This is a genomic window from Labilibaculum manganireducens, from assembly GCF_002843385.1.
Lineage (GTDB): Bacteria > Bacteroidota > Bacteroidia > Bacteroidales > Marinifilaceae > Labilibaculum > Labilibaculum manganireducens.
In genome coordinates this window covers 171,235-228,905 of sequence record NZ_MVDE01000002.1, presented here as the reverse complement: position 1 = coordinate 228,905, position 57,671 = coordinate 171,235, and the positions used below count along the sequence as shown (strand labels likewise).

General features: G+C 36.0%; 48 protein-coding genes (2 of these 48 only partly in view). 24 read left to right on the top strand and 24 right to left on the bottom strand.

Features of this window, described 5'->3' with window-relative positions; all coding sequences use genetic code 11:
- The 6 genes from pth to BZG01_RS02405 all read left to right on the top strand — a co-directional run.
- Window positions 1–161 carry the end of an aminoacyl-tRNA hydrolase gene (gene pth, locus BZG01_RS02430; RefSeq protein ID WP_245870237.1) on the top strand. Its footprint begins 481 nt before the window's first position, so the window shows 161 of its 642 coding nt (coding positions 482–642); its start codon lies beyond the left edge, outside the window; its stop codon occupies window positions 159–161.
- A 13-nt stretch (window positions 162–174) separates the two neighbouring features.
- Window positions 175–552, top strand: coding sequence for an RNA-binding S4 domain-containing protein (locus BZG01_RS02425; protein WP_101308225.1), 378 nt, complete (start codon window positions 175–177; stop codon window positions 550–552).
- Between the two features lie 28 nt (window positions 553–580).
- A complete protein-coding gene (locus tag BZG01_RS02420; protein WP_101308286.1) occupies window positions 581–1,120 on the top strand; it encodes a DUF4924 family protein in 540 nt (179 codons plus the stop codon).
- A gap of 20 nt (window positions 1,121–1,140) precedes the next feature.
- Window positions 1,141–2,007: a DMT family transporter gene (locus BZG01_RS02415; RefSeq protein ID WP_101308224.1), complete on the top strand. Its 867-nt coding sequence runs from the start codon at window positions 1,141–1,143 to the stop codon at window positions 2,005–2,007.
- A 1-nt stretch (window position 2,008) separates the two neighbouring features.
- Entirely contained in the window at window positions 2,009–3,532 is a 1,524-nt protein-coding gene (gene lnt / locus BZG01_RS02410) for an apolipoprotein N-acyltransferase (protein ID WP_101308223.1), read from the top strand.
- A gap of 67 nt (window positions 3,533–3,599) precedes the next feature.
- Window positions 3,600–4,646: a hypothetical protein gene (locus tag BZG01_RS02405; protein ID WP_101308222.1), complete on the top strand. Its 1,047-nt coding sequence runs from the start codon at window positions 3,600–3,602 to the stop codon at window positions 4,644–4,646.
- Between the two features lie 165 nt (window positions 4,647–4,811).
- On the opposite strand, the gene BZG01_RS02400 is transcribed toward BZG01_RS02405, so the two are convergent.
- Genes BZG01_RS02400 through BZG01_RS02390 form a run of 3 tightly spaced genes read right to left on the bottom strand, consistent with a single transcriptional unit; the run spans window position 4,812 to window position 8,095 of the window.
- Window positions 4,812–6,245: a nucleoside recognition domain-containing protein gene (locus tag BZG01_RS02400; protein WP_218972983.1), complete on the bottom strand. Its 1,434-nt coding sequence runs from the start codon at window positions 6,243–6,245 to the stop codon at window positions 4,812–4,814.
- Between the two features lie 13 nt (window positions 6,246–6,258).
- A complete protein-coding gene (locus BZG01_RS02395) occupies window positions 6,259–7,050 on the bottom strand; it encodes a FeoB small GTPase domain-containing protein (RefSeq protein ID WP_197092596.1) in 792 nt (263 codons plus the stop codon).
- On the bottom strand, window positions 7,043–8,095 hold the full coding sequence (locus BZG01_RS02390) for an iron dependent repressor, metal binding and dimerization domain protein (RefSeq protein WP_101308219.1): 1,053 nt from the start codon (window positions 8,093–8,095) through the stop codon (window positions 7,043–7,045). Before BZG01_RS02390 ends, BZG01_RS02395 begins: the two co-directional genes overlap by 8 nt.
- A gap of 662 nt (window positions 8,096–8,757) precedes the next feature.
- Here BZG01_RS02390 and BZG01_RS02385 point away from each other — a divergent pair.
- A complete protein-coding gene (locus BZG01_RS02385; RefSeq protein WP_101308218.1) occupies window positions 8,758–11,553 on the top strand; it encodes a hybrid sensor histidine kinase/response regulator transcription factor in 2,796 nt (931 codons plus the stop codon).
- Window positions 11,554–11,722: 169 nt separating this feature from the next.
- Here the strand turns inward: BZG01_RS02385 and BZG01_RS02380 are convergent, their stop codons facing one another.
- From BZG01_RS02380 to BZG01_RS02345, 8 genes are all read right to left on the bottom strand, one after another.
- On the bottom strand, window positions 11,723–13,282 hold the full coding sequence (locus BZG01_RS02380) for a glycoside hydrolase family 32 protein (protein WP_101308217.1): 1,560 nt from the start codon (window positions 13,280–13,282) through the stop codon (window positions 11,723–11,725).
- Window positions 13,283–13,289: 7 nt separating this feature from the next.
- Window positions 13,290–14,864: a glycoside hydrolase family 32 protein gene (locus tag BZG01_RS02375; protein ID WP_101308216.1), complete on the bottom strand. Its 1,575-nt coding sequence runs from the start codon at window positions 14,862–14,864 to the stop codon at window positions 13,290–13,292.
- Between the two features lie 52 nt (window positions 14,865–14,916).
- Window positions 14,917–16,044: a hypothetical protein gene (locus tag BZG01_RS02370; protein ID WP_101308215.1), complete on the bottom strand. Its 1,128-nt coding sequence runs from the start codon at window positions 16,042–16,044 to the stop codon at window positions 14,917–14,919.
- Between the two features lie 21 nt (window positions 16,045–16,065).
- Complete coding sequence (locus BZG01_RS02365; protein ID WP_180327177.1) at window positions 16,066–17,508, bottom strand: GH32 C-terminal domain-containing protein; 1,443 nt, start codon at window positions 17,506–17,508, stop codon at window positions 16,066–16,068.
- A gap of 105 nt (window positions 17,509–17,613) precedes the next feature.
- Entirely contained in the window at window positions 17,614–19,308 is a 1,695-nt protein-coding gene (locus BZG01_RS02360; protein ID WP_101308213.1) for a RagB/SusD family nutrient uptake outer membrane protein, read from the bottom strand.
- A 28-nt stretch (window positions 19,309–19,336) separates the two neighbouring features.
- Entirely contained in the window at window positions 19,337–22,471 is a 3,135-nt protein-coding gene (locus BZG01_RS02355; RefSeq protein WP_101308212.1) for a SusC/RagA family TonB-linked outer membrane protein, read from the bottom strand.
- Window positions 22,472–22,482: 11 nt separating this feature from the next.
- Entirely contained in the window at window positions 22,483–23,379 is an 897-nt protein-coding gene (locus tag BZG01_RS02350) for a carbohydrate kinase family protein (protein ID WP_101308211.1), read from the bottom strand.
- Window positions 23,380–23,409: 30 nt separating this feature from the next.
- Complete coding sequence (locus tag BZG01_RS02345; RefSeq protein WP_101308210.1) at window positions 23,410–24,750, bottom strand: sugar porter family MFS transporter; 1,341 nt, start codon at window positions 24,748–24,750, stop codon at window positions 23,410–23,412.
- Window positions 24,751–25,058: 308 nt separating this feature from the next.
- On the opposite strand from BZG01_RS02345, the gene BZG01_RS02340 reads away from it, so the two are divergent.
- From BZG01_RS02340 to BZG01_RS02325, 4 genes are all read left to right on the top strand, one after another.
- Window positions 25,059–25,628 carry a hypothetical protein gene (locus BZG01_RS02340; protein WP_101308209.1) on the top strand — a complete coding sequence of 190 codons (570 nt, stop codon included), beginning with the start codon at window positions 25,059–25,061 and terminating at the stop codon, window positions 25,626–25,628.
- Between the two features lie 26 nt (window positions 25,629–25,654).
- Window positions 25,655–26,059 (top strand): nucleoside 2-deoxyribosyltransferase, encoded by a 405-nt coding sequence (locus BZG01_RS02335; RefSeq protein WP_101308208.1) that lies wholly within the window; start codon window positions 25,655–25,657, stop codon window positions 26,057–26,059.
- A complete protein-coding gene (locus BZG01_RS02330; protein WP_101308207.1) occupies window positions 26,060–26,620 on the top strand; it encodes a DUF4269 domain-containing protein in 561 nt (186 codons plus the stop codon).
- Window positions 26,621–26,803: 183 nt separating this feature from the next.
- Complete coding sequence (locus BZG01_RS02325) at window positions 26,804–27,103, top strand: two-CW domain-containing protein (RefSeq protein WP_101308206.1); 300 nt, start codon at window positions 26,804–26,806, stop codon at window positions 27,101–27,103.
- Between the two features lie 63 nt (window positions 27,104–27,166).
- On the opposite strand, the gene BZG01_RS02320 is transcribed toward BZG01_RS02325, so the two are convergent.
- From BZG01_RS02320 to BZG01_RS02305, 4 genes are all read right to left on the bottom strand, one after another.
- Complete coding sequence (locus BZG01_RS02320; RefSeq protein WP_101308205.1) at window positions 27,167–28,414, bottom strand: MFS transporter; 1,248 nt, start codon at window positions 28,412–28,414, stop codon at window positions 27,167–27,169.
- Window positions 28,415–28,448: 34 nt separating this feature from the next.
- Window positions 28,449–30,161: an alpha-amylase family protein gene (locus BZG01_RS02315; protein ID WP_218972982.1), complete on the bottom strand. Its 1,713-nt coding sequence runs from the start codon at window positions 30,159–30,161 to the stop codon at window positions 28,449–28,451.
- An 81-nt stretch (window positions 30,162–30,242) separates the two neighbouring features.
- Window positions 30,243–30,893, bottom strand: a complete 651-nt coding sequence (locus BZG01_RS02310; protein WP_101308204.1) for a uridine kinase family protein — start codon at window positions 30,891–30,893, stop codon at window positions 30,243–30,245.
- A 102-nt stretch (window positions 30,894–30,995) separates the two neighbouring features.
- A complete protein-coding gene (locus BZG01_RS02305) occupies window positions 30,996–33,656 on the bottom strand; it encodes a TonB-dependent receptor (protein ID WP_101308203.1) in 2,661 nt (886 codons plus the stop codon).
- 303 nt (window positions 33,657–33,959) lie between these two features.
- Here BZG01_RS02305 and BZG01_RS02300 point away from each other — a divergent pair, with 303 nt between their 5' ends.
- Both BZG01_RS02300 and BZG01_RS02295 read left to right on the top strand, forming a co-directional pair.
- On the top strand, window positions 33,960–34,973 hold the full coding sequence (locus BZG01_RS02300) for a LacI family DNA-binding transcriptional regulator (protein WP_101308202.1): 1,014 nt from the start codon (window positions 33,960–33,962) through the stop codon (window positions 34,971–34,973).
- Window positions 34,974–35,112: 139 nt separating this feature from the next.
- Window positions 35,113–36,207 (top strand): PAS domain-containing sensor histidine kinase, encoded by a 1,095-nt coding sequence (locus BZG01_RS02295; RefSeq protein ID WP_101308201.1) that lies wholly within the window; start codon window positions 35,113–35,115, stop codon window positions 36,205–36,207.
- A 59-nt stretch (window positions 36,208–36,266) separates the two neighbouring features.
- Here BZG01_RS02295 and BZG01_RS02290 read toward each other — a convergent pair whose 3' ends face one another.
- The 4 genes from BZG01_RS02290 to BZG01_RS02275 form a co-directional block, all read right to left on the bottom strand.
- Window positions 36,267–37,658 carry an NAD(P)/FAD-dependent oxidoreductase gene (locus tag BZG01_RS02290; protein ID WP_101308200.1) on the bottom strand — a complete coding sequence of 464 codons (1,392 nt, stop codon included), beginning with the start codon at window positions 37,656–37,658 and terminating at the stop codon, window positions 36,267–36,269.
- 214 nt (window positions 37,659–37,872) lie between these two features.
- Window positions 37,873–39,864 carry a protein-disulfide reductase DsbD family protein gene (locus tag BZG01_RS02285; RefSeq protein ID WP_101308199.1) on the bottom strand — a complete coding sequence of 664 codons (1,992 nt, stop codon included), beginning with the start codon at window positions 39,862–39,864 and terminating at the stop codon, window positions 37,873–37,875.
- 120 nt (window positions 39,865–39,984) lie between these two features.
- Window positions 39,985–41,541: an Rne/Rng family ribonuclease gene (locus BZG01_RS02280; RefSeq protein ID WP_101308198.1), complete on the bottom strand. Its 1,557-nt coding sequence runs from the start codon at window positions 41,539–41,541 to the stop codon at window positions 39,985–39,987.
- Window positions 41,542–41,786: 245 nt separating this feature from the next.
- Complete coding sequence (locus BZG01_RS02275; RefSeq protein WP_101259605.1) at window positions 41,787–42,071, bottom strand: HU family DNA-binding protein; 285 nt, start codon at window positions 42,069–42,071, stop codon at window positions 41,787–41,789.
- A 151-nt stretch (window positions 42,072–42,222) separates the two neighbouring features.
- Between BZG01_RS02275 and mutY the strand changes: the two genes are divergently transcribed.
- From mutY to BZG01_RS02250, 5 genes are all read left to right on the top strand, one after another.
- Entirely contained in the window at window positions 42,223–43,281 is a 1,059-nt protein-coding gene (mutY, locus tag BZG01_RS02270; RefSeq protein ID WP_101308197.1) for an A/G-specific adenine glycosylase, read from the top strand.
- Between the two features lie 63 nt (window positions 43,282–43,344).
- Entirely contained in the window at window positions 43,345–43,770 is a 426-nt protein-coding gene (locus tag BZG01_RS02265) for a single-stranded DNA-binding protein (protein ID WP_101308196.1), read from the top strand.
- Between the two features lie 124 nt (window positions 43,771–43,894).
- Complete coding sequence (gene gldE / locus BZG01_RS02260; RefSeq protein ID WP_101308284.1) at window positions 43,895–45,133, top strand: gliding motility-associated protein GldE; 1,239 nt, start codon at window positions 43,895–43,897, stop codon at window positions 45,131–45,133.
- A 59-nt stretch (window positions 45,134–45,192) separates the two neighbouring features.
- A complete protein-coding gene (gldD, locus tag BZG01_RS02255) occupies window positions 45,193–45,774 on the top strand; it encodes a gliding motility lipoprotein GldD (protein WP_101308195.1) in 582 nt (193 codons plus the stop codon).
- Window positions 45,775–45,790: 16 nt separating this feature from the next.
- On the top strand, window positions 45,791–46,435 hold the full coding sequence (locus BZG01_RS02250; RefSeq protein WP_101308194.1) for a 4'-phosphopantetheinyl transferase family protein: 645 nt from the start codon (window positions 45,791–45,793) through the stop codon (window positions 46,433–46,435).
- A gap of 41 nt (window positions 46,436–46,476) precedes the next feature.
- Here the strand turns inward: BZG01_RS02250 and BZG01_RS02245 are convergent, their stop codons facing one another.
- From BZG01_RS02245 to ychF, 4 genes are all read right to left on the bottom strand, one after another.
- Window positions 46,477–48,102 carry an alkaline phosphatase family protein gene (locus BZG01_RS02245; protein ID WP_180327176.1) on the bottom strand — a complete coding sequence of 542 codons (1,626 nt, stop codon included), beginning with the start codon at window positions 48,100–48,102 and terminating at the stop codon, window positions 46,477–46,479.
- A gap of 122 nt (window positions 48,103–48,224) precedes the next feature.
- Window positions 48,225–48,575: a DUF190 domain-containing protein gene (locus BZG01_RS02240; protein ID WP_101308192.1), complete on the bottom strand. Its 351-nt coding sequence runs from the start codon at window positions 48,573–48,575 to the stop codon at window positions 48,225–48,227.
- A 12-nt stretch (window positions 48,576–48,587) separates the two neighbouring features.
- Complete coding sequence (gene crcB / locus BZG01_RS02235) at window positions 48,588–48,965, bottom strand: fluoride efflux transporter CrcB (protein WP_101308191.1); 378 nt, start codon at window positions 48,963–48,965, stop codon at window positions 48,588–48,590.
- Between the two features lie 151 nt (window positions 48,966–49,116).
- Window positions 49,117–50,217, bottom strand: coding sequence for a redox-regulated ATPase YchF (ychF, locus tag BZG01_RS02230; protein WP_101308190.1), 1,101 nt, complete (start codon window positions 50,215–50,217; stop codon window positions 49,117–49,119).
- A 179-nt stretch (window positions 50,218–50,396) separates the two neighbouring features.
- Here ychF and BZG01_RS02225 point away from each other — a divergent pair, with 179 nt between their 5' ends.
- The 6 genes from BZG01_RS02225 (at window position 50,397) to BZG01_RS02200 (ending at window position 56,842) form a co-directional block, all read left to right on the top strand.
- A complete protein-coding gene (locus tag BZG01_RS02225; protein ID WP_101308189.1) occupies window positions 50,397–51,440 on the top strand; it encodes a transglutaminase domain-containing protein in 1,044 nt (347 codons plus the stop codon).
- Between the two features lie 177 nt (window positions 51,441–51,617).
- Window positions 51,618–52,994: a vWA domain-containing protein gene (locus BZG01_RS02220; protein ID WP_143470812.1), complete on the top strand. Its 1,377-nt coding sequence runs from the start codon at window positions 51,618–51,620 to the stop codon at window positions 52,992–52,994.
- Between the two features lie 155 nt (window positions 52,995–53,149).
- On the top strand, window positions 53,150–55,210 hold the full coding sequence (locus tag BZG01_RS02215; RefSeq protein ID WP_245870233.1) for a transketolase family protein: 2,061 nt from the start codon (window positions 53,150–53,152) through the stop codon (window positions 55,208–55,210).
- 149 nt (window positions 55,211–55,359) lie between these two features.
- Window positions 55,360–55,917, top strand: a complete 558-nt coding sequence (locus BZG01_RS02210; RefSeq protein WP_101308187.1) for an RNA polymerase sigma factor — start codon at window positions 55,360–55,362, stop codon at window positions 55,915–55,917.
- A 63-nt stretch (window positions 55,918–55,980) separates the two neighbouring features.
- Window positions 55,981–56,355 (top strand): hypothetical protein, encoded by a 375-nt coding sequence (locus tag BZG01_RS02205; RefSeq protein ID WP_143470811.1) that lies wholly within the window; start codon window positions 55,981–55,983, stop codon window positions 56,353–56,355.
- A gap of 10 nt (window positions 56,356–56,365) precedes the next feature.
- The gene (locus BZG01_RS02200; protein ID WP_101308185.1) at window positions 56,366–56,842 is read left to right on the top strand and encodes a hypothetical protein; all 477 of its coding nucleotides are present in this window, start codon (window positions 56,366–56,368) and stop codon (window positions 56,840–56,842) included.
- Between the two features lie 63 nt (window positions 56,843–56,905).
- Here BZG01_RS02200 and hisS read toward each other — a convergent pair whose 3' ends face one another.
- Window positions 56,906–57,671 carry the 3' portion of a histidine--tRNA ligase gene (gene hisS / locus BZG01_RS02195; protein WP_101308184.1) on the bottom strand. 596 nt of this gene lie beyond the right edge of the window, so only the last 766 of its 1,362 coding nucleotides appear in the window; its start codon lies off the right edge, out of view; its stop codon occupies window positions 56,906–56,908.

Here is a 57,671-nt window from a genome sequence, read left to right as displayed (position 1 = left end):
AAGGACAGCAAGTAGACTACGTTTTAGGTGAATGGTCGCCTGAAGAGCTGGAAAAACTACCTGAACTCTTTAAAATCTGTATCAACATGATAAAAGGAATGAGTACCATTGGTATCCAGAGAACCATGACAGCATACAATACAAAAAAATCAGGCAGTTAAAAAATAAGAAGCCATGGATGATAAGGTTAGAGTAGACAAATGGCTGTGGGCTGTACGTATTTTCAAAACCAGAAGTATGGCGGCCGAAGCTTGTAAAAAAGGAAAAGTTACCATTGGTGGTGTACACGTGAAACCATCGCGCGAAGTAAGGTTAAACGAACAAATTGATGTGCGTGTACCACCTATTACCCGCAGTTATTTGGTTACAGCTATATCCGGCAAACGGATGGGAGCAAAATTGGCCGTTGACTTTGTAAAAGACATAACTGCTCAGGATCAATTGGATTTATTGGAAGCAACCAATACTCGTGGTTTTGAATCACGGGACAGAGGTATTGGAAGACCAACAAAATTAGATCGCAGATTAATTGATAAGCTTAAGAAGGAATAAACACATCAGGAACCGACAAGAAAAAAATATGATAATAGCACAGGATAAAAAGAAAACGAATTTAGCAGAATACATCCTTTACATGTGGCAAGTTGAGGATATCATCAGAGCTTATCAATTCAACATCGATAAAATTGACGAAAACATCATCAAACAATTCAATCAGCCGGAAGCTGCTCAAAACGAAATTAGAGACTGGTACGAAAATCTGATTGAAATGATGAAGATTGAAAAGGTGGAAGAAACAGGACATCTTCAAATCCTTAAGAACAACATAAACGAACTTTACGATTTCCATGTTTATCTACTAACAAAAGGCAAAGATTCAGCCTACAACAGCCATTATCAGCAGGCTCTTGGCAACATAACCGAATTTCGCGAAAAATCGAAAGCAACCCAGGAAAACAACGACATTGAGGTATGCCTTACTGCTTTGTATGGTATTTTAATGCTTAAACTTCAAGGAAAAGAAATCTCGAAAGACACCCTCTCGGCAATTACTACTTTCAGCCAAATGATTTCTGAATTAACTGCGAAATACAAGGCTTTCGAAGAAGAAAACGAATAATTACACAACACCCCAAGATAATGATACTGCCCCAAAAATATAACAATTGGCTATTACTGATTTTAGTTTCTTTTATTTGGGGAAGTCCATATATTTTGAGGGAGATTGCATTGGAAAGTTTCAGCCACAATCAAGTGGCTGCTTTTCAGGTATTTTTTTCATTCCTGCTATTTATTCCTCTGATTATTAAAAACACCAGAAAACTTTCGAAAGAAAACATACTTCCGTTACTACTTTCAGGAATCACAGGAAATATTGGCCCGGCCTACTTTTTCGCCAAAGCGCAAACCCAAATCAACTCTTCGGTGGCAGGCATGCTAAATGCTATGCTACCAATGATTACATTGCTGATTGCCATTCTTTTTTTTAAAGCAGGTACGAATAAAAAAGTGCTGGTCGGAATTTTACTGGGATTTGCAGGAACACTTATCATTAGCTTTTCCGGAGATTCTTTCGGATCATCGTATTTCTGGGGTGTTTTTTACGTATTTATGGCCATTTTATCGGTAGCAATCAGCATAAACATTGTCAGTTTTTCATTGCCTAAACTTACCGGAACAGAAATAGCTTCTCTGGCATTTCTATTTGTTGGCCCCATGGCTGGAATTTTTCTGGCTTTCACCGATTTAAGTGCACCTTTGCTATCAAAAAGCTTATCGAAAAGTGCATTAATGCTTGGTTTGCTGGCTGTATTAACTTTCGCAGGAGTTATTTTATACAATCAGCTAATCAAAAAATCCTCGCATGTTTTTGCCGCATCAATAGCCTACATTATTCCCATTATTGCCATCTTTTGGGGCATTGTAATTGGCGGGGATCATATTTCTATTGCTCAAACCGCATCCATATTTATTATCTTAGTTGGAGTTCATCTAACTCATCGATAACGTGAAAAAAAACATATTATTTGCCATTGCATCAGGTCTTTTGCTGGGCATGCCTTTTTGCATACCACAACTTTTTCCGCTCATTTTTTTTGCATGGATTCCTCTTTTATGGCTGGAGGAAAAAACAATTAATCACCACAATCCTTACACACTTTTCAACTATGCTTTTCTGAGTTTTTTAGTGTGGAACATTCTGGCATATTGGTGGGTGGGCAAAGCTCAAATCACAGGTGTAATCCTCATCATACTTATTAATTCTCTTTTATTTGCGCTGATTTTATGGCTGATTAGCCGATCGAGAAAGCACTTGAAAATTTCTATTCTCTTTCCCTTCCTGCTTATTTGGCTGGGCTTTGAATATTTCGATACCTGGTGGGATTTAGCCTGGCCCTGGTTGAATTTGGGGAATGCTTTTGCTTCAGCACCGAAATGGATACAGTGGTACGAAATTACAGGCACAAGAGGCGGAAGTTTATGGGTGATCTCAATAAATATCGGATTCTTTTCTCTGATAAAAAATCAAAAAAAGAACATCGTTTTTAGATCTGTTGGAATGTTTCTTTTAATTGGTATTCCTTTCCTCTACTCCATTTTTCTGTATCACCAAAAGGAAAATGGAATCGGAACCAAAAGCTTCGTACTAATTCAGCCAAATTTAGATCCGTACAACGAAAAATTTGTTCCCGAAAATGAAGAAAAACACTTTGCGGATTTTATGACCACAGCAGATTCGGTGTGCGGCATTCACCATCCCGATTTTTTATTGGCGCCGGAAACCGTAATTTTAAAATATATCGATGAAAATAATCCAAAACAATCTTACAACTATTTACGATTACTCGATTTAAAAAAGAAATATCCTAAAACGAAAATACTAGTTGGAACTCACAGCAAAATTGAATCAGAATCATTCAATTCAGCATTATTTTTAACCGACACAATAACTCCTCAGTTTTACCACAAAACAAAGCTTGTTCCTTTATTTGAACGAGTGCCGTTCGATAAATACCTTAGCTTTTTAAAAGACTATTCAATTGAAATTGGTGGATACCAGGGAACCTATAGCAGCAGGAATGATATTGACTATTTCTTATCTGATTCCATGGCATTAGTTCCTGTTGTCTGCTTCGAATCAATTTTTGGAGATTATTGTGCTCAAAGAGTTCCGGAACTTCCTGGTTTTCTTTGTATGATTACCAATGACGGATGGTGGAAAACAACTCCGGGATACAAACATCATTTCAATTTTAGCCGCTTAAGAGCCATTGAAACCCGCAGAGACTATATTCGGGTTGCCAACAATGGAATTTCTGCTCACATCAACTCAAAAGGCATAATTATTGCTAAGAGTACATGGTGGAAAAAAGAGGTGCTGACCGGCAGGTTAAAATTACGGGAAAATAAAACCTTTTACTCCGAGCATGGAGATTACATAGGCCGGATTTGTCTGTTTATAGCCACTCTTTTATTAATCTTTGTTAAAATTCGTATTGCAACACAATCTAATACTTCAGGAAGTAGTTAAATATTTTACATTTACTATCAGATTAAACATTGTAAACAGTTCATTTAAAATAATAAATACAAATACTATGAGACGATTACTATTTGCACTTTTTGGCATCTGCCTTTTTGTTGGATCAGCAAATGCAGTAACCAAACACAAAAAAATTGAGAAGACGTTTAAAGCCGGAGAAAATCTTAAAATTGAATCAAAATACAGTAAAATTCAGATTAAACACTGGGACAATCCTGAAATTAAATTCGAGGTACTTATTAGTGTAGAGGGGTCGGATGATGAGAAAACAAAAAGGATGACCGATGATATCAATATCGATTTTACAGAAGGAGAAGCTCAACTATCTGCTGAAACCGTATTTGGAGATTTTTTCACACTAAAAAAACTCACCAATTCTCTTTTTAACAAGGGAGAAATAAAGATCAGTTACACCGTACAGTTACCTTCCAACGTTAAATTAGAAATTATCCAGAAAGATGGAGATGTTTTTATGGATAGTCATGATGGCAACCTAATTCTTGATTTAACAAATGGGAATTTTACTGCAGAGAGCTTATATGGTGAAAACAGCTTTACAATTACAGGATGTACTTTTAAAGTTGAACAACTGAGTGATTCCAAATTAAACGTGGCCAACTCTAAAGTAAATATCGAAAATGCCGGCAAATTAACCGGTGAGAGCCGCGATTCTGAATTTACGATTGGTGTTGCCGATAACATTAGCATGACTTCTGCCCGCGATAAATTCGACATTAAAGAATTGGAATACCTGTACGGATCATCAAACTTCAGCAAAATTGAAATTAGCCAATTGGGAGGTGAAGTTGACTACGATCAGAAATTTGGACACATCAATATCTTCAACATCAACAACATGTTTTCGTTCATAAAAATAGACTCGAAATACGGAGATGTTGGCCTTAGTTTTATGGAAGGTGCTCAGATTGATTATGAAATCAATCACAAGTCAGTAAAATTCGATAATTCGAAAGACTTCATCTTAGCGAACAAAGAAACTGCTGATAAAAAGACTTTTGTGGCAAAAGGCCGTGTTGGAGACAAAAAAGCATTCTCGAAACTGAATATCAGAGCAAATAACTGCAAGATTAGATTGCAGTAAATATCTCCTGAAAAGGAAAATCAGAAAACAAAAAAGAAAGACCAATTCATATGAATTGGTCTTTTGTATTTAGTTACTCTTGTTTTTAAAACTTTCATTTTCAGAAGCTTTTAAAAAAAAACCTAATTTCCTGCATACACTAAATAACAGGAATACAGTTTCGTTTTACACAAAAAATAAATACCAGATTTGTGTGGTGAAAAAACAAACCATAAAGCCTAACACAATAGGCAGAAAGGTTGAAACCACTGTCCATTTCACACTCCTTGTTTCCTTAAAAATGGTATAAATTGTTGTTGAACATGGGTTATGCAACAAACTAAAAAGCATCAAGTTCAATCCGGTAAGTAAAGTCCATCCTCCTGCATGAAGAATGTTTGCAGTATCGCCTACAGAGTTGAGTTCAAATATTACACCTGTTCCTGCTCCCACACCGCTGGCTCCGGTAATAAGAACTGTTAACATCAGTATTGTAGGAATTACAATTTCATTAGCAGGTATAGCAATGATATAGGCGAGCAAAATAACACCGTTAAGACCAAAAACAAATGCAAATGGATTGGACCACTGAATAAAATATTCTGCCAGACTTAGTTCTCCAATATGTACATTAGCCACCAACCAAATTACAATTCCGGCAGGAACAGCAAAAATAACAGCACGCCAAAGAACAATAATGGTACGATCAATCAACGAGGTGTAGAGTGTTTGCCAAATTCTTGGCGGGCGGTATGGTGGTAATTCAAGGCTAAAAGCCGACGCTTCCCCCCTCAAAACTGATTTGCTTAATCCCCACGAAACAACCAAACTGAAAAAGATTCCCAAAACAGCGATACCAACCACTGCACCAGCAGAAACAACACTTGCCAGTTGGGCTGGCACAAGTCCACCAATAAAAATAGAAGCTATTAGTATTTGGGTAGGCCATCGTCCGTTGCATAAGGAAAAATTATTCGTAATAATGGCAATTAATCGTTCCCGGGGACTATCTATTACCCTTGCAGCAATTACCCCTGCCGCATTACAACCAAATCCCATACTCATTGTTAATGCCTGTTTGCCATGTGCACCAGCCTTGCGAAAAAGACTATCCATGTTAAATGCCACCCTTGGCAAATAACCAAGGTCTTCAAGCAAAGTAAAAAGTGGAAAAAATATCGCCATAGGAGGCAGCATCACAGCAATCACCCAAGCCATTGCAAGGTAAGCTCCGTCGATTAAAACACCATCGAGCCACCAAGGCATATGAATGGAAGCTGCTGCGCCTTTTAAGATCGGGTGCATATAATCAATTAAGAATGAGGCTAACAAGCCGGAAGGGTAATTGGCTCCTGTTACAGTTAGCCAAAAAACCAAAGCCAACAACAAAAACATGATCGGAAAACCAAGCCATCTGCTTGTTACAATTTTATCAATTCTCAAATCCAGAGCATATGCTGCTTTTTCTCCTTTCTGCTTCACCGTTTTTCTGGCAATTCGGGAAGCATCTTCATAAATGGATTCAATAACGGTATCATGAAGATCAATCCCAAGATCCCATCGGGCTTTATTGGCCTCTGATAATATATTTTCTCTTTCTTTTAAATGATTATCATTCATCGTTTTACTAAATTTAAAGTTGAACAGTTGAATCTCCGGCATTTATACTTCCCAGTTCGCCCGATTGAACTGCTTCAATAATACTATTATCACCTTCGAGTAATCGCAAAGCAACCCAATTCAAATTAGGAAGATTAGGAAACTGTTCTGCAAGTTTTGATGCTAAGCTTGAAATAGCATTATTAAGCTTAATTGAACGGCTTTTAATTTTATGCGGTTTGCAAACATATTTTCCTGCAGCCACTTCTTCGATAGCAGCAAGAAGTTCTTTCATACCCTCTTTTCTGCGTGCAGACGCTGGAATAACAGGTATCCCCAATTCCTTTGATAAAGCTCTTTCATCTATTTCGATGTTATTGCGTTTGGCTTCGTCCATTAAGTTAAGGCAAAGCACTGCCCGATCTGTAATTTCGAGTATTTGCAATGCCAGATTCAAGTTACGTTCCAGCCGCGTTGCATCAACAACAATTACGGTTACATCAGGTTGCCCAAACAAAATAAAATTACGCGCCACCTCTTCATCTGTACTTGTTGAGAGCAGTGAATAGGTACCTGGCAAATCGACTACTTTGTAACGTTTCTCGTTGTATATAAAACCGCCCTCAGCCCGGCTTACCGTTTTTCCCGGCCAGTTGCCGGTATGCTGATGCAATCCTGTAAGGTTATTAAAAACAGTACTTTTCCCTGTATTTGGATTGCCTGCCATCGTTATTACATAATCAACCTGTTCCATATTTAACCCAAGTTTAATCAGGTTTTCTTTGTTGTGAACAGGGCAATTGTCACAATTATTTGAGTTACTCATTTGTGTCATTTTTTTTGTGGACAAAAATTAAATCAGCTTGTGTTTTTCTGATTCCGATTGTTGCTCCCATTACCCGGTATCCAATCGGATCACCGGAAGCGCTTTTCATTTCTGCTGATACCAAACTACCTGCAACCACTCCTAAATCCATCAGTCTTCTTCGCTGTTGTCCTCTGCAATTGGGCGAAATTCCGGCAATTTCAGCCTTTTCTCCTATGGCCAGAGATGACAACAATTCGTATTTTGGAGCTAAGGGCACAGTTCCGGACAGCAATTCAACAGTTATCTGGGAAGCAAAAAGTGGAGTTAAAGTACATTCATCTCCATTGGCAATAAAAGTGGTTTTTCCTTTATCTACATCTGTTACATACACTTGCATGCCAGGATATAATCCTTCTACCACCAATTGCTCATAAATGCTTCGCGGTTCATCTTCGATATGAATAATCCGGCCAGTCACACCTTTTTTTAGGTTACTTAGTAGTTTCCCTTTAGGTTCAGGCAACTCCCCGTCAATTGAAGGTATCGGATCTCCATGCGGATCAAATACAGGATTGCCCATTTGGGCAGCTAATTTTTCCGTATCTTCCTGTGTAACAAAATGCTCTATCCGATCAGCCTCGTTATGCCAATCAGCTTGAGCTACACTTGTTTCATCGGCAAGATACCTTTCCCATATACGATGTACCCGAATTACCCGAAGTGAATAAGATCTTCCGGTATCTGTTAAAGATATGGTGTTATCATCCATAGTTACCAAACCCAAAACAAGCAGCCGCTCAATCAGTTGACTTGCGCTATCATCTGAAATATTCAGATTGCCCGCAATACTATTCATATTGCATAAATTCTTGTTGTACTCACAATCAAACAAGTACTTAAGGGCATCCTCCAATTGAACCCTTTGATTGTTCATTTTTATCTTTGAAAAAAGGGCTATCAATCCTTTTTTGGGCCAGAAAATCCAAAAAATGATTAATACAACCACAACTCCAAAGAAAAACAATATACCTGATTGTATACCTACTGTTAATAATGTAATCATCTATTCTTTCTTTAACTTTTTTACACTTAATGGTTGCTGGATATTCTTTATTCCAGCTTTGAAAAAAAACTCTCTCATTTTTAATAAAATGGTGGCTTTAAAATAAGCCCAAGATCTTTGTTTCCTCATCTAAAGTAATTCTCTTATGTGATTAGTCCAAGTTAAACTTTGAATTTATTAGCAGACAATTATGCCACTTTCAAAGAACCTTTAAACAATATATAAATATCACATTGAAATTAGTATCCAAAATTCAAGAAGATAATATCCTGCTAAAAAAGAACTCCTCTACTTGAATGGAAGTTAATTTCTTAAATAAAAAACACCATACACTTGAGTAATAGTCTGTTTTTCAGAAATAAAACCATCTCACGAGTGAAAATCAATTACATGTCAAAAAATAACGACTGATTTGCTTACAGAAATATCTCCGAATATAAGAAGTGTAAGGCTTCAATTTTTATTCCGTTGATTGTCAATAATTCCACCGCGCCTACTTACCATACAGAGATGATGAAAACAAGTTGAAATAAACTGCCGGTATCAACCAAAAGGATACCTAAAAAGCTTTTCTAATTTCTTTGGCTGAAAACTGTAAATATTCTTTTATTTTTCATGTTTCGTGCTACTACACAAAACCTTTTTTGAGTAAATTTGAAACTATGACTATTACAAGAAAAAAATACTCCCTATTACTCATTATTTTCATTTTAGTATTCTCCGAAAAGGGATTTGCAGAGGATCAATTCAAAATCGGTTTTTCGCAATGTACATCGGTAGACAGCTGGCGAAAAGCGATGCAAAGTGAAATGCAAAATGAATTGATTCTATTTCAAAATATGGAATTAGTAATAACTGATGCACATGACAATAATGAAAACCAAATTAGGGATATTAGGGAACTAGTTAAAAGCGGTATTGATTTACTAATCGTTTCTCCCAACGAGTCGGCCCCAATAACTCATATTGTTGAGGAAGTTTTTCGCAAGGGAATTCCAGTAATTGTTCTCGATCGAAAAATTGAAAGTGAAAACTATACAGCTCAAATTAGTGCCGACAATTATTTGATTGGGAGGGAGGCTGGAAAATATGCTGCCAGATTATTAAATGGCAAAGGTAACATTGCTGAAATTTGGGGACTAAAAGGTTCCAGTCCTGCCATTGAACGACACAAAGGATTCTCTGAAGTCATCAGCAAATATCCTGGTATCAAAATTATTTTCTCAGAAACAGGAGAATGGTTCAAACAGGGTGGTGCCAAAATGATGAAGCTAGCCATTGAACAACATGATAATATCGATTTGGTTTTTGCTCATAATGACTACATGGCTATTGGCGCATATGAAGTACTGCAATCGAAATTTGGCGAACACAAACCTTTTTTACTTGGGATTGATGGTTTGCCAGGACCAAATGACGGCGTTAATGCTGTAATTCAGAAGAAAATTAATGCTACTTTTTTATACCCAACCGGTGGTGCGGAAGCGATACAGTTAGCCTTTAAAATTTTAAATAAAAAACCATTTAAGAAAAATATCATTCTAAAAACAGTTGTTATTGATTCTGACAACGCAGAAATCCAGAAACTGCAAACCGATCAGATTCTTTCCCTTCAGGGAAAAATATCCACGGCAAAAACTATTCTTGACTCTCAAATTATTAAATACAAAAGTCAGAGAATGTGGCTGATTATTTCGCTTAGTTTTCTTCTTATTGTCATTCTTTTGGCCGTACTCTTGTTTCAAGCATTCAAAAATAAGATTAAAGCCAATCGAAAATTAGAGGAACAAAAAGAACAAATCGAAGATCAACATGAAAGGCTCATTTTGATTTCAGCTCAATTGGAAGAAGCAACTCAAACAAAACTAAGATTTTTTACCAATGTTTCGCATGAATTCAGAACTCCTTTAACTCTAATTCTTGGATCTATTGAGAATCTTTTAGATCAAAAAATTAAAGACAAAGAATCGTATCAACAGTTAAATGTAATGCACAGAAATGCCAATCGACTGCTTCGCTTAATCAATCAGCTGATGGATTTTCGAAAAATAGAGAATGAAAAAATGCAGATGAAGATTTCCAGGAATGACATCAATCAGTTCGTTAAGGAGATATCTGATTCGTTTCAAGAATTGGCAAATAAAAAGCATATTAACTATTCATATTTGTCGACCATTCAAAAAGAAGACTTGTATTTTGATACAGATAAACTTGATAAAATTCTATTCAATCTTTTATCGAATGCCTTTAAATTTACGCCCGAACAAGGTGAAATTGCTGTTCATTTGGAGAATTCAAGTCATGAATTTAATAAAGAGATGAAGGATTGTGTAAAGATTAGCGTAGTTGATTCTGGTTGTGGAATTTCAGAACCGGATCTTAAAAACGTCTTTCAACGATTCTATCAAGCCAAAACCAATGCTTCATTTCCTGGAACCGGAGTTGGCTTGTCCTTAACCAAAGCTTTGGTTGAATTGCACTCAGGAATTATAAATGTTGAGAGTAGTTTAGGGAAAGGGACAGTATTAACAGTCTATTTGCAGAAGGGTAAATCACATTTTAATGATGCTGATTTAATTTTTGCCGACTCTAAAGAAAAAGATACTTCGAGGCAGATTCCATCAGAATTAGATGAAATGGACTTTATTCCCCAGCTTACTGAGTCAAACGAAGAAGAAAATCCTTCCTTCTTAACCAACAGAGAAATTCGGATTCTTATTGTTGAGGACAACCCGGACGTTTCGGAGCATATCGCAGAATCGCTAAAAGGAAACTATAAAATTTTGAGAGCCGAGAATGGAAAACAAGCTTTAAAAGTGATTGAAGCAGAGAATCCGGAATTGATCATTACCGACCTAATGATGCCAGTGATGGATGGATTGGAATTGACAAACATTGTAAAATCGGATTTAAAAACCTGTCACATTCCAATCATCATGCTCACCGCAAAAGCTTCACAAGAACATAAAATTGAAGGGCTGGAAGTTGGTGCTGATTCCTACATTCCAAAACCTTTTAACAGGAAACATTTGCAGGTTAGGGTGCGGAAATTAATCGAAAGCAAAAAAAGAGTTCGAATTCATTATCGCGAAAGCATCGATTTCACGGAACAAAACGATGGCATTAACAGATTGGATCAGCAGTTTTTGAAGAGAGCTTGCGAAGCCATTGAAACCAATTATCAGAATTACGATTACGGTGTTGAAGAATTGAGCAAGGATATTAATTTATCGAGAGTTCATCTGTACCGTAAAATAAAGAACTTAACCGATTTGTCGGCCAGTGAGTTTATCCGAAATGTAAAGTTGAAAAAAGCCTCATCGCTACTTTTGGAAGGAGACTTAAGTATTTCTCAAATTGCTTATCAAACAGGGTTTGCGAGTCCATCTTATTTTAGCAAATGTTTTAAAGAGAAATTTAAAATGTCTCCCAAAGAATACATTCAACAAAAAAAGTAAGGCAGAAGCTTACATAAAAAATCAAAATAAATTGATACCTGATAAAAATAACAGCACATCCCATTTTGGAGTAGTTGGCTTCGTTTTTTTTCATTAGTCTGATTGGGTAATCAAAAAAAATCCGGGTCATACAGACTCCGGATTTTTCCTTATTAATAACATCCTTTTTCTACCAAACTGATTTCAATTTGTAGAATTTGGCTTCTTTAAACGAAATGTTATCACCACTACTAACTACATCTATTTTATCAAACTTTTCAGCAGAAAAAAATTGATCTGTCATAACCAACTCTCCATCATTTACAAAAACCTCGATGGAAGATTCATCAATAAGTATCTGTAATTTTATTCCTGTTTTACAACTTATCTTTGCTTTATCAATGCTTGCGAAAACATCTGAGAAGGAAATATTCTTAAGCTTCGTTCTATCAATAGTAAAGCTTTCATTTACTCCGGAATAAAAGGCTTCCAATTCTTCACCCGCCGAGTTGCTAAGCTTAACACCAAACTTTTGTGGTTGTTCATCCCATGCTATTTCCAAATCTATTTCCAATGGGATTGCCTTAAAAGGAATGGTATTGGTCACATCAAAATTTCCTTTTATATCCTGATTCGGAATGATATAACATTCCTCCCGAATTAATTCCAGCTCTTTAACCGGAACAGAATTTAAATGGTAATTGTTATCCTCTTTTTTAAGTACCAATTCTCTTGGAAAGGTATTCGCACTTCTCCACTTGTAAGTAGGAACTACAGTGGCATATTGCCAGTTACTCATCCAACCTATAAACAGCACCCTTCCATCCTCTTCCGGCACATTCGACCAGGTTACTCCTGCATAATTATCTCTTCCATAATCGAGCCATTTGGTATCGTTTCCAATACTGACAAATTCTTTTCCATTAAAATCGCCGACAAAATACTGAGTAGTGCTGCCACCATTAGGTCCTCCGGCACCAATGCTGACAATTAAAATCCATTTCTCCTCATCGGTTCCTTCAACTTTTATTGGAAATAAATCAGGACATTCCCAAACACCGCCATGTGAACCAAGTTCTTTTCCAAAATCACTTTCAAAGGTCCAATCAATAAGGTTTGTGGAAGAGTAAAAACTTGTATGATCCTGTACTGCAAGAGTCATAATCCATTTCTTAGATTCTTTATGCCAAATTACTTTAGGATCTCTGAAATCTCTAATTCCAGGGTTTTTTAATACAGGGTTCTTTTCATACTTGGTCCATGTTCTCCCTTTGTCTAAGCTATAAGCAATTCCCTGCGATTGAAAATCATTCCGTCCGGCCTTTTCTCCCTCCATATTGTGGTATGTATAAATCGCAACCATTGCCGGCTTATCTTTTGATCCAAATCCTGAAGTATTTTGATAATCTATCACTGCTGAACCAGAAAATATGTATCCCAAAGAATCAGGATACAATGCTATTGGCAAATGTTCCCAATGCACTAAATCCTTACTTACAGCATGCCCCCAATGCATTGGTCCCCACACCGAACTTTCGGGGTGATACTGATAAAACAAGTGATATTCGCCCTCATAATAAACCATTCCGTTTGGATCGTTCATCCAATTGACTTCAGGTGTGAAATGAAACTGTGGACGGTATTGCTCAGTATATATTTTTTCGGACTTATCCAGCTTCTCTTTTCTTGTTGAAGTACAAGAGCACCCTAAAAAACTTAATATTATTATAGTTACTATGTATTTTTCCATTTCAATACTAATTTGTTATTTTATAAATAGATAGATCAGAAACCTCAATTTGACCATCATCCACAAATATTGTCCATGGGTTTTTGTTCATTTTGTATATGCGATTTGTAAAAGCAACATTATTATTAACATAGACTACACAGATAGATTTCTCAATAACAATTTTGACATCGAAAATATTATCATCTGGAACAATTAAAGGAGTGAAATTTAATTCATTATATGAACCATTTGAATAAATGGACTCCTTATAAAGAAATAAAGCCGGCACTGACCATTTATTAGAAGATGTTAAATCAAAAGTTACAGAATAAACTTCGGACAAATCATCACAAGCTCCAAATGAAAATCCAAATCTGGAAGACTGAGAAGCATCTATACTGAGCTCTATTTTTACAGGAACTGTATTCCGATTAAATAGGCCATAAGATCTTCCATCTTTATATCTCATTAAGTATGTTCCATCTTCCCCCGATACATCCCCCTTCGACTTAACCATTAAATAATCTGCCGGAGTATTAAACTTATTGTCTACTCCTTCCGAAATTGTAGTATATAACTTACCACTGGGTTGTTGAACTAGTTTATGCGTTATTAAACTACCTGCCCAATCAAGTTCGTTATTTCCATTAACTTCCTGTCCTGTTGAACACCATCCGGATAGATAACGTTCGGTTCCATTTGAAGCTGTTTTTCCAGCATAAAAATACAGACCATCAAAGGTTTCGTGATGACCTTTTTCATCTTCACAACGTTTCCACGGACCATCTGGACTATCAGCTATTCTATAAAATGTTTTTCGATGCTCATCTCTATTAATACGAGAAAACAATAGATACCATTTATCACCCATTTTAAAAACATCAGGACATTCAAGGATTTCTGCATCCGAATCAAAATCTGTAAGAGGAGCTATTAGATTCCAGTTCTCGAGATCAACTGATGTATAACGTGCCAATATACCTTTTCCATCTTTAACTGTGGTAACCAGCATTACATAGGCAGATTTTGTTGGATCATAATACACACAAGGATCTCTAAAGGTATTTTTATTATAGCCGTCAGGTGCCTCAAATGTGAATGATGGAACTTTTGTAAAAGTTCTCATATCGGTTGAAGTAGCCAACATTATTTTTTCTGCAGGGTACAAATTACCATTATGTCCTGTATAAAAACCGAATAATTTCCCTTCCGAATTTTTTATAAAACTTCCTGTTCCTAAATAAGCCTCCTGCGAATTTGATTCTCCGTTGCCTATTGATTGAGTAAGCCCTGAAAAACTGCTGTAGTCTTTAGTTGTAGTACAATAGATTGGATGGTCTGTACCAGCCCCATTTCTCCAATCCTGCAAATAAAACAGGTAACACACATTATCATCCACATTATAATATGGCATTGGATCGCCCACATAACCGTTTTGAGGTTTGTAGAATGTTGAATATGCACCACTTTCAACAACCGACCTGCAACTTGTTGTTGTGTCAACTTGCGGAGGCGTTGCATTCTCAATATTGTTGTCTTTTGAACAACTTGAATTAAATAAGAGAAGAATATACGTAAGTAATAATAGTTGAAATCTCATTTGAATGATTATTTAGCGAACGGAAATAAATTCCGTTCGCTTTGGTTTAATATTATTCCTTTGGATAGGCTTTTAATTCGTCCCAATATATCATGTGAGAAGTGAAAGCTTGATCATCTGCTGTTTCATTTACATGCGGAGCAACCAAGATATTGTTTATAACTGCGGTTCTGCTTTCCGGAATTTCAAATATTAATTCCTGCCATTCACCAATTGCTTCTGCAGAATAGAAAACTTTTAACCAATCTTTATTTTGCTCACCATCCGATTGTATCTCTATCTGTACATCCCCGGCAGCTTCTTTTAATACCATTAAACTAATTTTACTATACTCTGCCGGATCAATATCCACTTTATATGTACCCCATAATGCACCACCCGACCATGGTTTTCCTCCATCATCAGTATCTTCCTTATTTCTCATTATTGCAACACATGTTGATGTGGAATTAACAGCATCCCTTTTTGGATTAGCATATCCGTTATTGATTGTACTGGCAATTGATGCCCAAATTGGAGATACATCTTCTCCGTTGTAAATAACAAGAGCAGGTTTAGGAGCTTCTCCTAAGATTACGGTGACCTCATATTTAAACAAAGAACCTAAATAGTCAAGTGTAAAGGTTACTGGGCTTGTAAAATCAACAACAGCCCCTGATTCAGGAGTTAAAGCAGCTCCTTCGGTACATGCAACAATTGGAATTAGAGACGTGATATCGGTACCTTCCGGCAAATAAATTACAATCGTCTTGTTTGTTTGATCAATATCACCTTCTACCGAACCAATTTTAAAACTTGTAATATCAGCTCTCGCAACATCTACTAATACATTATACTTTTGATATAGATTTAGGTTAGTCACGGTATAAGTCACATTAAGCAGATTTCCATTAAAATCCGAAAAATCGACTGGCTCATCACTAGCTGGAACAATCACCGCACCATCTCCTAGTGTTATTTGTGGTGTCAATGCAGTTAAATCTGAACCAGCAGGAAGGATTACTGAAATGGATGAATTTTCCTCATTAATAGTACCCTCTACACCATTTACTATAAAAGAATGAATATCAACGTCTCCTGAAAAATCAAGAGATGGTGATTCTGTGTCATCACAAGCACTAGATGTCAACATGCATAAAACACACATTGCTGCGAATAATTTTTGATATATTTTTTTCATGAAATTAATTTTAGCTTAAACTTAGTTTTGAAAATAAAAATACGATGCTTCAAGAATTTCTATATTTCCTTTCTCAGTGAAAAGAAATATCTGATCAAATTCACTCGAATCTGACACAAGACTTGACAAAACACGTTTTCCCGTTTCCGTATAAAATTCAATAATCCCAGAATCAATAAGAACATTTATTTCTAAAGTAGAATCTCGATGAATGCAAGGCATTTCAACTGCTCTTTTCTTTTCCTCATTTACTGTTGATAATAGAAAGTAATTTTTCCAGAAGTTTTCATATCCAAATACCAAATGTTCTCCATCCTTATTCATAAACTCTATCCCCAATTTGCCTGGAAAGGAAATTCGAGTCATGTGTTCGGTTTTAAATTTCAATTTTAGATATAAAGGTTCTTTATTTTTCGGTAAATAACCGGATAAATTCATCCTTCCTGAGAGTTTAACTGAATCCAAAATCACCTTTTTATTCTGAGGCTGATTATAGTCCAATTTGGGATACAACTCAATCATTAACTCGTTGTAGATTTCAGTAATACGAACGGTTCGAGGTACTGTATATTTGCTTTTAGACTTATTTTCTCCCTCAACAAATCCAATAAGAATTGGGGACTTATTTTCTTGAGAAAAAGCTACTGCTCCACAAACATTCTTTCCAAAATCAACAAAATGATGCTGAGTTGTTTCTTCTATAAAATTATTCTCCTCGAAACTTCCGATATAATATTGCATTTCTGGTTCCAATGTCACTTGTTTTCCTGACGAAAAAGTAATCAGGCAATAACTTGATCCATCACCCAAAGGAAATATCACATTATTATTCAGAACCGAATTTTTAGGAAAATGATCTGACCAAAATTCACTTGCATATTCCCAGGAAACAAAATCTTTTGATGAATAAAATTCAACATGATCTCTAACAGAAATACTCATCATCCATTTCTTTTCTGAATCAGACCAAAAAACAGAAGGGTCCTGAGGATTTTCCAACAATGAATTTGGAACCTCTGGTTTTCCCTTAAAAATTGTCCAATTCAGGCCATTATCAAGGCTATATTTCAGAATGGCATCCATTTGGTTGTTTTCATTGTTTTCAATCAACAAGGCAAGCAATGGAACTCCAGTCTTTGTTCCGATAGGAAGACAATGCTGTTTGTCCTGCACAATGGCGGCACCCAAAATATTCTCTCTTTTTGGAAATATAGAAGTTTCCTTTTTTTTCCAGATTAACAGATCCTTACTGAATGCATGTGCAATATTTACAGAAGCACCACTTGTCTCTTTGTTTTTGTAATAAAGGTGGTAGATTCCAGCTTCATAATATAACAATACCGGTGCATGCAAGATCCCAGATTCCAATCCAAAATGTATTGAATGCATGTTATTTTTCTTTTGTGAAGAAGAACACCCAACAAATAGAATAACAATCCAAATACTTAATATGATGTTTCTCATGATCATCTTGTGTTTCATGCAATAATTAATCTTTACCGAAAATGGTGAATTGATATTGTTGTTTAACCGAAATTTTCGGTTAAACAACAAGTAAATATATCCTGCTTAGTACCCAACATTTTGCTGATACAATCCCTTACTGAAATTGATCTGTTTTTGAGGAATTGGTAAGTATTCATCCCGGCCTTTTGTAACACTGCTGCCTTGGTAATAGCTGATTCGTTCTTTTTCCTCCATAAAATACTTATCCATGGTTTCTTTAGCAATACCCCAGCGTACAAGGTCGAAATAACGGCTTCCTTCCATCGCAAATTCCAAACGACGTTCCCATCGAAGAGCCTTTCTTGCAAAATCCTGAGTCCAGTTACAATTCACACCATCTACATAAATTCCAACTAAATAATTCCCCATATATGATCCATTAGCAAACTTCAACAGTTCAGTACTGGCCTGAGCACGTTCTCTAATTCTGTTAATCAATTCCAAGGCTTCAGCCTGTCTTCCCAATTCTATTAATGCCTCAGCTTTCCACAACATCACATCTGCATATCTAACCAGAATTCTGTTTTTTGAATTGCCATAAAACGGATCGATATTTACAAAACAAGGACAATCAGGAGAAACATTTTCCTTTAAGGATGCATGCACACCATACACATCAGGGGAACGATTCCAACTTTCTTCATAAAGAAGATTTTGATCATATTTCCACATGTGCCCGGGAGTTGCAATGGTATGATCAATTCGAGGATCAACATTATTGGCTGCAAAATCGAGATTGCTTTGATTGTACGTATCAAACTCTGGCAAACCATCAGCAGAGGTTTTGTATGCATTCACCAAATTCTGACTCGGCTTGTGAAAATCACAACATCCCAATCCCATTGGAACTGCCAACACATCACCAAAATTTAATCGTCCGTGCATAGTTCCATCATCTGTTGAGTACTGAACTGCAAAAATCGATTCCTTTCCATTTTCATAATCTCCAGGCAAAAAATTGTATGCAAAATCCGCTTCCAAATCATATGGTGAATTATTAAGCACCTCGTTTGCAAGAGAAATAACCTCCTCTAGTTTGCCAGTGTTGATATTGGTCACATTATTATCATCATCCTGCTCGTAAGCCTGATATAATCTTGTTTTGGCCAACAATGCTTGCGCGGCAAACTTGTCAGCTCGTCCAATATCTGTTTTCGATACAGGAAGGTTGTCAATTGCAAATTGAAAATCAGCAGCAATCTTTTCCCATAACTCATCGTTTGATAATGCAACATTTGAAATATTCTCATATTCTGAATCAGGAACTGTTTCGTCGATATAAGGAATATACTTAAACATTATTTTTAATTGAAAATATTGATAACCTCTTAGAAATCTCATTTCCCCTTCTCTGACTTTCTTCTCTGGATATTCTTCTTCGGAAAGCAGAGCCAATTGATTTAAAGCCTCGTTTGCACGTGAAATGGCAATGTAATAATTGTACCAAAGCGCATCAAGTTCACCAAAGTTTGCAGTAACATTGGAAAAAGTTTCTATGAAGTGAAAATCTTGAATATCAGCAGGACCTGAACCACCTTTGTAAGCATCATCAGACCTGACATTTCCAAAAGGCCAAAGACTAAAAGGGTGATCGTAATGGTCATTCCCCAGACTTGAATAAGCTGCAGTAACAAACCCATCAACATTGTCTGCTCCTCCAACCTGATCATCGCCTAACAATGCTTTAGGACCCAAGTCAAGTTCATTAGAACAAGAAAGCATTGTCATACAGATTAAAATATATATTATTTTTTTCATCTTTTCTTATTTTTTGTGTTCACTTGACTTAAAATGCAACATTTACACCTGTGGTAATCATTACCGGATTAGGGTAACCAAAAGAAGGACTTTCAGGATCCAGACCGGTAAATTTCTTACTTTTGACAGTCCATAAATTTTGACCACTAACATACAATCTCAGTTTACTCAACTTCAATCTGTCAATAACTGATTTTGGAAATGAATACCCCAATTGAGCTGTGCGCAACTTCATGTAACCACCATTTTCTACATAGTAGGTTGAAAAACGACCTTCCCAATTTGCATCTGTATTTGTAAGTGCAGGTATCGAAGAGTTTGAATTTTCAGGAGTCCATGCATTTAACAACCGTGTTCCTTTGTTTGAACCAGCATCATCAACACTCCAAAAATCACCTTGCCTCTTCATATCATTAATAACATCAATTCCAGCAATTCCCTGAAAGAACATGGTTAAATCAAATCCTTTAAATTCTGCTGATATATTAAGACCGTAAGTAAAATCAGGATGTGGATTTCCAATCCAGGTTCTGTCGGCATCGTCAACTACTCCATTGTCATCCAAATCGGCAAAACGAATTCGACCTAAACCTTTTCCTGGTTGTTCTGCAGAAGCATCAAGCTCTTCCTGTGTTCTAAATAAACCATCAGCAACATAACCATACATTGAATTGATTGGTCGGTTTAAAATATTATCATCAGAACCGTTTCCTCCATAGTCATTCACAACTGCAAGCGGAAGTTTGGTGATTTTATTGCTGTAGGTTGCAAAATTGGCTGCGATCTCAAATTTAAATTCTTCTTTCAGGCTGCCACGGTACCCTACAAGTACTTCCAAACCTTCATTTTCCATTGAAGCTCCATTCACCCAACGACTACCACCTTCGCCAATTGCACCAATATATCCTGGTAGAATCAAGATATCCTTGGTTGATTTAAAGAAATAATCAACTCCACCAAACAGCTTTTGATCAAACAATCCGAAATCGATCCCCAAGTTGGTTTGGATGGTTGTTTCCCATTTTAAATCATCATTCCCTGTTTGAACTACACTGTAACCGGAAGGTAATGTTCCTGTTCCCTGACCATACATATCATATGCAGTTCCATTAGGCGATCTCCAGGTAGGATCTCCGCCTCCGTAATTGGTCTGATACAATGAATAAGTTGCATTGTTATCAATTTCCTGATTACCAGTCTTTCCCCAACCAAATCGCAATTTAAGATTCGAGACTGACTTTAAATTATCTTTAATGAAATCTTCCTGATTAATTCTCCACCCAACAGAAAAAGCAGGAAAAAGACCGTATTGATTGTTGTTACCAAAGCGAGAAGAACCATCATAACGAAGGGTAGCCGAAGCAAGATATTTATCGTTATACACGTAGTTCATTTTTCCAAAGTAGGACATTAACGCATACTCTGCTGCAGAACCGCCATTATCTTTTTTCCCGGTAGCCGCATCCAAATACATATAATCTTCGTCTTCTACAGCAAAATCCTGAGCTGAAGCCCAAAAAGATTCATCTTTTTGTTTGTAGAATTCACTACCAGCCATTATATCAAAACGATGATTGTCAACCTCATACTCGTAAGAAAGAGTATTACTCCAAACTATTTTTTTATTGGAGGAATGGTTATTTGTTACCATGTTGGTTTCATTCTTCAAATAACCGGAAGAATAACTTAATTGACTGTTAAGAGCATCGTAAATGCCATAATCGATCCCCAGGCTTGAACGAAATTTTAAATTTTTCACAGGCTCAACGTCCACAAAGAAATTCCCAAACAATCTGATGTAGTCGTAATCATTTTGTTTGTTGTTTTGTAGGACACGAACAGGATTTTGTCGGTCATTCATTCCTCCAACCGGTCCCCCCCATCCAATACCATCAACAGTATGAACCGGAATTAGAGGAACTGCTCTAACCGCTCCGTCCATAACTCCATCAGGTATTCTAACCTCATTGGTTTGATTGAATGAGAAATTCTCTCCAATCACCACCTTACCATCGGCCAATTCATAATTAGAATTCATTCGAGCCGAAACTCTTGTGAACTCAGTAGTTTTTATAATCCCCTGATTATCAAGATAACCCAAAGAAAATAAGTAATTTCCTTTATCAGTTCCATTTGAAACAGACACATCATACGATTGCGAAACAGAGGTTTGAGAAACCTCATCAAACCAATCTGTATCCGAAGCTTTCATTGTTTGATTGGCATCTAAAAACTTGGGAACCATAATTTTATTCAGGCTAGGATTCGCCAAATCTCCATTCCAATCAAATTGATAAGAAAGATTATTTGAATTGGGGTCAGTTCCTGTATTCACAAGTGATCTCCATAATGCTGATCCATACTGTTCTGCATTCAGCACATCAATTTTGTTATCGTACCAGGAAATATTGGAGTAAGCATTTAAGTTCACCTGAATCTTTCCCTTTTTTCCTTTTTTTGTGGTCACAATAATAACTCCATTGGCAGCCCTCGATCCATAAATACTCGCTGAAGATGCATCTTTCAAAACCTGAATGGATTCAATATCATTAGGGTTTAATTCATGCATTCCCGCTTTTGTAGGAACCCCGTCAATCACATACAAAGGATCGTTATTATTTAACGTACCAATTCCTCTTATGCGGATTGTAGTTCCTGAACCACTTGGCGATCCATCTGAGGTAACAAACATGCCAGGAACGTGCCCTTGCAATGATTTTATGGGATTAGCACTTGGAGTGCTAACAATTTCATCTACATCAATAACAGAAACCGCTCCGGTTAAATCTGCTTTCCTCTGCGATTGATATCCTGTAACAACAACCTGATCCAACTGCTGGAAATCTTCTTCCATGACAACGTTTACGGAACTAAGTCCGTTAACAGGAATTTCCTGCGTTTTGAATCCCACAAAAGAAAATTGAATTGTTCCAGTTGCTGATACTTCAAATGTGTACTGACCATTGATATCGGTTACAGTACCATTTGTAGAGCCCTTTTCGACCACTGAAACTCCTGGAATTCCCTCATCGGAATTGACCATCGTAACTTTTCCGCTAACATTGATTGTCTGAGCCAATGCACGTAACGGAACTGAAACCGCAAGAAAAATCAATAGAGCTGCCATTGATCTTTTTGTGGTTTGTAAGAGTTGATTTTTCATAGAAATTTAAATTAGGATTGATTCATAATTCGTAAAACTTCACTCATATCGTACTTGGGTGTTGCTCCCTCTTTAGAGGCAACAAACGCCCCGGTTGCCGAGCCAAAATTCAATGCTTCTTCCGGTGATTTATTTTGTACCAAAGCTGATAAAAACCCAGCTAAAAATGCGTCACCAGCTCCCACAGCATCAACTGCAGCAACCTTATAACCTAAATGATTAAAAAATTGATTGTTTGTAAACAGAACAGCACCATTAGCTCCTTTGGTCACACAAACCATTGAACATTGGTACTGTTCTGAAAACCAACGAATCAAATCTTCTTCATTTTTAGAGGTCTTTCCGTACCATCCTGATATCTGGATCAATTCCTCATCATTCAGTTTTGCGACGTCGGCTTTACCAAGCAATATTTCGACATCTTCTTTCTGATCGAAAGGCGGACGGAGGTTTACATCAATTACTTTTAAACAATCAGAATCCAACACATTCAAGATTGTTTGTTTTGCTTTTTTGTTTCTGGAACCTAATGTCCCGAATACAACTATTCCTGATTCTTTTACTTTGTGAGACAATTGTTCGGTATATTCTAAATGATCCCATGCAACCGGCTCACAAATTTCATATTTCGCATTATTCTTATCATCCAAATGAACCAATACCTCACTGGTAGGTAATTCTAAGTCAAGCTGAATTAACTCTGTACTCATTCCTGATTCTTCTAAAAAACGTTTCAGTTTTAAACCTTGTTCATCATTCCCAATCCGACTTGCAAATTCAACATCAAGTCCAATATTGTTTAATTGCAAAGCCACATTCATAGGTGCTCCACCTGGCTTAGGACCATTGGGCATCATATCCCATAACATTTCACCAACACTTATTATTTTTTGATTTTTAATGTCCATCACAAATTATTTTCTCAATTTATATTTGACTTAAGCCTGTTTTAATTCCTTTTGGATTTGTTCCAACGATTTCCCTTTAGTTTCAGGGAAGAACTTGAATACAACAATCAACTGCACCAACATAGCCACAGAGAATATCATAAAAGCAACACCTCCGCCATTGGCACCACTTTCGGCAATTGCAGGAAACATCCATGATACCATTGCTGCCATTATCCAATGCGTAAAACTTCCTAAAGCTTGTCCTTTTGCACGTATCTTATTAGGGAATATTTCTGAAATAAACACCCAGATTACAGCACCTTGAGAAAATGCAAAAAATGCTATAAACCCAACTAAATAAACTACAACCAAAATATTTCCCGTTGATCCCTCAAACAAAGTTTTTGCCACCATTCCAAGAAATGCCATCATTCCTATTGAGCCAATTAAAAGCAATTTCTTACGGCCAAACTTATCGATTACAGTCATTGCCAACATGGTAAATATAAAATTGGTTGCTCCTATCGTTACAGATTGAAGCAGAGCGTCATCCTTACCAAAACCAGTCATTTCAAAAATTCGTGGTGCATAATACATAATTGCATTAATACCTGACATCTGATTAAAGACAGCAACCAATATGGCCAGAATCACCGGCAAACGATACTCTTTTGCAAATAGATTTGCACTGGATGCTGCGTTATCCCCTTGTAATGATTCTTCGATCTCTTTTAATTCATTTTCAGGATCACGAGAAGCTAATTTGTTTAATAAGCCAAGAGCTTCTTTTGATCTTCCTTTCAAAACGAGTAACCGGGGAGTAGATGGAATATAAAATAACAGTGCGAAAAAAATAAAAGCAGGAAGTGCCTGTACTCCAAGCATCCATCTCCATGCATCAACCTCCACTACAGATGAAATTAAGTAGTTGGAAAAGAAAGCCAATAGAATACCACTTACTACATTTAGCTGAAACATACCAACCAATCTTCCTCGAAGATGTGCCGGGGCTATTTCTGCAATATACATAGGGCCAATAACCGATGATGCTCCAACGCCTATTCCTCCAACAAACCGAAAAGAAATAAAAACCAACCAATCATCTGCCACGGCTGTTGCCAATGCTGTCATTCCATAAATAACCGCAATAACAATCAATACACTTTTTCGTCCATATTTATCAGCAGGTTTACCTGCAGTCATTGCTCCGACAATTGTTCCTATCAACGCTATTGCAACTGTAAAACCATGCCAGAATCCATCCAATCCAAACATCTCCTGAATCGATTTTTCAGCACCCGATATTACTGCCGTATCGAAACCAAATAGTAATCCTCCCAAGGCTGCAATTAATGCACACGTAAATACATAGGTATTATTCTTCTTCATCACCGTTTTATTAAATCATTTAAATTTTATATGACGAATCTAGTATGTTCGCAAAGAAACGTATCCTACATATGTTACCAACAATATCATTTATGTATCAAAGTGCGGAGATACAAACGTTTGTATGATATATGTTACCACTTTAGCATAAATGTTACATTTCCAAATTTGAATTAGAACACCGTACAAAAACCAGACAGCCATTTATATTAAGACTTAACGATCAAACACATTTGTATTTTAACATCTTTTTAATCATTGATATCATCCTTTTTCTTATCTTCCTAAGAATTTAAAAAAAAGAAGACATGAAGAGGATAGCCATACTGCTTGTACTAAGCTTTGCAATAACGACAGGATTTGCTCAAACACAACTGAAACAACATTTCGAAAAAGATCTGCGGAATTACACAACAGCTTTTAATAACAAACAATGGAATACGGTTACCGATATGATGTATCCTCCCATGTTTGAAATGATGAGCAAGGATAACATGCTGATGGTTTTGGAACAGATGGATAATTTGGGCGTTAAAATGACAACGGACTTTCATTCTATCGACAAAATATCGAAGGTAGTGGATTATGGGAAAGAGAAATATTGCAAAATTCAATATTACGGAATTATTAAAGTTAAACTTACTGGATTAATGTCGCAAGGCAGTTCGTTAATGCAGCCCCAGTTTGAACAGGAATTTGGCAAAGAAAATGTAAAATATCACGAGGCATCGAATTCATTTACCATTCAGGCACACCGATCGATGGTGGCAATTGCTGATCAAAAATCGGATAACTGGAAATATGTAGATGTGAATTCACCTCAGGCAAAAGGATTAAAAAAGTTGATCCCCGAAAAAGTACAGGAGCAACTAAACTAACTTACATCCCTAAAAACAAAAACAGTATGAAGATATATTTTTCAGGATCGATACGCGGAGGACAGCAAGACACAGATTTGTATGCGGAACTGATTCAGGAATTGAAACAATATGGAACTGTTTTAACCGAGCACATTGGATCAAAAATGATCGATACCACAATAACCGATAAGGAAATACACGATCGGGATGTGAAATGGGTAAAAGAATCGGATATAGTGATAGCAGAAGTAACTGTTCCTTCGCTTGGGGTCGGCTACGAAATTGGCCGGGCTATCGACATGAATAAACCCATAATATGTTTGTACAGAGTATTAAACGGCAAAAAGACCTCTGCAATGATTCGCGGGTGTTCCGATTTGCAGTGCTTTGAATACTCAAACATAGCAGAAGCTGCGGAGATTTTAAAGAAACAACTTAAAACTACATAGATGAACTGGCAAGATATTTCATACCTGAATTCGGGTTCGGCAATTCAGAAAAGAGCATTTAAATGTATAAATAAACTTCAGGTCTTTAATCTTCTGGCAGAGTATTCTCCTATTTTAACCGGAACCATTCCTATTGGAATTTCAATTGATTCAAGTGATTTAGACATTACCTGCCGATTTATGGATGCTGATAAATTTGAAAGAAAAATGGAAAATCTGTTTAGAGAGCAAACAGATTTTAAAATACAGCAAAAAGAAAAAAACGGATACTGGGTTGTAGTGGCAAGCTTTACTTACCAAGATTTCCCTTTTGAAATATTTGGTTCTCTTTTTCCTCCTACAGATCAAAATTCCTATCGTCATATGCTGATTGAGCATCGTATTCTGCAATTACTTGGCAAAGAATTCAGACTTAAAGTAATCCAATTAAAAAAAGAAGGTCTGAAAACAGAACCTGCATTTGCTCAATTATTAAAATTAGAGGGAGATCCATATCAGCAATTGCTAAATATGGAAGGTGTAACCGATTCCGAAATACTTCAGCATTGGAATAAGAGCTAAAAACACTGATCGTAATTCATAGTAAATCAGACAACAGAACAAATTAACATCACATTTAAGGAGACGAAATTTCAATGTTTACCATTGATAACAATTCGTTTGCCAAACAGCAAAAGTTATTGCACTATAAATTTTGATTACCAGCAGTTTATAATCTATTTTTGATCAATATTTTATTTTGATATGGAAGGATTAAACTGTTGGGAATATTATTTGTGTGGCAGAGAGGTAGGTGGAATAAACTCTGAGGAGCTGGGTACTTGTCCCGCAAGTACACTTCATCATAACAGTGGTATTAATGGCGGAACATTTTCCGGCAGGTATTGCTGGACAGTTGAAGGTACTCTTTGTGATTCGGAAATTCAAGGTGGACTGGAAGATAAGCTGCTAAATTGCATCAACTGCAGTTTCTTTAAATCAGTAAACATCGAACAAGGACGTGAATTTATTCTCATGCCTCAAAAAATCCATCAAAACAAATAGGTTGTCGAATCATCAACAACCTATTCTTTTATAAAGCTCATTCCCTAAACTACATTAATAGTTCTAAGCCTTTTCAATCATATATTCACTTAAATCCAAGTCTTGTAACCTCTTTTTTGTCGGATCAACAATCAAATTATAAACTGTTCCTGCAAAAAGCATCACCGCAAAAACTGTTGCAAGCATAAATCCATACTTTGCATCGCTGCCAAAGGCATCGCTTATTGCTCCCATGGCCAATGGTCCAAGTGCAGCGCCGGCGGCTGTAAAAAACAGAATCACTCCCGCAACTGCTCCATGGCTGGATTTTGGAAAACAACTAATCCCTTTCGAATTGATGGTTGGATAAATAACCGACATAAACAATCCGGACAGTGGCAGTAAGAATACCGTTGCTTCCACTCCTAATAACATACTGCCAACAAAACAAACCAAAATAGCAAAACTAAACAGACTTAATACCACAGCCCAATTGAAGCGGGACATCATCCACGCACCTAAAAATCTTCCACCAGCTCTCAAAATAAAGAAAATAGGCAAAGCATAAGTGGCTATAAACAACAAGCTGCCATCATATCCTTTAATCAAAGTAGGCATCCAAACATAAATGGCAGCTTCAACCGAAACATAAAGAAAAGCTCCCATTGAAAAACCAAAAGCATAAGGATCTTTAATCATTGCAAAGGTTCTTCTTATATTAATGGCTTCACCTGATTTTTTTTGAGTTTCGGGATATTTAACCTTAACGGCAATTAAAATCAAAACAACGCATAAACTTGCAGCTACAACATAAAGCCATTTCCAATCTACTCCTCGAGTTAAAAAATAACTTACAATAAATGGTCCGATAATAGCACCAACACCAAAGAATCCTTCAACCGCATTCATGGTAGATGTATGTTCTTTTGTCGATTTCGTAATATCACCTATTAGAGCCAGGGCTCCTGTTTTAAATATTCCTATGGCTGCTCCCGAAATTACCATCAGGGTTAAGAAAAATGCAAATGCATTTCCAATAATAAACAGATAAGAATTAACAACAAAAAGAAGCAAGCCAAGTATAATTGTTTTCTTTCGTCCTAATTTATCCGCTAAAAACCCCAGAAAAATTCCAGCTAAAGCAATTGCTGTCATCGGACCATAGTGTAACAATCCTGCAGCTGTCATGTTTAAATCGAAAGTCTTCATTACTTCCGGAATAATTACTCCAACTGCATCGGTTGTCATGGCAAACATCAAAAACATCATGTATGTCAGCCATTTAATCAGTTTTATATTTGTAATACCTTGTATATTATTAGTATTTCCCATCTTTTTATTTTTATGTAAGAATAAAATAATCCTACTAGAAATTATATACTACCTCTCCTTTTTCGTCGGTTGCAACAATATTGAAGGTATGAGTTTTTAAATTTGCATCAAAAGCGGCAATGCATCCATTATTTTCCCATTGTAATTTTAGCGATTCCGGTTTGGATTCCAGAATTTTCAGTTCAGCATCAAAACCAAAGGCCGGGAAATTATTTCTAAATTTCAATAAGGAGAGTTGCTTAAGTACAACATCTTTCCCCAATTCATTACATGCTTCCTCTAATTGCAAATTGGTTCTGTTGATTTCTTTATGACCGCCTGCCCCTGCATTTTTAACTGCTTCATGATCATTCTTTCCTGCAAGAAGATCGAGGTACCAAACCTGAGGTTTACCGGGCATAAAAATTTGAATAGCTCTTGCCAACAGAAGTTTTGCATCATCTTCGCCCAATGCGCTGTAATAAGTTGCATTTACCTGATAATAAATGTTCTTTTCCCCATGCAGATCTTTCACAAATCCTCCTCGTTCAACAACAGTGTCAATCAAAACCTGAATCTGTTCTTCAGTCAGCAAGCCTTTTAAATCCAGCAAAGGAATTCCATCATGACACCCCAGCATATTTACAACTTTGATATCTTTTTCCAACATTTCCTTACTCCATCTGATCAAGACCTCATTTGTATTTCTTTCAAAAGCATCTATAATTAATCCCGGCAAGAAAAAATCATAAGTCAAATAGCCTTGGTCTGCTAATTTTTCGTGCATTTTATCTTCATACTTCGAATGTATTTCAGGCAAGAGCGTTAAATTATATTTATCAGCCAAATCGTTAACCCTCCCAAGTAAATTCCATGTTCCAGGATCATTCAAAAAATTTGGCAACCCAGGTTCTTTAGGAGCATACGCAAATGCATCCAACCTAATAATCTCGGCACCATAACCGGATAGCTTTTTCAAAGTATCTTCGTAAAATTCCCACACCAACGGAGACTTGATATTAAGATCCATTTGTCCAAGATATTTTCTTCTGGATTCCAATAAGTCAATTGTATCTTTACGGTACTCGTCAAATTTTCCAAATTCAATATCTGCAGGCTTTTTTCCTTCATTCATAGATGTGTTTACAATTTTCGCCAGTCTATCTGCCGAAACATATTGAATATCTGAAACCTTCATCAAGTCCTGAGCATCAATTTTCTCATATTTCACTTCCTGATAAAAAGTGTTCCAGTAGGGAACCTCCTTTCCATCGGGCATGCGAACCATTAAAATCGGCAGACCTGGTTTTCTGAAAAACATATCTTTGATGTATTCTGCATCAGGCTGTATATAACCTTCTTCCGTTATTTCTCCACATCCATCCCAAAATTTATTCCATGGTATAAAAAACTCCTTATACCTGGAATTCTCACCATTTTTTAAAATATCCTGAAACTGACTGGAAAGAACAGATGAATGATTTAACACAAAATCAAACTTTAGTGCAATGTTCATTTTTTTCAGTTCGATTAAATTTTCCTTCGATGCATACATCTTGTTCAGGTTATAATCGATAACGGAAAATCCTCTGTCTAAATCGGTATTAAAAACGCTGGGTAAAATATAAAATGACTGAAATACATCCTCCAGTTCATCTTTATCAAGGAATTTAATGATATCATCTAAAGTTCCTCCAATACTATCAGGATAAGCATTCAGCATTGGACCCGATTTTATGATTGATTTATTCTCATTCATGTCTTTCATCTCCTCCTATCTAATCAAGATATTAATCATTAAACTTGAAATTATAATGCACTAATTATTTCCTTTAAGGCAAACAGTTAATTATTTTATTTCCAATTCATAATCTTTTGTGATTACAAAATCAGCCAGTTGTTTATGACCGGCAATTATTTTATGCTCGGTAATTAAAACCTGCTCAATAAAAGGATCACCAACCTCTTTCCCTCTGTTTCTCTTCTGTCTGTGTTCCAGTGTATCAATTCTGTTGCGGGCAATAAAAACCTTTGTATCTACATTTTTCAACAAAGCAGTATAAGTTCCTTCTGCAATTACAACCTGAATTCCTTCCAGATTAATTACTTCATCTTCTACACTATTTTTATTATAATCAATCAAAGGTTTTACAATCTCATTTTTGCCATCAACTGCATCCTGTAAATTCTGATCCATTAAATCCATTTTTACCTCAACGTGAGGTCCTAACCATTCAGGATCTTCCCTTCTTTTTGCATCATTTGATTTTGGAGGAAGAACAAAATAATCATCCTGGCCAAGCAATACCGATTTTATTCCTTCCTTCTCCAACTCATCGGCAATAGCCTTTCCTGTTTCTGATTTTCCACTTCCCGATTCACCAGATACGGTAATTGTATATCGTTTGCCCTTATTTTTAATTTTCTCTACCAAACTGGGAGCAATCATTCCTGCAACCTTAACATGGTGTTCTTCCACTACAATAATATCACCCTTCATGATTTTATATTTTAATTGTTCATTGATTCTTTAAGACATACTTTGAGTGTTTCGGAGGAGATCTTTACCTCCCCCGATTCTCTGCTTTTCAATATTAATATGCTAAAAAGTATATGTAATACTTAAAGTTGAAGCCCGGCCTGTAATAGGTCTTGCTCTCATGTAGTTCGTAGTATTTTCAACAAAAGAATCTCCTTCCATTTCAGTAAACCCAATCGTATTAAACAAGTTGTTTATATTTGCACGAATAGATAAACCTTTGGTAATGTTCTGACTGGCATAAGCATTTACATAAGCATATCCTGGCAACACAATACCATTATCATCCTGAGCATATACCTTTGTTGTACCTATCAAACTAAAACCGACAGACGTTTTGCCTTTGTTGAAATCATATGAAGGTGTAATGTTGTACAATAAATCAGGTACTCTTCGAGGAGTATTTCCTTTTTCATCAGCGTTTAAACTCTTGTCAATTTCGGCATGTGTGTAAGTCGCTCCAAAAGCCACATTGAAATTTGATTTTTGATAAATCCCTTCGAATTCAGCACCATAGGTTGTGAATTCCTTGTTAATAATTTTACCAAACTCTTCATTCTGTTCCGAGATATCAGTATAAAAACCTGTAACAATTACAGCCAGTGATGGAGATTTGTATTTGTATCCCAATTCGAATTGCTTAATTTCATCAGCATCCAGTCCGTCAACAGTTCCTCCTTCAGGAGTGATAAACGGAGAATACAACAAGCGGTCGGCATTGGCTCTGCCGCCTTTACTGTAGCGTGTATAAACAGCCTGATCGTCATTGATCTTATAATTAGCTCCTACAGAATAAGAAACATAGTTATAATCGTAATCAACAGGCATTGGATTTGCATTATCCAAAACAGTTACACTTTCTTCAACCGGAGTTATGCTTCCGTTATTATCAACGTCAACAGGAGCTTGATAATTTGACAAATAATGACCTGTTACATCACCCATATCGTAACGAACACTACCTTCAATATTTAATTGATCAGTAACTTCAATTCCAACATTTGCATAAACAGCATCAATATCATAAGTCATATCGTAACCACGGGTACAACAATTTCCCCAGAATGGAACACCATGTGCTATCAAACCATTACTACTATAATAAGAATTGTCAGCACTTGCAATATTCATTAATCTCGGTCCGTCAGAACTAATATCAGTAAGGAAAGTCTGCCACAACCAAGTCATTCCAATTTTTTGCTGTGCTTTATAATAACCAGCAGTAAAATCAACTTTATCAAATGATTTCGATAAATAAAAATCATTTGTGAAATTGCCAAGGTCGTTCATATCAACGTCGAAAAGAATCGTTCTCATCAATAATCCATTATTATTTAGATTACCGATTTGTGAATCATTTAGAGCAACACCGGCATTCGCACCATTTGCATAGCTTAAACTATATCCTGCACCGGCAATACTTTCAGCAATATCGTTTGCATTTCCAATTTGAGCAGGAAACGGAGCCACAAATGAACCGTGATTGTTCGCATAACGAAATTTCTCTTTCAACTGCCATCCTTCACCAATGTCGAAGGAAAATTCACCACCTACAACTTTCGAAACGGGATGCATTCCATCACCAATATTACTGGTTCTGCTGTTTCCATTCGCATCCACACTTAATACGTGCATGAAATTTGGACTTTGAAGAGAACTGCCGGTAATACTATAACCAGGAATCGACTCATATTTAGGATCACCTTTTGTTCCGGTCACTTTTACCGGCATAGGCATGTACGCAATTGATTTATCATCTAAAACTTTAAAATACAACCGAACATATCCTTTTTCAAATTCTTTGGTAATATTCGCTTTTATCTGACCTCCGCTATTACCTGTATATCCAGGATTTCTAGGACCTTCTCCTTCGCGGAAAAATCCACCAACATGAAAGCGGAATCCATTTCCAATTGGAGCTCCATACTCAAAATCAGTTCTGTGTGATTTGTAATCAAGTCCCATGGTCATTCCAATACTTCCACCTTCAACCGCACCATTCTTACTAATAAAGTTAATGATACCAGCAGGCGAATTACTTGCAAAAGTTGATGCACTACCTCCTTTAATGGCTTCGATACGACCAATAGTTCTATCTGATCTTAGAAAAATATCAGCATTACCAAAAGAAATATCTCCAAACTGCATTACCGGCAAACCATCTTCATGAATTTGCAGAAACTTTGAACCTCCTGAAGCAATTGGAATACCACGAACAGCTATATTCGCATTTCCTTCACCTCCCGAAGATTCTGATCGGATACCAGGAATTGCTTTAAATAGTTCAGCCGTAGTTGCAGCTCCAAAAACCTCAACAAATTTTGGCTTTAGCGTTGTTAACGCAACACTCGATTCAATGTTCGATTTTTGATTCACAACACCGGTTACAGTAACCTGATCCAAACCAATTAAATCTGCAGACAAATCAAAATCAAGAGTAATTTCCTGATCTGCAAGAATAGTAACTTCTTTCTCTACTTTCGAGTACCCAATAAAAGATGCTACAATAGTATAGGTACCTGCTTCAATATTTTCCAACTGATAAGTCCCATCAATATTTGAAATAGTACCATTTGTTGTTCCTTTAACAACTACAGATGCTCCAATTAAGGGTTCTTCATAAAGCTTATCTGTAACGTTCCCTTTTAAAATCCCTGTTTGCGCATTAATCAATCCAATAAAAAGGATCAGATTAGCAAACGTCAAAAGAATCTTTCGTTTCATAAATTCATTTTATTAATCTATTACGAGTGAAACATCTGGGATGTAAGGAATTTTTTGTTCAAATTTACACCCATAGGTATTTCAAAGAAATAGTAGTTAGTTGATTCGTTTTTTTTTCGCAATCGTTATCTTAGCTAAGATTATACCAGCAAATATATGTAATCCGGAAACAATATTCAATATACAAACACTTTAAACACAGGGTGTTAAAACCGCAACCGGTCGTGCAACCGGTTGCGGTTGATAACTTTTAATAAAATATTTCAAACGATTTCGGAAAATAACAATGAAAACATATTATTCATGACTAATAAAGCCATTACAATAATTGACATTGCAAAACTTTTAGGCGTTTCAAAATCTACAGTCAGCAGAGCTCTTAAAGATCACCCCGACATTAGTAATGCTACGAAAGAGGCCGTACACATGATGGCCAAACAGCTTAAATACAAACCTAATGCGGTTGCTATGTCCTTACGGCATAAAAAAAGCAAAGTGATTGGTTTAATTGTACCTACCCTTTCCCCATTTTTTTTCCCCTCTGTTATTCACGGGATTGAAAAAGAAGTGAATAAGAGAGGTTATAATTTAATGATTCTGCAATCCAACGAATCATACGAAAGAGAAGTGCGTAACGTTGATATCCTGCAAAGCAATAATGTGGAAGGAATTTTAGTCTCCATTTCCAGAAAAACCGAAGATCTAAACCATTTCACTAGTCTAATTGAAGATAATACTCCGATTGTTTTCTTCGATCGAATTCCAAAATCCATCCAAGCAGACATGGTTTTAGTTGATGATATTTCAGGTGCATTCAATGCCGTTGAACATTTGATTTCGATAGGAAAAAGAAAAATTGCAATATGTCTGGGTAATCCAAATTTACTAATTAGCAGCAACCGACTTAGTGGATACAAGAAAGCATTAAAGAAACATAGCATAGAAATTAATGAGGAATTTATTATAACCGGAGAGTCATCGGAGGAAGCCGAAAAAGAAACAAAAAAGCTTTTAGAATTAACAAATCCCCCTGATGCAATCCTGGCAATTAGCGATCTTACAATGTCTGGAATCATGAAAGCGTTGTATGCTGCTAAAATTAAAATTCCTGAAGACATTGCTGTTATTGGTTTTTGTGAAGATACATTCAGTCAAATGTATAACCCTCCGGTTTCGACAATTGACCCAATGGGAGTAGAAATTGGTAAAATTGCCACCGAAAGACTTTTTCAAAGAATTCACGAAAACAACATATTAGAACCCAAAACAATTAACCTGTCAAGTAGATTAATTATTAGAGATTCAACAAAAATATGACATCTAAACACACAAATAAATACTTAAAGGTTTGTTTATCCACAATAAATTGATATTTTAGAAGAAGGTTTTAACTTGTTTTTTCAAGCTCCCAGTTTCTTGCCCAACATTTTAAAAATATGGATTAACAGATACGAGGATGATGAATTTTACGGATATTTTAAAGAATAACATTTCTGTTCACTCTCTTATTGAGTCAATGTCCGAAGGCATAATTTTCACAAATAAAGGAGGTGAAATATTATCTGTAAACGAAACAACAAATCGGTTATTTGGATACCAAAGAAATGAACTAATCGGTCAACCAATCGATAAGCTGATCCCAAACAGATTTAGAAACAAACACAAAACCCACCTCCTTAATTATTTTTCAGCTCCTAAAGTACGTCCTATGGGACATGCAAATTCGAAACTATCGGGGACTAAAAAAGATGGAACTATTTTTTCACTTGAAGTTAGTTTGAGTTTTATCAATACGGACAAAGAACTATTTGCTATTGCTTTTATTACTGATATTTCTTCACGGGTAAAGGCTGAGAATGAACTCAAAATACGGAACATTGAATTAGACGCATTTGCTCACACGATTGCGCATGAATTGCATTCCCAACTAAACAGCATCATCGGCTTTAGTCGATTGATACTTAACGACAATGATTTAAGTGAACAGAAACGCAGCTCCTTTTTGGATATGATAGTTACAAGCAGCCTTAAAATGGACAGCATTATTCGGGAAATGCTTCTTTTCTCAAGTCTTAAAAAAGATGAAATTGTAAAAACTCAGCTCTCAATGAAGAATATAGTTGATGAGGCAGTTAACAGAATTGCAGGCTCAGAAAAAAAATCAGCTAAAATTTCCATATCAGATAATTTTGAACCTTCTTTGGGTTATGGACCATGGATTGAAGAAGTTTGGTACAATTACATACGAAATGCCTTAAAGTATAGTGGAACCCCTCCCAGTATCGAAATTGGCAGTTCAAAAGCTAAGGATGGTTACAATAAATTCTGGATAAAGGATAACGGCAAAGGGCTTACTAAAAAGCAGTGCGATATTATTTTTGTTAATCCTCAGAAATTAGGAAATGGTTTTATTAAAGGACATGGATTAGGATTATCAATCGTAAAGCGAATTGTTCAAAAACTAGACGGCTGGGTAGCTGTTGAAAGCACTCCCAACAAGGGAAGTATATTTAGTTTTTACCTGCCACACCCAAAGAATAATTTCGATTAAAAATTTATTAAGCTGATTGCTGATAACAATAGAATCAGCAACCAACAAAATAACTGTAATTACACTTTCTTTAAAATCTCTCTTGCAATAACAACTCCATTAACCGAAGCCTGCATAAGACCACGGGTAATTCCAGCTCCATCGCCTCCTAAATAAAGATTTTCAACCGAAGTAGACTGAAAACCATTATCCACTTTAGTGATATTGCTGTAAAATTTTACTTCAACACCATACAATAATGTTTCATCTGAGGCTAAACCCGGAGTCACTTTATCCAGAGCCAAAATCATTTCCTCGATATCTTTCAATATCCTATGAGGCAAGACTAGGCTTAAATCTCCGGGTACTGCATCTTTTAGTGTTGGTATAATGTTATTTCGATACAAACGACTGGACGTTGTTCTCCGCCCCCTTATTAAATCTCCGAATCGTTGCACCATTATTTGATTATTCGTCAGCATATTAGCCAAACGGGCGATGTGCTTGCCATACTCAATAGGTGCTTTAAAAGGTTCTGTGAACTTTTGCGATACCAATAACGCGAAATTAGTATTGTCACTCTTCAAATCTTTAAAACTATGTCCGTTCACCACAGCCAGGTTATCATCGTAATATTCCGATGACACAAAACCGCCTGGATTCGAACAAAATGTTCTCACCTTATCATCAAAAGTATGTGTGTAATGAATCAATTTTGCCTCGTAAAAATTGTCATTAATATCCTTCATCACCTCATTCCTGCACTCTAACCGAACCCCAATGTCAACAACTCCAACTTCAGTAGAAATACTTTCCTTACTGCACTCCTTCATTAACCAATCTGCCCCATCTCTACCGACAGATACCATTACTATATCAGCAAAGTAACTTCCCTTTCCATTTTTAACCCCTTTGATTTTATCTTCCTCTAAAATCAGATTTTCAACAGCGCTGTTAAAATGTACCTCAACACCTCTCTCAATAAGGTAATCGTATAATTTCCGGTATAATTCCTGAGCTTTTTCAGTACCCAAATGCCGAACAGGACAATGCACCAACTTCAAATTTGCCTCAATAGCCTTTTTTCTGATCTTCTGCATTTCAAGGCTTAGAGATTCCCCATGAATATCAGATGCCGCACCAAAATCTAAGTACACCTTATCGGTATATTTAATTAATTTGATTGTTTCCTCTAAACCCAAATAATCAGGCAAAGTACCTCCAACCTCCGGCGACAATGAAAGTTTCCCATCAGAGAATGCACCAGCTCCTGCCCAACCTGTAGTAATACTGCAAGGCTTGCAATGCACACACTTTCCTCCATTGGTGTGTTTGGGGCATTTCCGCTTGTCCATTCCTCTTCCCTTTTCAAGGATTAAAATGTTTAAATCAGTTCTGTTCTTTACTAATTCATAAGCACAAAAGATACCGGCAGGTCCGGCTCCGACAATAATCACATCGTATTTCTTCATACGTTTTATTTAAATTTCTTTAGATTAATGCGGCTTACCTTATTTTTGTTTTTTCAAAAGGCAAACTTTTAAAAATAGGCATTCTTTTCATTCAAATCACATCAAACTCTCTATAATGAATATAAATATTAAGCAACTCTTAACGAACTACACCTAAACAAAAAAAGGTCGGAATGATTATTCATCCCGACCGTTTACAACTATGCTGTAATTTCTATTGTCTATTCTTAAATTCTTTTTTCCCGTTTTCAAGGAATTCAACAAATGCATCTGCATTTAAATCATAAGCTCTTGGTTCAACCAAAGTCTCCTCCGCTTTATCCAAAAGCACATAATAAGGTTGTGCATTTACACCAAATCGTGTAATTTGAAAATCGGCATATTTCTTACCTAAGGTCTTTTTCACTTTTCCATCGTAAGTGGAAGTAACCCAATCAGATTCCGGCAATGCTTGCTTGTCATCAACATACAAGGCAATAATCACATAATCTTCTCTTAATATTTTCTGCACCCGCGGATCCGACCAAACATTAGCTTCCATCTCACGACAATTTACACATCCGTGCCCCGTAAAATCAATAAAAATAGGTTTGTTCTGCTCTTTTGCACAGGCTAATCCTTGTTCAAAATCGAAATATCCTTTTAAACCATGCGGCAAATGCAGATACTCTGCATACTTAGGTGTTTCACAAATCTCCATAGCTGCAGATACACTGTTGGACCCGGATTGATCGCGAACAATTGCAGAAATATCGAAATCCTGAGTTGTTTGCGGTGGCAAATAACCGGAAATCGCTTTTAAAGGAGCTCCAAACATTCCGGGAATCATATAAACAACAAATGAAAACGAGGCTATTGCCAGCATTAAACGTGGAACAGATACAAATTTAATATCACTATCGTGGCTAAACTTCAATTTACCCAGCAAATAGAATCCCATCAATGTGAAAATTACGATCCAAATACCTAAATAAATTTCACGATCCAACAATCCCCAATGATAAGTCTGATCTGCAATACTTAAAAATTTTAATCCCAATGCAAGCTCTAAAAACCCTAAGATAACTTTTACTGAATTAAGCCAACCGCCCGACTTTGGCAGATTATTCAACCAAGATGGGAATATTGCAAACAGCGTAAATGGTAACGCAAAAGCAAGAGAGAAACCGAACATTCCTACAATTGGTTCCAAAACCTCTCCTCCTGCCGATTGAACCAAAATTGATCCAACAATGGGCCCGGTACACGAAAATGAAACCAATACCAATGTAAATGCCATAAAAAATGAACCTGCTATACCACCTTTATCTTCATTTGCTACCGACTTATTTACAATCCAACTTGGCATCGTGATCTCAAACATTCCAAAAAATGAAAACGCAAAGAACAAGAATATTATGAAGAACAGGATGTTCGGAATCCAATGAGTACTTAGCCAGTTGGCAAAACTTGGTCCTAAAGTTACCGCTACAATGGTTCCTATAATAGTATAAATACCAATGATTGAAACACCATAAACAACAGCGTTAAAAATTGCTTTTCGTCTGTTTTCTGAACTGTGCATAAAGAAAGAAACCGTCATGGGTATCATTGGAAACACACATGGTGTAAGAAGAGCTATTAATCCAAAAGAAAATGAAATAAAGAACAAAGACCACAATGAAGTATACTCCTTTCGAGGATTCTTCATCGGATTTATTTTCTCTTTCACTTTAGGAGTTGATTCAACTGCTGAAGAAATTTTACCGGCATTCAGTTTAAATTCAAAATCGGGTGTGAACATCACGCACTCGCCTTCGCGGCAAGTTTGATATTCCATTTCCCCCTTTACTGAAAATGCTGATTCGGATAGTAGTTTTATTTTTTGCTTTAGAATTGCCTCACCAACAAAATACTGAATATCCATTTCAAAAATGTCATCGTACTCTGATTTTGGCTTGGTAATCTCTTCCAAATCTCCAATCAATTCATAATTATCCGATTCTGCAAAAGTTGCGCTGAATCGAATCGGACCACCATCCGGAAAATGTTGGGAATAAAGATGCCATTCATTGGCTATTTTGGCTGTAAAAACCAAGTTAACTTCGTTGTTGCTAACTTTTTCTGTTGAAAAATCCCAGGATACCGTTTCACGAATTTGTGCTTGAACGGAGATAAGGCTGTTAAGGAAAACTCCAAGGAATAAAATGAGAAGTTTTTGTTTCATGTGCTATAATTTAAGTGCTTTAACGCATAAAATTAATATTATAAAGCACCTTAACAAAGCCTTTAACAAAATGATAACAAAGTTTTGAAAACTCTCATATTTGGACCTTTCTCAACTTATTTATGACATCTCTATTTCCTGATTGTTTTTATCGAAAAATTTATAAACCAACATATCGTAGGAAGGAATTTCACGTACAGAAAGTTTTATGCCAAATTCAGACTGCCATTTTCTACGCAATGTATTCCAAATTCCTTTGTTGATGTATGCTGCAACAAAAGGATGTACTTTTAAAGTAAACTTCTTGTCATTTTGCTCATCAACCAGTCGCTTAAGACTCTGTTCTATCTGATCTGTAAGCAAAACTGCAGGAGTTATTTTCCCTGAGCCTAAACAAGTTGGACACACTTCTTGAATTTCAACATTCATTTCAGGACGAACACGCTGGCGGGTAATCTGCATCAAACCAAATTTACTCAATGGTAAAATGTTGTGTTTCGTATGGTCAAGTCCCATTATTTCTTTCATTTTCTCGAAAACTTTCTGTCGGTTTTCGGCAGAATGCATATCAATAAAATCAACGACAATAATTCCTCCCATATCGCGCAGGCGAAGTTGACGGGCAATTTCCTCAGCCGCAGCTAAATTTACTTCTACTGCGTTTGACTCCTGATCGTTTCCTGCTTTGGAACGATTTCCACTATTTACATCAACAACATGAAAAGCTTCTGTATGCTCAATAATTAAATAAGCACCATTTTTGAAGGAAACGGTTTTCCCAAAAGAAGATTTAATTTGTTTATCGATACCAAGTTGATCGAAAATTGGCACATCACCAGTAATATGCTTTACAATTTTAGATTTCTCGGGAGCAATACTTTCAATGTAGTTTTTAATATCTTTTGCTGCGTTGGCATCATTAATATAGATATTCTCGAATGAAGAATTCAAAATATCACGCAAAATAGCCGATGTTCTATCCATTTCCCCCAACACTAATTTAGGTGGATTCACATCTCTAATATGCTCAAAACCAGACTCCCATTTCTCTACAAGAGATCTTAATTCCTGATCAAGAGCAGCTACTCTTTTCCCCTCAGCAACCGTGCGAACAATTACACCATAATTCTTAGGCTTGATACTTTGAAGGAGTTTTTTCAGTCGGAGTTTCTCCTCGGCAGAGCTAATCTTTTGAGAAATCGAAACTTTATCTGAGAAAGGCATTAATACCAGATTTCTTCCGGCAATAGAAATTTCAGAACACAATCTAGGGCCTTTTGTCGAAATTGGTTCTTTTGCAACCTGAACAAGTATATGCTGACCCGACTTTAAAATCTCGGATATTTTTCCATTTTTGTCGATATCCGCCTCTAATTTCATTTTAGAGATGGAAAGGTTACGGCCATTTCGTGCTAAAGCCTGTTGCAGGAACTTACTTAGAGATCTAAATTGATGGCCTAAATCCAAATAGTGTAAAAAAGCATCCTTCTCATATCCTACATCAATAAATGCAGCATTAAGACCCGGCATTATCTTTTTCACTTTTCCCAGATAAATATCACCTACAGCAAACTGAAGATTACTTTTTTCCCTGGTTAACTCAATCAGTTGCTTATTGCTTAATAAAGCAATTACAATTTCATTAGGGGTTACATCAATTACAAGCTCGTTACTCACTACTTTTTTTCTTATTTTTATAAAGATAATCAGTTCTTACAAATAGATAAACCTAAAGTACTAAAAAGTTCTTTAGGTTTATTTATTTTGTTATTACAAACAATCAATTCAAAAGAATCTATTTCTTTTTCTTATGACGGTTTTTTCTTAATCTTTTCTTACGCTTGTGCGTAGCCATTTTATGTCTCTTTCTTTTTTTTCCGCTTGGCATATCTTCAATATTTTTAATTAATTACAATCTAAGACTACTTTACGTTAGTTTTAACTTTACTAACGAATGTTTTAGCTGGTTTAAAAGCTGGTATAAAGTGCTCAGCAATAATAATTGTTGTGTTTTTAGAAATGTTTCTTGCAGTTTTCTCTGCTCTTTTCTTAACGATAAAACTCCCGAAACCTCTTAAATACACATTTTTGCCTTTTACCAAAGAACCTTTGATAGTATCCATGAAAGCTTCAACAGTTTTTTGTACTGTAATTTTCTCAATTCCTGTGTTTTTAGAAATCTCGTTAACAATATCTGCTTTAGTCATCTCTTAAAAAATCTTTAATTATCAATTATTTACATCATCATTTTCTCAAATCAGAATGCAAATATATATGATTTCTAGCTATTAATGAAATCGAAAACAATTATTTTTACCCAAATTTGAAAAAAAATAAATCAGGACAAATATTTTCAAGATGCTTAGTAACCAAATCATAAGCTGGTATTTGCAAAACAAACGCGACTTACCATGGCGGGAAACAAAAGATCCGTATCAAATATGGATATCAGAAATCATGCTTCAACAGACCAGAGTAGCCTCAGCTATTGATTATTTTAATCGCTTTTTGGAACAATTCCCCACAATTTCCCATTTAGCTAAGGCAGAGGAGCAGGAAGTATTAAAACTATGGCAGGGATTGGGATATTATTCCCGGGCCCGAAATTTACATACTGCTGCAAAAACTATTCAATTAGAATATAATGGTGTTTTTCCAGACTCTTACAAAGAGATTCTTAAATTAAAAGGTATTGGCACCTATACTGCGGCAGCGATTGCTTCATTTGCCTTCAATCTGCCACATGCCGCAGTTGATGGAAACGTTTATAGGGTTTTGTCAAGATTATATGGTATTAATAAAGCAATTGACAGTACCGAAGGGAAAAAATACTTTCAAACAATAGCAAGCGAAACAATGGGAAATGCCATACCAGAAATCTACAACCAGGCAATTATTGAATTTGGAGCTCTTCAATGCATTCCCCGCAATCCTAAATGTGATATTTGTCCACTCCTCGCAAATTGCTTTGCCCACAATAATGCACAAGTTGATCAATTCCCTGTTAAATCGAAACAAATTAAGACTAAAAATCGATATTTTTACTATTTGTTTCTATCTTGTAAAAGTCGGTTTTTAATCGAAAAAAGAAAGAAAAAAGACATTTGGGAGAACTTGTTCCAATATCCTTTGATTGAATACGATAAACCTATTTCAACAAATGAATTGTTACAAACTTCTGAATGGAAAGGGTTATTTGGAAACAATGAATTAGTGATTCATTCGGTATCCGAAAATGTGATTCATAAATTAAGCCATCAGAACCTGCACACAAAATTCATTCACATCGAAATGGATATCGATAAAATGAAAAATGAATATGGATATATAATTATTAACCATTCCGAGATATCGGAATATCCATTCCCAAAACTAATTGAGGATCATTTAAATATAATGGATAAAAATAACCCATAATAATATTATGATCTCATAATAAGTTTGTATCTTTAAACTATTGTTAAATTAAAAAATCAAAATATGTCAGTAAACAAAGTAATTCTTGTTGGAAATGTTGGTAAAGATCCGGAAGTGAAATATCTTGACAATGGTGTAGCCGTTTGTAACTTTTCACTTGCAACCAGCGAAACGTACAACAATAAAAGTGGCGAAAAAGTGACCCAAACAGAATGGCATAATATTGTATTGTGGCGTAAACTGGCCGAAATTGCAGAGACTTACGTTAAAAAAGGAATGCAAATTTACGTTGAAGGACAACTTAGAACGCGTAACTGGGAAGACAAAGACGGTGTAAAAAGATATACCACTGAAATTTTTGGAACCAGTATGCAAATGTTAGGCCGCAAAGCAGAAAACAGCTCTGAACCTCAAGGAAGTCCTGAAGTTGCGCAACAAAATACTTCTGACTCATCTGACGCAGAAGAAACGGATGATCTTCCATTTTAGGCATCCTATTTAAAACTAATTTCATACAAAATTGGAAACTGAAGAATTTACTAAACTTTTTTTAAGCAATACTGATATTGCTTTTTATTCTATAAATACAAGTACCATTATAAGTTTGCTTATAATGGTACTTCTTTTGTTTTGTTCTGCGGTGATTTCAGGATCAGAAGTGGCTTTGTTTTCGCTTTCTCCACAAAACATTAATGATTTGGAAGCCGACGATAATCCAAAAAACAAAAAGCTTTTAAAATTACTAAACCAACCTGAAAAACTGCTGGCTACTATTTTAATTGGCAATAATTTTATAAACATTGGAATTGTAATCTTGTCCAGTTTTATCACCAATTCGCTGGTCGATTTTTCCAATGCTCCTACATTGGGATTTGTGGTTCAGGTAGTAATCATTACATTCCTGCTTTTACTTTTTGGTGAAATAATCCCCAAAGTATATGCAGCGCAAACTTCTTTGAACTTTTCAAAATTTGTTGCTTATCCGTTATTTTTTTTAGAAAAAGTATTTCAACCTCTTTCAATCGTACTTATTAAATCAACATCTATCGTCAACAATCGTATTTCTAAAAAACAGAACATCTCGATGGTAGATCTTTCTCAGGCATTGGAGTTAACTGCCGATGAAATATCTGAAGAAATGGAAATTTTGGAAGGAATCGTAAACTTTGGCAATATTAATGTTGAAGAAATAATGATATCCAGAATGGATGCAGTAGCTGTAGACGTTAGAACCAGCTTTAGTAAATTAAAATCAGTAATTATTGAATCAGGCTTTTCACGAATTCCTGTTTTTGATAAGAGCTTTGACAATGTAAAAGGAATATTGTATGTGAAAGATTTACTTCCTCATCATCATAAACCAAGTACATTTCGTTGGCAATCTATTATCCGCCCCCCCTACTATGTGCCACAGACAAAAAAAATAAATGATTTACTGGAAGAATTTCAAACCCAGAAAAACCATATGGCGGTTGTTGTTGATGAGTACGGAGGAACTTCAGGAATCATTACCATGGAAGATATCATTGAAGAAATAGTTGGGGATATTACCGATGAATCGGATGGCAGTAAAGCTACTTTTACAAAAGAAGAGGATGGTTCCTACTTATTTGAAGGAAAAACATCGCTAAACGATTTCTTTAAAATTGTAGATATTGAATCGGATATTTTCGATAAGGTAAAAGGTGATGCTGAAACTTTAGCCGGTTTACTTCTTGAAATAAAAGGTGAAATTCCGCAGAAAAAAGAAGAATTCAAATACAAACACTATCGTTTTATTGTGGAAGCTGTAGATAACCGACGAATCAAAAAAATTCGTTTTATACTACCAAAACTCCCGGCGAAAAAGTAATTTCGTATCATTAACAAGCAAATGCTCTTAACCAACATTTGCATCTACATCTGCAACTCATGAAATTGTATCGAATTCTTTTACCCTTTCTTTTTATTCTTCTCGTTTTGGTTCCTATTTCGTGTAAAAAGAAATATACTCCCAAACCGAAAGCATATTTCCGAATTGATTTTCCTTCAAAAGAGTATCAAAATTGGGATTCAAATTTTCCATACAGTTTCGATCTTTTATCGATGGCTAAAATTGAAAATGATGCTGAAAAAGGAGCTGAAAAATACTGGATCAATATTCAATATCCCGAATACCATGCAGCCATTCACCTTAGTTATAAAAATGTTAATAACAATCTGGAAGAATATCTTGAAGATTCTAGAAAAATGGCATACAAACACTCCATTATGGCAGATGCTATTGCCGAGCAGATCTATATTAATGATGAAGAAAAGGTATATGGTATGATCTATCGGATTAAGGGCAACGCTGCATCATCGGTTCAGTTTGTTGCAACCGATAGTACAAATCATTTTTTAAGAGGTGCTTTGTATTTTCGGGAACATCCTAATCAAGATTCTTTGGCACCGGTTATTCAATTCATCGACAAAGATATTGTTCGCCTGATGGAAAGTCTGAAGTGGAAATAAGCTAATATTGTAATTCATGCCAATTTGCAACCAAATACAAATTAATAATTTCTGCAGACTAATTGTTTGGAAAACCACTGAATCTTTAGAAGAACTGTTGCAGATTGTACACTTAACACCTAGCGAAACAGCAAAACTGAACTCGTTCGGGAGCCAATCCCGTAAAATTGAATTTGCAGCAACACGCTGCCTGTTGCAACTGAGCTTAGGGGAAAATATTCAGATTGAAAATGATGAGCACGGCAAGCCTCATCTTATCAACTCAGACTTGAATATTAGTATTTCTCATACGAAATCATACGTTGGAATTCTAATTGGAGACAAGCATTCTATTGCATTGGATATGGAATATTTATCGGATCGGGTGAATAGAATTGCCAGCCGGTTTCTTTCAAAAACCGAGCTGAATAATATTGATGATCGGAATAAGATCTTACATCTTTATCAGCACTGGTGCGCCAAGGAATGTCTAATTAAAATGTATGGCAAAAAAGATGTTCATTTAATTGATGAATTAAAGATTGACCCTTTTTCTTCCGGTGATTCTACTTTCTCAGGTCAGGTTTGCAGAGCCGATTTTTCAGAAACCTATACATTTCAATATCTGCGGTTCGATAATCATTTACTGGTTTATTCCATAAAAAAAAGCCATAGTAGTTGAATTATCAAATACTATGGCTTGGGACCTAAAAAAGAAAAATTTTAGTTCACCAGCTCTTCAATCGGATTTCCATCACAACCGGAAGGAATCGAAATATTTAAGAAACTAGAAACGGTAGGAACAATATCCTCAATATAAACTGATCGTGAAATTACCGACCGTTTAATTTTCCATCCGTACCAAAACAAAGGTACCTGATTGGTATATGAATATTGCGCTATTTCATCACGTTCATCTTTTATTTTATGCATCCATCCTTGCTCCAAAGTAAGCATTACATCCCCCGAACGTTTTTGATTGAAAGAGCGCTGCACTTTTTGTAATATTCCATGTGTATAATTCGATTTCACCAAACTATTCGCAGTAGTAGTAGTTGCCACTCCCGAAAACTGAATTAAAAATTCTGCAGCCTTTATTTGCAGGTCAATAATTGACAGTTTTGAATCTTCTATCAGCTGATGATTCAAATAAACCTGTTGCGAATCATAGCCTAAAACCCATTCTCCATGACCATATAATATATTGAAATAGGATTTTAATAAAGCAATTGCATTGTAAGTACTAAAATAGCCGTTCGGGATATTTTGTTCGGAAAGATTCTCGGGCGTATAATTAGCAGATTGATCAGCAGTTACAAACACCAACACACTCTCCATTCCAATCTGCTCATCTAAAAACGAAAGGAAATGTTCCAACTCCTGATCTAATCTGACAAAATTATCGATCATTTCGGGAGCAAAAGGAGACAAGTCTCTATGTTTCTCATCCAAACAGGAAAAGGTAACAGATAAAAAATCAGCATCGTCATCCTTACCCAAATTCTCGTTAATAATAGCAGCTATTGCAAAATCCTTTACCAACATATTTCCAAAAGGTGTTGTTTTAATCGCTTTGTATCCGTGCTCTCTCTTCTCCTTATTCAAATCGTAGAAAAACTGATTATTCAAACCAACTTTCCCAAGTAATTTATCAGACACACTCGGTGCATTTCCATCATTAAAAGGTGTCCAAACACGATTTAGATAAAAATCAGTAAACTTTTTCTCATTAAATTCCTTCACCCAATTGTATAAGGTATCCTGATAATAAGATGATGTTATAAATTTCCCTGAAAGATCATCCATCCAATAAGCTCCGTCGGCGGCATGACCGGCCGAAAACAAAGCTGATTCGCAGTTTAAAGCCACACCAACCACCCTCGAACGAGAGTTGAACAACTTAATTTCGTCTCCTAATGTTGAAGCCAGCATCTTTTTTGGAGAACTCCCCTTCTCTTCGGATTCTATTCCCACAAGTTTGGTTTCTGAATCCTCTTTCGCCAATTCAAGTTCTCCCGATAACCGATTGTACCATCCGTTGGAAATAATACCATGAAAAGCTGGCGGTGTACCTGTAAATATGGAAGCATGATCGGGTCCTGCTTGAGAATACAAATAGCTGAATCTTGAATTTTTACAATAAGTTCCCTGATTCATTAATCGTTTGAATCCTCCGTCACCCAACAAATTGGAATATCGAAAATAATAATCTGCACGCAAATGATCAATCACAATACCTACAACAAGCTTTGGTTTTTCTGATGGAATTTTCCGCGTATTTTGTGCAATTGAAAATTGAATTGTAAATACTAGTAATGCAAACAATAGGGTGCCGAATCTCTTACTCATTATCATTCTCGTTGTGGTTATTAACTATTCGCCACAAATATAATGGATTCGAATTGATTAAACAGGAATAGATTTTGATATTACAGGATCTTTAACATTTGGAAATTCAAATATCAAAACAATTATTTTTTCTGAGGCTGATATCTGATTACGTCAACTTGTTCCATCGTAATCATTCCTCCTCCACCCGATTTTTCAATTAGTAATTCAAGAATGTGAAGGTAGCCATTCACCTTTTCTTCAGAATCGACCAATTCTATAATGATTGGCAAATCATCTGACAAAGTAAATATTTTTGAAGAATGAACTCGTGAATTTGCTCCATAAGACATGATTCCCCGGTGAACTGTTGCTCCTGCCAAACCATATCTTTTTGCTCCGTAAACAATTGCCTCATAAAGAGGTCTTTGATAAACCCGATCGGCTTCACCAACAAATACGCGAAGTAACTTGGCCTTGCCTTTCAGTTTCATATCAATTTACGTTTAAAATAATTTATGAATTTGTGTGCCAAAGTAAACTGCCAGTAATCCCAGAAATACACTTCCGGCCACATATACTGAAAGATACAAAAATCCACTGTCTTTTAAAAGATTAAGATTATCGAATGCAAAAGATGAAAAAGTCGTAAAACCACCGCAAAATCCTACAGCCAGAAACATCCTCATTTCCGGACTCACCAAATTACCCCGCTCCGCCATGGAATATATCACTCCTATTATAAAGCTGCCTACAATATTTACCGTCATGGTTCCTATTGGAAAAATAGTGTCAAAATAACGATGAAGACCTTGTCCTATCAAAAACCGGGAGACACTTCCTAAAAATCCTCCTATTCCTACCAATAAAACTGTACGAAACATGCGATATTAAAATTATATAATGAATAATTAGTAATGGGCTATTCAAAATCATTCCCGATGACAAAGATACTAATCTTGATGTAGATAAATAATGCAAAAAAAAATGACCGTTCAAACTGAACAGCCATTCATGTATCAATAGAAAATTCAATTATACGTTGAATCGGAAGTGCATAATATCACCATCCTGAACTACATATTCTTTTCCTTCCACGTTCATTTTACCAGCTTCCTTACAAGCTGCTTCTGAACCTAAAGTTGAAAAATCTTCGAATTTAATTACCTCAGCACGGATAAATCCTTTTTCAAAATCGGTATGAATAACACCAGCTGCCTGAGGTGCTTTCGCTCCTTTAGGATAGGTCCATGATCTTACCTCTTTTACACCTGCAGTGAAATAAGTTTCAAGATTAAGCAATCTAAATGCTGCTTTAATTAATTTATTAACGCCTGGTTCCTTTAGACCTAAGTCTTCCAAAAACATTTGTTTCTCTTCGTAAGTTTCCAGTTCTGCAATATCAGCTTCGATACCGGCACCAACAACAATTACCTCTGCATTTTCATCTTTAACCGCTTCCCGAACCGCATCAACATGAACATTGCCATTCACTACAGATGCTTCATCAACATTACAAACGTATAAAATAGGTTTTGTAGTTAGTAAATGAAGATCCCCTGCTACTTTCTCATCAGCCTCGCTCAATTCAACCACGCGCCCAGACTTTCCTTGTTCTAAAGCTTCCTTATATCTTCCCAATACCTCAGTTAAACGAACCGCATCAGGATTTTTTCCAATTTTCGCCAATTTTGCCGCCTTTTGCAATCTTGCTTCAACAGTTTCCAAATCCTTCAACTGCAATTCAATATCAATGGTTTCTTTATCCCGGATAGGATTTACAGAACCATCAACATGAACAATATTGTCATCTTCGAAACAACGTAAAACATGTATAATCGCATTCGTCTCACGTATGTTTGAAAGAAATTTATTTCCTAAACCTTCTCCTTTACTTGCTCCTTTTACCAAACCAGCAATATCAACAATTTCCATTACCGAAGGCTGAACTCTTTGCGGATTTACCAATTCAGTTAATCTGATTAAACGTTCATCAGGTATAGTAATTACACCAACATTAGGTTCAATGGTACAAAAAGGAAAATTTGCCGATTGTGCTTTTGCATTCGACAAACAATTAAATAAGGTGGATTTTCCTACATTTGGTAATCCTACAATTCCACACTGTAAAGCCATGGCTATTTATATATTATATGATTTGCTACTATTCAATTTTTAAAAATCTGTGCAAAAGTACATTTTAATTTTCGTTGTGCCAATTTTAAACTTTTATCTCCTAAATAAATGTTAAAGGATGAAAATCAGCAAATAGGCTATCTATATTTTCATTAGCTTTAAGCATAGCGCGTTTTACTATGTATAAAAAACTGGCAATCTTAATTTTTTTAACATTGGTTTCTCTTGAGTTGGTGCAGGCTCAGGAACCAGCATTCGGTAGATATGGAAGTATTGACCGTCATGTAAAAAAAACACCCGACAGCTTATCCCGAAATATTGTTTTATTGCACGATTATTTAGTTGCTCCCGCAAAAAGTGATGAGGACAAAATACGGGCTTTTTACCTATGGATTATCTCTAATATAGAATATAAAGATCAGGTAGAATTACTATTCGACCCGAACCTGTTGTTTTATATGGGGTCAAACAATTGCTCTTCTCCGGTTTGTGTTTTACAGAAAAGGAAAGCGGTTTGCGAAGGGTTTTCTAAGTTATTTGAATTTTTCTGTACTCATTCCGGATTTGAATCCTATAGCATTGGAGGATACATCACTAAAAATGGAGCCCTGCAAGATCGTGCTACTCATTCGTGGAATGTTGTTAAAATAAATAATGAATGGCGTTTTTTTGATTTAAGTTGGGCGAATGCAATACTCTATCATTCTGGAATTAAAAGCAAAACAAACGAGTATTTTATGGTTTCTCCTGAAGAATTTATCCTAAGCCATTTACCAATTATTCCAATGTGGCAATTTTTAGAAACTCCAATTAGCTTACAAATATTTAATTCGGGAGAAGAATCAATAAAGAACTATCTAAAGACTGCCCCTGCCAATTACAACTATACCGACACCTTATCAAATTTTAAACTGTTGTCTGACGCAAAGAAAAGATTGAAAACAGCTCAGGAAATATACAGAACAAATCCAAACAATAAATTCAATCTTGCTATCGAATATTATCGATACGCCCGAAATATGATAAGTTTCGATGGTGAAATAGATACTCTAAATTATTTTAGATTGATAAAAGCCAAAGAGAAAATGCAATTAGCAATTGATTTGTTTACATGCTCTTCTGACATCTCCTCACAAATTATGCTGTTGCAAATTAAAGATGAACTATCGAAAGTTGACAGGCTTATAAATACCGCAAACCCGCATATTAAACATCTCAAATAAGCAACTATTAACCTTTGCATCGAATTTCAATATGCGCCAAAATTTGTATGCGGAAACAATTGATAATTAACCATAATACACCTGTCATTAATTAAATTTAAAATTACAGGAACTATCGATTTTAATTCTTTAACACATTCCCTATCTTTACTTACTAATCAAAATAACTCCCTGCTCTTGAAATCAAATCTGAAATACTTCTCAATCTTTTTACTACTGCTATTGTGTTCAAAACTAAATATAGCTCAAGGGGCACTTGAAAAAACTGAAAAAACAAGAATATTATTCATTTTCGATGCTTCTCAAAGCATGAATGGATACTGGGAGGAATCAAAAAAAATAAATATAGCCCGTAAATTTTTGATTCAAATGATTGACAGCCTTGAATATCAAGATAATGTTGAGATGGCTTTAAGAGTATACGGTCATCAAAGCGTTGTTCCTCCACAGGATTGTAATGATACCAAACTGGAAGTACCTTTTAAACCGGGTAATGCCGGAGAAATAAGACAAACTTTACGATATATTGATCCTAAAGGAACAACACCAATAGCCCATTCTTTAGAATTGGCCGCCAGCGATTTCCCGGAAGTAAATTCCGATATCAGAAATGTAATTATTCTTATTACAGACGGTGTTGAAGCCTGCGATGGTGATCCTTGTGCTGTTTCTCTGGAACTCCAAAAAAAAGGCATCTACTTAAAACCATTTATTATAGGAATTGGCTTGGATGTTGATTTAAAAAGCAGTTTTGAGTGCATTGGAAATTATCTTGAAGTAAAAAAAGAAGAACGCTTCGGAGGAACTCTCGAGTATGTTATCTCGCAGGTTTTGAATAAAACTTCGGCGCAAATAAATTTAATTGATGCCAATGGTTCCCCTACAGAAACTGATGTTCCAATGACATTTTACAATTCTGTTTCTGATAAAGTAAGATATCAGTTTATGCATACCATGAATGCAAAAGGAAATCCTGATACATTATTTTTAGATCCGCTGCTTACTTATAATATTACAATTCATACCATACCCGAATTGCATCGCGACAGCATTAGACTGATTGCCGGCAAGCACACAACCATTGGATTTGATGCTCCTCAGGGAATGCTGAAAATTGAATGCCCGAGAACAACCATGTACAAAGATTTACAAATTCTTATCCGAAAAAACACAGAAATTATTAACATCCAAACCCCCAATGAGGTAACTAAATACCTGACTGGCAAATACAATTTGGAAGTTTTAAGCCTTCCCCGGATTTTAATTCCTGATGTTGAAATTAATCAAAGCAAAACAACCTCAATTACGATTCCACAACCAGGATTGGTCACAATATTTAAACCAACTACCGGCCCGTGCAGCATGTTTGTTCAAAAAGGAAACAAATTAGAATGGATTTACAACATCCCCGAAAAATCATTACGGGAAACTTTGACTCTTCAACCGGGTATATATCATATCATATTCCGTAACAAAAACGCCTATCTGTCGCAAAGCTCCAAAAAAGCAAGTTTTGTTATAACATCCGGCAAATCAATACCTGTACGCTTGTAATCATATTGATTTACAATATTCTAAATATTGCAAAAACCTCAATTTAAAAGCTTTTATTAAGTATATACATGATGCTAAAAGGCATTTTTGTTTATCTTTGCATGCATTAATAAAACCTTACCAAGTTTTTATCATCTAAAATCTCATTTTCAAAAATGGATCTAAAAGAAATGAAAAACCAAGTGGATCTGACAGCAACTGATATGGCTGCGAATAATGTTCGTATCCTATCTGCTGCAATGGTAGAGAAAGCTAAATCCGGGCATCCGGGTGGCGCTATGGGCGGAGCCGATTTTATCAACGTTCTTTATTCTGAATTTTTAAATTTTGACCCAACAGATATGAACTGGATCAATCGCGATCGATTTTTCCTTGACCCAGGTCACATGTCTCCAATGTTGTATTCCATTCTTTCCTTAATCGGAAATTATACAATGGAAGAACTTGCAAATTTCAGACAATGGGGAAGTCCAACTCCTGGTCATCCTGAAGTTGAAGTTGCAAGAGGTGTTGAAAACACTTCCGGTCCTTTAGGACAAGGTCATACTATGGCTGTTGGTGCTGCAATTGCAGAGCGTTTTTTAGCAGCCCGTTTCGGTGACTGGATGTCGCATAAAATTTACACTTTCATTTCTGATGGTGGAATTCAGGAAGAAATTGCTCAGGGAGCTGGTCGAATTGCAGGTACTTTAGGATTAAGCAATTTAATCATGTTCTATGATTCCAATAACATCCAACTTTCAACTAAAGTTGAAGAAGTTACAGTTGAAGATACTGCTAAAAAATACGAAGCATGGAACTGGAATGTTATTACGATTAAAGGAAACGATGCAGCAGCAATTCGTGAAGCTTTATTAGCAGCTAACAACGAAAGCGAAAGACCAACTCTTATCATCGGAAAAACCCTAATGGGTAAAGGTGCTGTTGATATTGATGGCTGCAGCTTCGAAAATATGGTTTCTACTCACGGACAACCATTAGGTGCTGCTGGTGCCTCAATCGAAAAAACAATTGAAAACTTAGGTGGAAACCCAGAAAATCCATTCCGGATTTTCCCTGAAGTTCAAGAGTATTACGCCGAAGTTCTAAAGAAAAAACAGGCATATGCTTCTGCAAAAAAAGCGGAACAAGCTGAATGGGCAAAAGCAAATCCTGAATTGGCTGCCAAATTAGAGAAGTTCTTCAGCAACGAAGCTGCGGAACTTGATTACGAAGCAATTGTTCAGAAATCAGGTGATGCAACTCGTTCTGCTTCGTCTGTAGTTTTGGCCGAACTGGCTAAAAATGTTGAAAACATGATTGTGTCGTCGGCTGATTTAAGTAACTCTGATAAAACTGATGGTTTCTTGAAAAACACCAAAGCTCTTGCTAAAGGTGATTTCTCAGGTGCATTCCTTCAGGCTGGTGTTGCCGAATTAACTATGGCTTCTATCTGTAACGGTATTGCTCTTCATGGTGGTGTTATTGCTGCTTGTGGAACTTTCTTTGTATTCTCTGATTACATGAAACCTGCAGTTCGTTTAGCGGCTTTAATGCAGGTTCCGGTAAAATATATCTGGACTCACGATGCATTCCGCGTTGGAGAAGATGGCCCAACTCATCAGCCAATTGAGCAGGAAGCTCAGATTCGTTTACTGGAGCAATTGAAAAATCACTCCGGACAAATGAGTTTATTAGCTCTTCGTCCTGCTGATGCTGATGAAACCACCGTGGCTTGGAAAATGGCAATGGAGAACACAAAAACTCCTACTGCTTTGATTCTTTCCCGTCAGAACATTAAAGAACTTCCATCGAAAGAAAATCGTTACCAGGAAGCTCTTCAGGCTCAAAAAGGTGCTTACATTGTTGAGAAACCTGAAACAACTCCTGATGTTGTTCTTTTAGCAAGTGGATCGGAAGTAGCAACTTTAGTTGAAGGTGCTAAGATTTTACGTGCCGAAAAAGGATTAAAGGTTCAAATTGTATCTGTTCCTTCAGAAGGATTATTCAGAACTCAATCTGCAGCATATCAAAACGAAGTAATTCCTGCCGGAATTCCCGTTCTTGGATTAACTGCAGGTTTACCTGTAACTCTTCTTGGTTTGGTTGGCCCTCTTGGTAAATCAATTGGATTGGATCATTTTGGTTATTCAGCTCCGGCAAATATTTTAGATGAAAAATTTGGTTACACTGCAGAAAATGTTGTAAAAGAAGTATTAGCTCTGCTTCAAAAATAATATACAATGCAAATAAAAATTATCCGGGATCTTTTCGATTCCGGATTTTTTTATCCCAAATTAAACCTTTTGCAAAGAAAATAGTCTTACCTAAGGCATAACAAATGTGAAATAGCTATTTTTAAAATCCATTACTTGAATGCAAATTGATGAACCACAAATCTGACGAAGAAATACTGGAACTTTTTCGTGATAAGAATACACAAAGTCAGGCATTTTCCTTCTTGGTGAAAAAATACCAGGAAAGATTATATTGGCAAATCAGAAAAATTGTTCTTTTGCACGACGACTCTGATGACGTTTTGCAAAATACTTTTGTGAAAATATGGAAAGGTTTACAAAACTTCAGATCCGACTCTCAGTTATTTACCTGGATGTTTCGGATTGCTACAAATGAGGCCTTAACTTTTATAAAAGAAAAGCAAAAAAAATATTTGGGATACTCAAATAACGAAGTTGAAAATATACTTTTAGCAAACTTAGAGGCAGATCCTTATTTTGATGGAAACAAGGCTCAATTGGAATTGCAAAAAGCAATCCTGCAGTTGCCGGAAAAACAACGTTTGGTATTTAATATGAAATATTTCGATGATTTAAAATATAATGAAATGTCTGAAATTTTAGAAACTTCAGTCGGAGCCTTAAAAGCTTCTTATCATCATGCCGTTAAAAAAATCGAATCTCTTTTGAAACTAAACGAAGTGTAAATTAAACCAATTACTATTCAGACAGTCTAAATACTATAAAAAAACATGAATAATCTGTCGAACATGAAAAGCGATCAACCATTTAGAGTTCCTGAGGATTACTTTGAAAACCTAAGCGATCGGGTTCAGGAAAGAATTATAACGGAAGAAAATCCAAATAAAAGATTGATACAAGTATTAAAACCATACTTCTGGATGGCAGCCAGTGTCGTTGGGATCCTTTTTATTGCCAAAATTGTGCTGATCAACTCTGTTCCATCCGATTACAAAATTCAACAGTTTTCGCAAACAGAAAATACGGCTGTTGATACTCAAAGTACAAGTCTGGATGAACTTAATTGGTTCTCAGATGAAAGCTCTGAAGCTACATCTGATGAAATAATTGAATACCTTTCGGATTTTGACATTGATTCTGAATCTTTATTAGCAAACTTATAACAGGCCAGACATGAAACAAATTTTAATCCTATTAACACTTGTTGTTAGCTTTAGTTACTTAGGCATTGCACAGGAAAGAGAACATGATATGCATGAGCAGATGAGTGAACGAATTGCAGCTGAAAAAATCTCCTTCATTACTCAGAAATTAGAATTAACACCTGATGAAGCTCAAGTGTTTTGGCCACTTTACAATGAATTGGAGAAAAAGAGAAAAGAAAACAGAGACCAAGGCAGAATTCTTTTCAGAAAACTACGCAACAAGTCTGCAGAATTATCTGATAAAGAGTTAGGCGATCTTAGTGACGAACTGATTGAGCTTAAATTGCAGGAAGCAAAGCTTCAAAAAGAATACCATCTAAAATATAAAAAGATACTCCCCGCAAAAAAAATCCTTACTCTTTATCATACCGAAAGGCAATTTCAAAACATGCTTTTAAAACAAATAAAAGAACGGGGTAAACATCCGCACGAAAAACAAGATTAAAAATAAAGGGCTGTAAACTTTACATTTACAGCCCTTTTATATTTGAGTTGAATAATTTTACTCTTAAGATAATCTTTCGATCAACTGATCCGGAGTTAATTTTTCCTGATCTCCGCTTTCCATATTCTTTAAACTAACAACACCTTCCTCTACTTCCGATTCTCCTACCAAAATTACAAAAGGAATGTTTTTATTGTTGGCATAAGTCATCTGCTTTTTCATTTTAGAAGAATCAGGATAAATCTCAGCATTAATTCCGTTTGCTCTTAACTTAGCCAGTATTGGCAAACAAAATGCTTCCTCTTTTTCGCCAAAATTGATGAACAATACTTTGGTTGTAATACCCGTATTTGAAGGGAACTTATCCATTTGCTCCAATACATCGTAAATACGATCGGCACCAAAAGAAATACCAACTCCCGAAACATCCTTCAAGCCAAAAATCCCGGTCAAATCATCATATCGTCCGCCACCCGTGATACTTCCAAACTCCATGTCTTTCGATTTCACTTCGAAAATGGCTCCGGTGTAGTAATTCAATCCTCTGGCTAAAGTTAAATCCAATTCAACTTCAGTTTGTACATCAAGCTGCGATAAATAAGTAAAAACTGTTTCCAGTTCCTCAATCCCTTTCATTCCTATTTCTGATGAAGAAAGAAGCTCCTTTAACTGAGCCAGTTTTTCCGAATTTGAACCCGACAACAATATAATTGGCTGCAAAGTATCAATAGCTTCCTGAGAAATTCCCTTGTCAGCCAATTCCTTATTCACATTCTCCAAACCGATTTTATCCAACTTGTCGATTGCAACAGTGATATCAACAATTTTT

What these genes read in the sequence shown, in the direction of transcription:
- BZG01_RS02200 (WP_101308185.1), top strand. Translation starts at nt 56,366, where the DNA reads ATGAAACAAATTTTAATCCTATTAACACTTGTTGTTAGCTTTAGTTAC.
- BZG01_RS02370 (WP_101308215.1), bottom strand. Translation starts at nt 16,044, where the DNA reads ATGAAAAAAATATATCAAAAATTATTCGCAGCAATGTGTGTTTTATGC.
- gldE (WP_101308284.1), top strand. Translation starts at nt 43,895, where the DNA reads ATGGTACTTCTTTTGTTTTGTTCTGCGGTGATTTCAGGATCAGAAGTG.
- BZG01_RS02425 (WP_101308225.1), top strand. Translation starts at nt 175, where the DNA reads ATGGATGATAAGGTTAGAGTAGACAAATGGCTGTGGGCTGTACGTATT.
- BZG01_RS02295 (WP_101308201.1), top strand. Translation starts at nt 35,113, where the DNA reads ATGATGAATTTTACGGATATTTTAAAGAATAACATTTCTGTTCACTCT.
- BZG01_RS02340 (WP_101308209.1), top strand. Translation starts at nt 25,059, where the DNA reads ATGAAGAGGATAGCCATACTGCTTGTACTAAGCTTTGCAATAACGACA.
- BZG01_RS02225 (WP_101308189.1), top strand. Translation starts at nt 50,397, where the DNA reads ATGTATAAAAAACTGGCAATCTTAATTTTTTTAACATTGGTTTCTCTT.
- gldD (WP_101308195.1), top strand. Translation starts at nt 45,193, where the DNA reads ATGAAATTGTATCGAATTCTTTTACCCTTTCTTTTTATTCTTCTCGTT.
- BZG01_RS02380 (WP_101308217.1), bottom strand. Translation starts at nt 13,282, where the DNA reads ATGGAAAAATACATAGTAACTATAATAATATTAAGTTTTTTAGGGTGC.
- BZG01_RS02365 (WP_180327177.1), bottom strand. Translation starts at nt 17,508, where the DNA reads ATGAGAAACATCATATTAAGTATTTGGATTGTTATTCTATTTGTTGGG.
- BZG01_RS02355 (WP_101308212.1), bottom strand. Translation starts at nt 22,471, where the DNA reads ATGAAAAATCAACTCTTACAAACCACAAAAAGATCAATGGCAGCTCTA.
- BZG01_RS02275 (WP_101259605.1), bottom strand. Translation starts at nt 42,071, where the DNA reads ATGACTAAAGCAGATATTGTTAACGAGATTTCTAAAAACACAGGAATT.
- BZG01_RS02250 (WP_101308194.1), top strand. Translation starts at nt 45,791, where the DNA reads ATGCCAATTTGCAACCAAATACAAATTAATAATTTCTGCAGACTAATT.
- mutY (WP_101308197.1), top strand. Translation starts at nt 42,223, where the DNA reads ATGCTTAGTAACCAAATCATAAGCTGGTATTTGCAAAACAAACGCGAC.
- BZG01_RS02375 (WP_101308216.1), bottom strand. Translation starts at nt 14,864, where the DNA reads ATGAGATTTCAACTATTATTACTTACGTATATTCTTCTCTTATTTAAT.
- BZG01_RS02205 (WP_143470811.1), top strand. Translation starts at nt 55,981, where the DNA reads ATGAAAAGCGATCAACCATTTAGAGTTCCTGAGGATTACTTTGAAAAC.
- BZG01_RS02390 (WP_101308219.1), bottom strand. Translation starts at nt 8,095, where the DNA reads ATGATTACATTATTAACAGTAGGTATACAATCAGGTATATTGTTTTTC.
- BZG01_RS02420 (WP_101308286.1), top strand. Translation starts at nt 581, where the DNA reads ATGATAATAGCACAGGATAAAAAGAAAACGAATTTAGCAGAATACATC.
- BZG01_RS02265 (WP_101308196.1), top strand. Translation starts at nt 43,345, where the DNA reads ATGTCAGTAAACAAAGTAATTCTTGTTGGAAATGTTGGTAAAGATCCG.
- BZG01_RS02400 (WP_218972983.1), bottom strand. Translation starts at nt 6,245, where the DNA reads ATGAATGATAATCATTTAAAAGAAAGAGAAAATATATTATCAGAGGCC.
- BZG01_RS02395 (WP_197092596.1), bottom strand. Translation starts at nt 7,050, where the DNA reads ATGAGTAACTCAAATAATTGTGACAATTGCCCTGTTCACAACAAAGAA.
- BZG01_RS02300 (WP_101308202.1), top strand. Translation starts at nt 33,960, where the DNA reads ATGACTAATAAAGCCATTACAATAATTGACATTGCAAAACTTTTAGGC.
- ychF (WP_101308190.1), bottom strand. Translation starts at nt 50,217, where the DNA reads ATGGCTTTACAGTGTGGAATTGTAGGATTACCAAATGTAGGAAAATCC.
- BZG01_RS02335 (WP_101308208.1), top strand. Translation starts at nt 25,655, where the DNA reads ATGAAGATATATTTTTCAGGATCGATACGCGGAGGACAGCAAGACACA.
- BZG01_RS02210 (WP_101308187.1), top strand. Translation starts at nt 55,360, where the DNA reads ATGAACCACAAATCTGACGAAGAAATACTGGAACTTTTTCGTGATAAG.
- BZG01_RS02350 (WP_101308211.1), bottom strand. Translation starts at nt 23,379, where the DNA reads ATGGACATTAAAAATCAAAAAATAATAAGTGTTGGTGAAATGTTATGG.
- BZG01_RS02240 (WP_101308192.1), bottom strand. Translation starts at nt 48,575, where the DNA reads ATGAAACTGAAAGGCAAGGCCAAGTTACTTCGCGTATTTGTTGGTGAA.
- BZG01_RS02305 (WP_101308203.1), bottom strand. Translation starts at nt 33,656, where the DNA reads ATGAAACGAAAGATTCTTTTGACGTTTGCTAATCTGATCCTTTTTATT.
- BZG01_RS02385 (WP_101308218.1), top strand. Translation starts at nt 8,758, where the DNA reads ATGACTATTACAAGAAAAAAATACTCCCTATTACTCATTATTTTCATT.
- BZG01_RS02415 (WP_101308224.1), top strand. Translation starts at nt 1,141, where the DNA reads ATGATACTGCCCCAAAAATATAACAATTGGCTATTACTGATTTTAGTT.
- BZG01_RS02345 (WP_101308210.1), bottom strand. Translation starts at nt 24,750, where the DNA reads ATGAAGAAGAATAATACCTATGTATTTACGTGTGCATTAATTGCAGCC.
- BZG01_RS02245 (WP_180327176.1), bottom strand. Translation starts at nt 48,102, where the DNA reads ATGAGTAAGAGATTCGGCACCCTATTGTTTGCATTACTAGTATTTACA.
- BZG01_RS02405 (WP_101308222.1), top strand. Translation starts at nt 3,600, where the DNA reads ATGAGACGATTACTATTTGCACTTTTTGGCATCTGCCTTTTTGTTGGA.
- BZG01_RS02315 (WP_218972982.1), bottom strand. Translation starts at nt 30,161, where the DNA reads ATGAAAGACATGAATGAGAATAAATCAATCATAAAATCGGGTCCAATG.
- BZG01_RS02290 (WP_101308200.1), bottom strand. Translation starts at nt 37,658, where the DNA reads ATGAAGAAATACGATGTGATTATTGTCGGAGCCGGACCTGCCGGTATC.
- crcB (WP_101308191.1), bottom strand. Translation starts at nt 48,965, where the DNA reads ATGTTTCGTACAGTTTTATTGGTAGGAATAGGAGGATTTTTAGGAAGT.
- BZG01_RS02330 (WP_101308207.1), top strand. Translation starts at nt 26,060, where the DNA reads ATGAACTGGCAAGATATTTCATACCTGAATTCGGGTTCGGCAATTCAG.
- BZG01_RS02325 (WP_101308206.1), top strand. Translation starts at nt 26,804, where the DNA reads ATGGAAGGATTAAACTGTTGGGAATATTATTTGTGTGGCAGAGAGGTA.
- BZG01_RS02285 (WP_101308199.1), bottom strand. Translation starts at nt 39,864, where the DNA reads ATGAAACAAAAACTTCTCATTTTATTCCTTGGAGTTTTCCTTAACAGC.
- BZG01_RS02360 (WP_101308213.1), bottom strand. Translation starts at nt 19,308, where the DNA reads ATGAAAAAAATAATATATATTTTAATCTGTATGACAATGCTTTCTTGT.
- BZG01_RS02320 (WP_101308205.1), bottom strand. Translation starts at nt 28,414, where the DNA reads ATGGGAAATACTAATAATATACAAGGTATTACAAATATAAAACTGATT.
- BZG01_RS02310 (WP_101308204.1), bottom strand. Translation starts at nt 30,893, where the DNA reads ATGAAGGGTGATATTATTGTAGTGGAAGAACACCATGTTAAGGTTGCA.
- BZG01_RS02215 (WP_245870233.1), top strand. Translation starts at nt 53,150, where the DNA reads ATGGATCTAAAAGAAATGAAAAACCAAGTGGATCTGACAGCAACTGAT.